53 protein-coding genes and 2 tRNA genes (1 of these 55 running past the window's edge) are annotated in these 56702 nt (G+C 57.5%); 29 read left to right on the forward strand and 26 right to left on the reverse strand.

What is annotated here, in order from left to right:
• Positions 1-69: 69 nt before the first annotated feature.
• Positions 70-156, reverse strand: a tRNA-Leu gene (locus HMPREF2796_RS09160).
• A 91-nt stretch (positions 157-247) separates the two neighbouring features.
• Here HMPREF2796_RS09160 and rnr point away from each other — a divergent pair.
• Complete coding sequence (gene rnr, locus HMPREF2796_RS09165; protein ID WP_070633060.1) at positions 248-2626, forward strand: ribonuclease R; 2379 nt, start codon at positions 248-250, stop codon at positions 2624-2626.
• 383 nt (positions 2627-3009) lie between these two features.
• Here the strand turns inward: rnr and efeB are convergent, their stop codons facing one another.
• The 4 genes from efeB to HMPREF2796_RS09185 form a co-directional block, all read right to left on the reverse strand.
• A complete protein-coding gene (gene efeB, locus HMPREF2796_RS09170; RefSeq protein ID WP_070633062.1) occupies positions 3010-4305 on the reverse strand; it encodes an iron uptake transporter deferrochelatase/peroxidase subunit in 1296 nt (431 codons plus the stop codon).
• Positions 4306-4543: 238 nt separating this feature from the next.
• Positions 4544-5728 (reverse strand): iron uptake system protein EfeO, encoded by a 1185-nt coding sequence (efeO, locus tag HMPREF2796_RS09175; RefSeq protein WP_070633064.1) that lies wholly within the window; start codon positions 5726-5728, stop codon positions 4544-4546.
• A 24-nt stretch (positions 5729-5752) separates the two neighbouring features.
• Entirely contained in the window at positions 5753-6607 is an 855-nt protein-coding gene (gene efeU, locus HMPREF2796_RS09180) for an iron uptake transporter permease EfeU (RefSeq protein WP_070633066.1), read from the reverse strand.
• A gap of 185 nt (positions 6608-6792) precedes the next feature.
• On the reverse strand, positions 6793-7179 hold the full coding sequence (locus tag HMPREF2796_RS09185; protein WP_070633507.1) for a hypothetical protein: 387 nt from the start codon (positions 7177-7179) through the stop codon (positions 6793-6795).
• Between the two features lie 149 nt (positions 7180-7328).
• On the opposite strand from HMPREF2796_RS09185, the gene prmB reads away from it, so the two are divergent.
• The 6 genes from prmB to HMPREF2796_RS09215 all read left to right on the forward strand — a co-directional run bounded on the left by prmB (position 7329) and on the right by HMPREF2796_RS09215 (position 12925).
• Positions 7329-8228: a 50S ribosomal protein L3 N(5)-glutamine methyltransferase gene (gene prmB, locus HMPREF2796_RS09190; RefSeq protein WP_070633068.1), complete on the forward strand. Its 900-nt coding sequence runs from the start codon at positions 7329-7331 to the stop codon at positions 8226-8228.
• Positions 8229-8365: 137 nt separating this feature from the next.
• Complete coding sequence (gene thiE, locus HMPREF2796_RS09195; protein WP_070633070.1) at positions 8366-8986, forward strand: thiamine phosphate synthase; 621 nt, start codon at positions 8366-8368, stop codon at positions 8984-8986.
• A gap of 514 nt (positions 8987-9500) precedes the next feature.
• On the forward strand, positions 9501-10247 hold the full coding sequence (gene rlmB / locus HMPREF2796_RS09200) for a 23S rRNA (guanosine(2251)-2'-O)-methyltransferase RlmB (protein WP_064105531.1): 747 nt from the start codon (positions 9501-9503) through the stop codon (positions 10245-10247).
• A 187-nt stretch (positions 10248-10434) separates the two neighbouring features.
• Positions 10435-11010, forward strand: coding sequence for a UbiX family flavin prenyltransferase (locus HMPREF2796_RS09205; protein ID WP_070633072.1), 576 nt, complete (start codon positions 10435-10437; stop codon positions 11008-11010).
• 167 nt (positions 11011-11177) lie between these two features.
• The gene (locus tag HMPREF2796_RS09210; protein WP_070633074.1) at positions 11178-11882 is read left to right on the forward strand and encodes a hypothetical protein; all 705 of its coding nucleotides are present in this window, start codon (positions 11178-11180) and stop codon (positions 11880-11882) included.
• 83 nt (positions 11883-11965) lie between these two features.
• Positions 11966-12925, forward strand: coding sequence for a cation diffusion facilitator family transporter (locus HMPREF2796_RS09215; RefSeq protein ID WP_070633075.1), 960 nt, complete (start codon positions 11966-11968; stop codon positions 12923-12925).
• A 187-nt stretch (positions 12926-13112) separates the two neighbouring features.
• On the opposite strand, the gene HMPREF2796_RS09220 is transcribed toward HMPREF2796_RS09215, so the two are convergent.
• Entirely contained in the window at positions 13113-14243 is a 1131-nt protein-coding gene (locus HMPREF2796_RS09220; RefSeq protein ID WP_070633077.1) for an anhydro-N-acetylmuramic acid kinase, read from the reverse strand.
• A gap of 172 nt (positions 14244-14415) precedes the next feature.
• Here HMPREF2796_RS09220 and HMPREF2796_RS09225 point away from each other — a divergent pair, with 172 nt between their 5' ends.
• The 7 genes from HMPREF2796_RS09225 (at position 14416) to HMPREF2796_RS09255 (ending at position 20980) form a co-directional block, all read left to right on the forward strand.
• The gene (locus tag HMPREF2796_RS09225; protein WP_070633079.1) at positions 14416-15201 is read left to right on the forward strand and encodes a hypothetical protein; all 786 of its coding nucleotides are present in this window, start codon (positions 14416-14418) and stop codon (positions 15199-15201) included.
• A gap of 31 nt (positions 15202-15232) precedes the next feature.
• A complete protein-coding gene (gene argH, locus HMPREF2796_RS09230) occupies positions 15233-16621 on the forward strand; it encodes an argininosuccinate lyase (RefSeq protein ID WP_070633081.1) in 1389 nt (462 codons plus the stop codon).
• Positions 16622-16718: 97 nt separating this feature from the next.
• Positions 16719-16919: a DUF2788 domain-containing protein gene (locus HMPREF2796_RS09235; protein WP_003823051.1), complete on the forward strand. Its 201-nt coding sequence runs from the start codon at positions 16719-16721 to the stop codon at positions 16917-16919.
• A 243-nt stretch (positions 16920-17162) separates the two neighbouring features.
• Positions 17163-17489 carry a thioredoxin TrxA gene (gene trxA, locus HMPREF2796_RS09240; protein WP_003823052.1) on the forward strand — a complete coding sequence of 109 codons (327 nt, stop codon included), beginning with the start codon at positions 17163-17165 and terminating at the stop codon, positions 17487-17489.
• Positions 17490-17737: 248 nt separating this feature from the next.
• A complete protein-coding gene (gene rho / locus HMPREF2796_RS09245; protein WP_003823056.1) occupies positions 17738-18997 on the forward strand; it encodes a transcription termination factor Rho in 1260 nt (419 codons plus the stop codon).
• Positions 18998-19165: 168 nt separating this feature from the next.
• Positions 19166-19960, forward strand: a complete 795-nt coding sequence (gene cysE, locus HMPREF2796_RS09250; protein ID WP_070633083.1) for a serine O-acetyltransferase — start codon at positions 19166-19168, stop codon at positions 19958-19960.
• A gap of 132 nt (positions 19961-20092) precedes the next feature.
• A complete protein-coding gene (locus tag HMPREF2796_RS09255) occupies positions 20093-20980 on the forward strand; it encodes a lipid A biosynthesis lauroyl acyltransferase (protein WP_070633085.1) in 888 nt (295 codons plus the stop codon).
• A gap of 273 nt (positions 20981-21253) precedes the next feature.
• Here the strand turns inward: HMPREF2796_RS09255 and HMPREF2796_RS09260 are convergent, their stop codons facing one another.
• From HMPREF2796_RS09260 to arsC, 3 genes are all read right to left on the reverse strand, one after another.
• Positions 21254-21673, reverse strand: coding sequence for a CopD family protein (locus HMPREF2796_RS09260; RefSeq protein ID WP_070633087.1), 420 nt, complete (start codon positions 21671-21673; stop codon positions 21254-21256).
• A 103-nt stretch (positions 21674-21776) separates the two neighbouring features.
• Positions 21777-22442, reverse strand: a complete 666-nt coding sequence (locus HMPREF2796_RS09265) for a YdcF family protein (RefSeq protein ID WP_023886739.1) — start codon at positions 22440-22442, stop codon at positions 21777-21779.
• Between the two features lie 32 nt (positions 22443-22474).
• A complete protein-coding gene (arsC, locus tag HMPREF2796_RS09270; RefSeq protein ID WP_070633089.1) occupies positions 22475-22837 on the reverse strand; it encodes an arsenate reductase (glutaredoxin) in 363 nt (120 codons plus the stop codon).
• A gap of 240 nt (positions 22838-23077) precedes the next feature.
• On the opposite strand from arsC, the gene HMPREF2796_RS09275 reads away from it, so the two are divergent.
• Positions 23078-23572, forward strand: coding sequence for a TlpA family protein disulfide reductase (locus HMPREF2796_RS09275; RefSeq protein WP_210385359.1), 495 nt, complete (start codon positions 23078-23080; stop codon positions 23570-23572).
• Positions 23573-23754: 182 nt separating this feature from the next.
• On the opposite strand, the gene thrC is transcribed toward HMPREF2796_RS09275, so the two are convergent.
• Both thrC and HMPREF2796_RS09285 read right to left on the reverse strand, forming a co-directional pair.
• Positions 23755-25167: a threonine synthase gene (gene thrC / locus HMPREF2796_RS09280; protein ID WP_070633092.1), complete on the reverse strand. Its 1413-nt coding sequence runs from the start codon at positions 25165-25167 to the stop codon at positions 23755-23757.
• Between the two features lie 44 nt (positions 25168-25211).
• The gene (locus HMPREF2796_RS09285; protein WP_070633095.1) at positions 25212-25961 is read right to left on the reverse strand and encodes a rhomboid family intramembrane serine protease; all 750 of its coding nucleotides are present in this window, start codon (positions 25959-25961) and stop codon (positions 25212-25214) included.
• Positions 25962-26189: 228 nt separating this feature from the next.
• On the opposite strand from HMPREF2796_RS09285, the gene HMPREF2796_RS09290 reads away from it, so the two are divergent.
• The 3 genes from HMPREF2796_RS09290 to HMPREF2796_RS09300 all read left to right on the forward strand — a co-directional run bounded on the left by HMPREF2796_RS09290 (position 26190) and on the right by HMPREF2796_RS09300 (position 29014).
• The gene (locus tag HMPREF2796_RS09290) at positions 26190-27542 is read left to right on the forward strand and encodes a replication-associated recombination protein A (protein WP_070633098.1); all 1353 of its coding nucleotides are present in this window, start codon (positions 26190-26192) and stop codon (positions 27540-27542) included.
• A gap of 45 nt (positions 27543-27587) precedes the next feature.
• Positions 27588-28304: a hypothetical protein gene (locus tag HMPREF2796_RS09295; RefSeq protein WP_070633100.1), complete on the forward strand. Its 717-nt coding sequence runs from the start codon at positions 27588-27590 to the stop codon at positions 28302-28304.
• A 254-nt stretch (positions 28305-28558) separates the two neighbouring features.
• Complete coding sequence (locus HMPREF2796_RS09300; protein ID WP_070633102.1) at positions 28559-29014, forward strand: hypothetical protein; 456 nt, start codon at positions 28559-28561, stop codon at positions 29012-29014.
• Positions 29015-29363: 349 nt separating this feature from the next.
• Here the strand turns inward: HMPREF2796_RS09300 and HMPREF2796_RS09305 are convergent, their stop codons facing one another.
• From HMPREF2796_RS09305 to smpB, 4 genes are all read right to left on the reverse strand, one after another.
• The gene (locus HMPREF2796_RS09305) at positions 29364-30050 is read right to left on the reverse strand and encodes a hypothetical protein (protein WP_023886746.1); all 687 of its coding nucleotides are present in this window, start codon (positions 30048-30050) and stop codon (positions 29364-29366) included.
• Positions 30051-30202: 152 nt separating this feature from the next.
• Entirely contained in the window at positions 30203-30979 is a 777-nt protein-coding gene (gene map, locus HMPREF2796_RS09310; RefSeq protein WP_070633104.1) for a type I methionyl aminopeptidase, read from the reverse strand.
• Between the two features lie 94 nt (positions 30980-31073).
• Positions 31074-31445 (reverse strand): hypothetical protein, encoded by a 372-nt coding sequence (locus HMPREF2796_RS09315; RefSeq protein ID WP_023886748.1) that lies wholly within the window; start codon positions 31443-31445, stop codon positions 31074-31076.
• 84 nt (positions 31446-31529) lie between these two features.
• The gene (gene smpB / locus HMPREF2796_RS09320; RefSeq protein WP_256374338.1) at positions 31530-31976 is read right to left on the reverse strand and encodes an SsrA-binding protein SmpB; all 447 of its coding nucleotides are present in this window, start codon (positions 31974-31976) and stop codon (positions 31530-31532) included.
• 274 nt (positions 31977-32250) lie between these two features.
• Between smpB and grxB the strand changes: the two genes are divergently transcribed.
• The 6 genes from grxB (at position 32251) to HMPREF2796_RS09350 (ending at position 37644) form a co-directional block, all read left to right on the forward strand.
• Positions 32251-32907: a glutaredoxin 2 gene (grxB, locus tag HMPREF2796_RS09325; RefSeq protein ID WP_070633108.1), complete on the forward strand. Its 657-nt coding sequence runs from the start codon at positions 32251-32253 to the stop codon at positions 32905-32907.
• A 2-nt stretch (positions 32908-32909) separates the two neighbouring features.
• On the forward strand, positions 32910-34235 hold the full coding sequence (locus HMPREF2796_RS09330) for a DUF445 domain-containing protein (RefSeq protein WP_070633110.1): 1326 nt from the start codon (positions 32910-32912) through the stop codon (positions 34233-34235).
• Positions 34236-34344: 109 nt separating this feature from the next.
• Positions 34345-35004 (forward strand): NAD(P)H-dependent oxidoreductase, encoded by a 660-nt coding sequence (locus tag HMPREF2796_RS09335; RefSeq protein WP_070633112.1) that lies wholly within the window; start codon positions 34345-34347, stop codon positions 35002-35004.
• A gap of 110 nt (positions 35005-35114) precedes the next feature.
• The gene (locus HMPREF2796_RS09340; protein ID WP_070633113.1) at positions 35115-35813 is read left to right on the forward strand and encodes a class I SAM-dependent methyltransferase; all 699 of its coding nucleotides are present in this window, start codon (positions 35115-35117) and stop codon (positions 35811-35813) included.
• A 98-nt stretch (positions 35814-35911) separates the two neighbouring features.
• Positions 35912-36826 carry a DMT family transporter gene (locus tag HMPREF2796_RS09345; protein ID WP_070633115.1) on the forward strand — a complete coding sequence of 305 codons (915 nt, stop codon included), beginning with the start codon at positions 35912-35914 and terminating at the stop codon, positions 36824-36826.
• A gap of 50 nt (positions 36827-36876) precedes the next feature.
• Positions 36877-37644: a DUF4336 domain-containing protein gene (locus HMPREF2796_RS09350; RefSeq protein WP_070633117.1), complete on the forward strand. Its 768-nt coding sequence runs from the start codon at positions 36877-36879 to the stop codon at positions 37642-37644.
• A 126-nt stretch (positions 37645-37770) separates the two neighbouring features.
• Here HMPREF2796_RS09350 and lepB read toward each other — a convergent pair whose 3' ends face one another.
• The gene (lepB, locus tag HMPREF2796_RS09355) at positions 37771-38811 is read right to left on the reverse strand and encodes a signal peptidase I (protein ID WP_070633119.1); all 1041 of its coding nucleotides are present in this window, start codon (positions 38809-38811) and stop codon (positions 37771-37773) included.
• 42 nt (positions 38812-38853) lie between these two features.
• Positions 38854-40647, reverse strand: coding sequence for a translation elongation factor 4 (lepA, locus tag HMPREF2796_RS09360; RefSeq protein WP_064085028.1), 1794 nt, complete (start codon positions 40645-40647; stop codon positions 38854-38856).
• A gap of 346 nt (positions 40648-40993) precedes the next feature.
• On the opposite strand from lepA, the gene menA reads away from it, so the two are divergent.
• Positions 40994-41899, forward strand: coding sequence for a 1,4-dihydroxy-2-naphthoate octaprenyltransferase (menA, locus tag HMPREF2796_RS09365; RefSeq protein ID WP_070633121.1), 906 nt, complete (start codon positions 40994-40996; stop codon positions 41897-41899).
• Between the two features lie 214 nt (positions 41900-42113).
• On the opposite strand, the gene HMPREF2796_RS09370 is transcribed toward menA, so the two are convergent.
• From HMPREF2796_RS09370 to purL, 6 genes are all read right to left on the reverse strand, one after another.
• Entirely contained in the window at positions 42114-42743 is a 630-nt protein-coding gene (locus HMPREF2796_RS09370; protein ID WP_070633123.1) for a YfgM family protein, read from the reverse strand.
• Complete coding sequence (gene hisS, locus HMPREF2796_RS09375; RefSeq protein ID WP_023886760.1) at positions 42744-44036, reverse strand: histidine--tRNA ligase; 1293 nt, start codon at positions 44034-44036, stop codon at positions 42744-42746. It lies immediately after the preceding gene.
• Between the two features lie 108 nt (positions 44037-44144).
• Complete coding sequence (gene bioD, locus HMPREF2796_RS09380; protein WP_070633126.1) at positions 44145-44786, reverse strand: dethiobiotin synthase; 642 nt, start codon at positions 44784-44786, stop codon at positions 44145-44147.
• Between the two features lie 63 nt (positions 44787-44849).
• Positions 44850-46157, reverse strand: a complete 1308-nt coding sequence (gene bioA, locus HMPREF2796_RS09385) for an adenosylmethionine--8-amino-7-oxononanoate transaminase (protein WP_070633129.1) — start codon at positions 46155-46157, stop codon at positions 44850-44852.
• 39 nt (positions 46158-46196) lie between these two features.
• The gene (locus HMPREF2796_RS09390) at positions 46197-46721 is read right to left on the reverse strand and encodes a hypothetical protein (RefSeq protein ID WP_070633130.1); all 525 of its coding nucleotides are present in this window, start codon (positions 46719-46721) and stop codon (positions 46197-46199) included.
• 109 nt (positions 46722-46830) lie between these two features.
• Positions 46831-50784 carry a phosphoribosylformylglycinamidine synthase gene (gene purL / locus HMPREF2796_RS09395; protein WP_070633132.1) on the reverse strand — a complete coding sequence of 1318 codons (3954 nt, stop codon included), beginning with the start codon at positions 50782-50784 and terminating at the stop codon, positions 46831-46833.
• Positions 50785-50932: 148 nt separating this feature from the next.
• On the opposite strand from purL, the gene HMPREF2796_RS09400 reads away from it, so the two are divergent.
• Both HMPREF2796_RS09400 and ppc read left to right on the forward strand, forming a co-directional pair.
• The gene (locus HMPREF2796_RS09400; protein WP_070633134.1) at positions 50933-51271 is read left to right on the forward strand and encodes a P-II family nitrogen regulator; all 339 of its coding nucleotides are present in this window, start codon (positions 50933-50935) and stop codon (positions 51269-51271) included.
• Positions 51272-51515: 244 nt separating this feature from the next.
• Positions 51516-54224, forward strand: coding sequence for a phosphoenolpyruvate carboxylase (gene ppc, locus HMPREF2796_RS09405; protein WP_083308693.1), 2709 nt, complete (start codon positions 51516-51518; stop codon positions 54222-54224).
• A gap of 67 nt (positions 54225-54291) precedes the next feature.
• Here the strand turns inward: ppc and HMPREF2796_RS09410 are convergent.
• The 3 genes from HMPREF2796_RS09410 to HMPREF2796_RS09420 all read right to left on the reverse strand — a co-directional run bounded on the left by HMPREF2796_RS09410 (position 54292) and on the right by HMPREF2796_RS09420 (position 55831).
• Positions 54292-54366: transfer RNA gene (locus HMPREF2796_RS09410), tRNA-Arg, on the reverse strand.
• Positions 54367-54385: 19 nt separating this feature from the next.
• Entirely contained in the window at positions 54386-54832 is a 447-nt protein-coding gene (locus tag HMPREF2796_RS09415) for a DUF441 domain-containing protein (protein ID WP_070633136.1), read from the reverse strand.
• 24 nt (positions 54833-54856) lie between these two features.
• Complete coding sequence (locus tag HMPREF2796_RS09420) at positions 54857-55831, reverse strand: polyprenyl synthetase family protein (RefSeq protein WP_070633138.1); 975 nt, start codon at positions 55829-55831, stop codon at positions 54857-54859.
• Positions 55832-55969: 138 nt separating this feature from the next.
• On the opposite strand from HMPREF2796_RS09420, the gene HMPREF2796_RS11405 reads away from it, so the two are divergent.
• Both HMPREF2796_RS11405 and ychF read left to right on the forward strand, forming a co-directional pair.
• The gene (locus tag HMPREF2796_RS11405; protein WP_168162823.1) at positions 55970-56119 is read left to right on the forward strand and encodes a hypothetical protein; all 150 of its coding nucleotides are present in this window, start codon (positions 55970-55972) and stop codon (positions 56117-56119) included.
• Between the two features lie 91 nt (positions 56120-56210).
• Positions 56211-56702, forward strand: the 5' end (the start) of a protein-coding gene (gene ychF / locus HMPREF2796_RS09425; RefSeq protein WP_070633140.1) for a redox-regulated ATPase YchF. The gene runs 600 nt beyond the window's last position; 492 of the gene's 1092 nt are visible here — the first part of the coding sequence; the start codon lies at positions 56211-56213; its stop codon lies off the right edge, out of view.

Genomic DNA, 56702 nt, shown 5'->3' on the forward strand with positions numbered 1-56702 from the left:
GCTGGCGCGTCTACCAATTCCGCCACCTGGGCGAGCAATTTCCATTTCAGTTTCAATTAAAGCAAGTTGTGGTGCCCAGGAGAAGACTCGAACTTCCACACCCGTGAGGATACCAGCACCTGAAGCTGGCGCGTCTACCAATTCCGCCACCTGGGCTTTGCTTTAATCGAACTTTGCGGTAAAGTGCATTGCTCTTTATGCAAGAAACGCGCATTATAGCGCCAATTTTCCACTTGTCAATTTATATATGAAGAAGAAAACCTCGCTCCGACTGCAAGACCCTTATCTGCAGCGGGAAACTCAACGCTACGAACACCCCCTGCCCAGTCGCGAATGGATTACCGAAATGCTGGAAGACAGAGGCGTGCCACTGAAAACCGAATCTTTAGCCATCCTGCTCGATATTGCCGAGCACGAAATGCCCTTTTTCGAACGCCGCCTGACTGCGATGGCGCGCGACGGGCAAATCCTCATCAACCGGCGCGGCATGGTGTGCGCTGCCGAAAAACTCGCGCTGGTGAAATGCCGCGTTGAAGCGCATAAAGACGGCTTCGGTTTTGCCGTACCGCTCACGCCCGACGGCCAGGGTGATTTCGTGCTGCCCGCCCGCCAAATGCGCGGCCTGATGCATGGCGACACGGTAACCGTGCGCCCGGCCGGCACGGATCGGCGCGGCCGCCGCGAAGGCCAGGTACTCGATGTGATTGAACGTGCGCAGAAAACCGTAGTTGGGCGGCTCATGATAGAGCGCGGCATCGCCATGCTCTCGCCCGAAGACAGCCGCCTGCCCGACAGCATCCTGCTCGAACCCGATTCGGTGGGCAAAGCCAAGCCCGGCCAAGTGGTGGTGGCTCAAATCGATGCCTACCCCGACGCGCACCGCCCCGCCGTGGCCAGCGTGGTGGAAGTGTTGGGCAACTATGCCGACAGCGGCATGGAAATCGAAATTGCCGTGCGCCAGCATCACCTGCCGCACCAATTCTCCACCGCCTGCGAAAAAGCCGCCGCGAAGATCCCTTCCACCGTACGCAAAACCGACCTCAAAGGCCGTGAAGACCTGCGCGATTTACCACTGGTAACGATAGACGGCGAAAACTCACGCGATTTCGACGATGCCGTATATGCCGAAAAACAAGGCCGCAATTTCCGCCTGGTGGTAGCCATTGCGGACGTGAGCCACTATGTGAAGCCGAAAGACGCGATTGATGCCGACGCGCTGGATCGCGCCACCAGCGTGTATTTCCCGCGCCGCGTGATTCCCATGCTGCCAGAAAGCCTCTCCAACGGCATTTGCTCGCTCAATCCCGATGTGGATCGGTTGTGTATGGTGTGCGACATGGTTTTTACCTACGCCGGCAATCTTAAATCCTACCGTTTCTACCCCGCCGTGATGCGCTCCCATGCCCGCCTCACCTACACCCAAGTGTGGGACTGGATTCAAAACGGCAGCGACAATCCGCTCAAGCCGCACATCGATACTCTCTACAAACTCTATCAAATCTTGCTCAAAAAACGCCACCAGCGCGGCGCGATGGAGTTTGAAACCACCGAAACCGAGATGATTTTCGACAAACAGGGCAAAATCAAACGCATCGTGCCCGTGGTGCGCAACGAAGCCCACCGCCTGATTGAAGAATGCATGCTCGCCGCCAACGTGTGCGCTGCCGAATTCCTGCTTAAGCATCAGCATCCCGCCCTATTCCGCAACCACTCTGGCCCCACCCCGGAAAAGCTCGCCACCCTGCGCGAGCAGCTCGGCCTGCTCGGCCTTACCCTCGGCGGCGGCGAACAGCCCACCCCGCTGGATTACGCCGCACTCTTCGCCCAAACCGCCGATCGCCCCGACCGCGAGCTGATTCAAGTGATGCTCCTGCGCTCCATGCAACAGGCCATGTACGAGCCAGAAAACAGCGGCCACTTCGGCCTTGCCTACCCCGCCTACACCCACTTCACCTCCCCCATCCGCCGCTACCCCGACCTCCTCGTGCACCGCGCCATCAAGGCCGTGCTTTCAGGTAGCCGCTACAACCCTGCCGAAAACTGGAGCGCGCTGGGCATCCACAGCTCGCAATGCGAGCGCCGTGCCGATGAAGCCAGCCGCGACGTGGAAAACTGGCTCAAAACCTACTATATGCAAGACAAAGTGGGCGAAGTATTCAGCGGCACAGTCAGCGGCATGGCCGGCTTCGGCCTGTTCGTTACCCTCGACGACATCCACATTGAAGGCCTCGTCCACATCAGCGAATTGGGCGAAGACTACTTCAACTATCGCGCCGAAACCATGAGCATCGAAGGCGAACGCAGCGGCTTGCGCTTCAGCATGGGCGACAAAGTTGTGGTTCAGGTAGCCCGTGCCGACTTGGATACCCGCAAAATCGACCTCATGCTCATCAGCGGCGGCAGCCTGCCCGGCAAAGTCAACAAACCCGCAGCCAAAGGGAAAACCGCCACAGCAAAAGGCAGAACCCGCAGCCAAGCTCCCGCCGGCAAACCTGCTGCCAAAAGCAAGGCCAAAGCCCCCGCTGCTCCGGCTAAGAAAACCCGCAGCCGTAAAAACAGCCAGCTAGCTCAGGCCGTCCAGCCCAAAGCCAAACGCAAGCCCCGCACCCGCAAAAAAAGCGGCTGAACTTTGAAAGAGGCTACCTGAAAACAAACAGGCTACCTGAAAGCGGATTTCCACTTTCAGGTAGCCTTTTCTGCCTAATATAGCAAGCCAAATTAACCTTTAATACAAGGCGGTGAGCCGCATGCAGTACAGAAGTACAGCAAGGCAAACCAACTCTGTAGCGAAGTGAAGTCGGTTGGATAGATGAAACATTACTTCGGCAAAGCTGAGGCTACCTGAAAAAGACAAAACCCGTTTGCACCAGCAGACGGGTTTCGTTTTTCAGGTAGCCTCAAATATTTAGTGGCTATATCGAAGTACGGGCGGCTCACCCGCTTTCTTGCATCGCTGCAAACTAGGCTCAGCTAATAACCGTGTTGCGGCTAAGCCATCCGTACATTCAATCACGCCAGCACATTGGCCAACAGGCTCTGTCCGAGGTAACCGCCCTGCTCCGCGCCGGGCAGGGTAAAGAAGTAGCCGCCGCCGAAGGGGCTGATGTATTCCTCCAAAGGCTCGAAGTCGAGCAGTTTCTGCACGAAGATAAAGCCGTCGTCAAGGTTGGCCTGGTAGCAGATGAAGATCAGACCCACATCGAGCTGGCCGGCTTTGGAGAGGCCGCGCGAATAGTCGAAGGGGCGGCGGTAGAGCAGATGCCGTTTCATGAATTCGGGGTCGCGGGTATTGGCGAGCCGCATGTGGCTGTCGGTGGGCAGAGTTTTGCCTTCGGGGTCGGAGGCGTAGTTGGGAATATCGCCTTCGTTTTTCATGCCCAGCGGGGCGCCGCTGTATTTTTCGCGGCCGAAGATGGTTTGCTGCTCTTGCAGCGGGGTTCTGTCCCAAAACTCTACGAAATGGCGGATAAGGCGCACAGCCTGATAGCTGCCGTTTTTGGCCCAGGCCGGTTCGTCTTTGCTGTTTTCAGCCACGCCGCTCCACAATACCGCATCGGCAGTTTCCGGTTTGGACACATCAGGATTGCCGGAGCCGTCGCGGAAGCCGAACAGGTTGCGTCCAGCCAGCGCGCCGGGCTCGGTTTTAGGCAAGAAGCCGTCGATACTCCAGCGGATAACGGCAAATTGGGCAGTGTTTTTAATCAGATCGCGCAGGGCGTTTTGGCAGGTTTCCGGGCTGAAGGCGCAGATTTGGATACTGATGTCGCCGTCGCACCATTCGCGCTGCAGTTTGTCGTTGGGGAAGTCTTTCATTTCCTGCAGGTGCTTGGGCTTGTGCGGACCCAGGCCGAAACGTTCGTCAAACAGGCTGTTGCCCACGCTGAGGGTGATGGTGAGGCCGTCTGGTTTGATGACTTTGCCAAGAATGCCGCTGCCCTGCGGTGGAAGTTTGGGGTCGCCATCTTGCAATTCGCCGCCTTTGGTAAGGAAATCGGCGCGGGCGGTGATGGCTCGGAATAGGTGTTCGAGCTCTTTGGGGGTTTTGGCCAGCACGTCGAAGGCGGCCATGATGGCGAATTGTTGGTGGGGCGTGGTGATGCCGGATTGATGGGTGCCGTAGAAAGGAAAGCTTTGATCGGAATGATGTTCCGCGCTGCCACCGCTGTTTTGCGCCGCGCTACCTTCGGCACTTTGACCATTACTGTTCAGGCCGCAAGCAGCCAGCCCGGCGGCAGCGGCGCCAACGGCGAGGCCTTTGAAGAGATTGCGTTTGGACGGGGATTGGGGGTGTTCGTTGTGACTCATGTTTTTCTCCTGCCGGGAGTAGAAATGGGTTGTTTGGCAATATACGCTGTTTTGATGAGTGATTATAGTGGATTAAAATAAAAATGATACAAGGCGGCGGTACAGGTAGTACATCTAGGCGAGCCAACGCCGTAGCATTGCGATTTTCATCCACTATAAATTTTCAGGTAGCCTCTATGCTGAATACAGGCTACCTGAAAATCTTTCATCCAACTAAATCAAACACGATGGCTTGCATTTAGTTCAAACCGAGAATACCGCGCAATTTAGCCAAATCTTCGGCCAAAGCGTTAATCGGTGCCTGCAGATTTTTACGGTCGGTTTCGCTGAGTTTGTCGTAGGGCTGGAAGCCTTTCTCGGTGCGGTATTTGGCGAGGATGTCGGTTACCTGTTTGAAGTTGGCATCGGTTTTATCCAACAGGGCTTGGTCTTTCTCGGCAATCATCGGGCGGAACAGCTCGATGATTTTCTGTGCGCCCTCTATGTTGGCTTGGAAGTCGCTCAGGTCGGTGCGGCTGTAGCGGTCTTCCTCGCCGCTGATTTTGCTGTTGGCAACTTCTTCAATTAGCACGGCGGCACCACCCACCACTTTGCTCGGCGGGAAGGTGAGGATGTCGATTTCCTGTTTCAGTTTCTGCACGTCGGCCAGAAGTTTGTCGGCTATCGGCTCCATGCCTTTGGTGGTGTTCAGCGTCCACAGAGAGTGTTCGATGCGGTGGAAGCCGCCGAAGCCCGGGTCTTGCTCTTTGTCTTTGAAGTCGTCGGCGCGCGCGTCGATGGCGGGATCAAGCTCGTTAAACAATTCGGCAATCGGCTCAATGCGCTCGTAGTGGGTGCGTACGTCGGCAAACATGGCTTTGGCATCTTCGGTGCGGCCGGCTTTCACGGCTTCTACGAAAGCAGTGGTTTTAGTCACCAGCTGGGCAGCTTCGTTTTGCACGTAAACTTTATAGTCGGCCAAAGGCTGAGCGAGTTTTTCCATATTGGCTTCACCGGCAGCTTCCTTGAAGCCGCTGTCGGTTACCACCAGCTTGCCGCGCGGGTTGTTCAACAGGCCGCAGGTCATTTCGTATTCGCCCGGCAGCAGGGTAACGGTCATTTTGTCGCTCAGGCTAGGGGCGATGTTTTCGCGCTCATCCACCACCATCACGCCCTTGAGGATTTCCCACTCCAACTTGCGGGTGCTGTTATTTTTGATGTTGAACACCACCTGGCCGCTGGGCACGGTAAGCTCCATCGGATCACAGGCATGGTCGTTTACTGCAATATTGAAGCTGCCGTCGGCATTAGCGGTGGCGGCTGCGCCGGAAGCAGCAGACGCACCGGAAGCTGGCGCAGCAGGCTGTTCAGCGGCTGGCGGCTGGCAGGCAGCCAAGCCCAAAGCGGCCAACACGGCCAAGGCGGTAAGATTCAGTTGCTTCATAATTTAACCTTTCAAATACAAAAACTAGCTAGTTTGGGAAGATACGGCAGCCGGCTTGCTGCCACGCAAAAACAAAAACAACACGGGAATCAGATAAGCGAAATAAAGAATAAAATCAGACAATACCGGATGATCGGTATAGCCGAAGAAACCACCAAGCAGCACACCCAGCGGGCTATCTTCATGCAAAACATGCGACCAATCGAGCGGTGTGTGCGAAGACCAATCAAACGGATTCACCTGCCACACATTCCACACCCCCGCCTCATGCAGTGCACGGAACGCGCCGGAAGTAAGGCCGGCGGCCACAAAAATCAGGAAGACGCCCGTCCAGCGGAAAAAACGCGCCAGGTTGATACGCACCCCGCCCTGATAAATCAGCCAGCCTACCACGGCCGAGGCGGCCAGCCCGAGCACTGCGCCCAGCGGCATAGCCGCCGTGGGGCTTTGGTTAAATACCGCCAGCAGGAAAAACACGCTCTCCAAACCTTCACGCGCCACCGCCAAAAAGGCCATACCCACCAACGCCCAGCCATGCCCGTTACCGCGGTTGAGCGCATCGCTCACCGACTGCTGCAAATGCTGCTTTATCGACTTGGCCGCCTTCTGCATCCACAGCACCATATAAGTGAGCATCGCCACGGCCACCAAACCGATCACGCCCACCACAAACTCTTGCTGCTTCTGCGGAATTTCGCCGGTTTTTTTATAAATAAACCAACCGGCAGACAGGCACATTGCCGCCGCCAGCACCACGCCGAGCCACACTTTCGGCATCATATGCCGATAGCCGCCCTGCTTCAAAAAGCCGGCCACAATGCCCACAATCAAAGCCGCCTCGATGCCCTCGCGCAGCATAATCAAAAAAGCAATCAGCATCGCCGGCCGCTCCTTACAAAATTCATATCCGGCGGATTATATCCTTGCAACAAAACAAAATGCAAACAATTTCTAATTAGATTAAATGAATATTTACTTATAAATTAATTATATGATTACCAATAAAAAATCGGCTCCCAAAAATCTATTGGAAACCGAATATAACTAAGCTGATAAAATCCATCCTACCACCAATACGGATAATACGGCCGATACATCATCCACTCCAACTCACGCCGCCGCTCGCGCCGCTCCAACATCTCCAGCTGCTGCCGATACACCAAATTCTCCCAAGCCATCCGATAACAAGCCTGAAAAGACGGCTCCGCAATCCGCCGCCGGTATTCACGCTGCAACTTAGGTTTCTCGGCATCTGCCACCCCCAAGTAATCCTCCTGCTGTAAAGCCAACAGCTCAGCCGTGCGCCGGTCGCACTGCGCCGCCAGCGCCACCGCCGTCTGTTTCATCTCCCGCTCTCTTGCCGCCTCATAGGCCGCACGCTGCTGCGGCGTCATCGCACAACCCGCCAGCAACCAGCCCGCAAAGGCTACCTGAAAAAGTTTTGCCAACATCACTCTCTCCTTAAACCAATGTTTAAGCAACAAATTAATCATACACCATTCCATAGCCGCCACAAACCGCCCCACCAAATTTTCAGGTAGCCTCACCCGCCAATCCGTTATAATCCCACCCCTTACCATTTCATAAACACGCCAACACCATGTTTGCCCAAGCCCGCCAACACCTCCGCACTCCGCGCGACCTCCTGCGCTTTTGCACCAGCCGCTTCAACCAAGCCCGCCTCAGCTTCGGCCACGGCAGCGACAACGCCCACGACGAAGCAGCCTACCTCATCCTCCACACCCTGCACCTTCCGCTCGACACCCTCGAGCCCTATCTCGATGCCGCACTCCTGCCCGAAGAAATCGACGCCGTGCTCAGCCTGGCCGAACGCCGCGTCAACGAACGCCTTCCCATGGCCTACCTCACCCGCCAAGCCTGGCAGGGCGACTTCGAATTTTATGTGGACGAACGCGTGCTCATCCCCCGCTCATTCATCTACGAACAACTCGGCGAGCCCATCGCCCCGTGGACAGGCGACAGCAACCAGATCCGCCGCGTGCTCGACCTCTGCACCGGCAGCGGCTGCCTCGCCATCCAAGCCGCCTGCCACTACCCCGAAGCCCAAGTCGACGCCGCCGACCTCAGCCCTGAAGCCTTGGAAGTGGCCGCTATCAACGTGGCCAACTACGGCCTAGAAGAGCGCGTCCGCCTGATTCAAAGCGACCTCTTCACCAACCTTTCCGGCACTTACGACCTCATCATCTCCAACCCCCCTTATGTAAATGCCGAAAGCGTTGCCGCCCTGCCCGCCGAATATCTGCACGAACCCGAAATGGCACTCGGCAGCGGCGAAGACGGCCTCGACGCCACCCGCCAAATCCTCCAACACGCCCCCCGCTTCCTCAATCCGCGCGGCGTATTGCTGGTGGAAATCGGCCACAATCGCGAAGCCCTCGAAGCCGCCTTCCCCCAGCTCCCCTTCTTCTGGCCCGAACAAAGCGACGGCGGCAGCAGCGTCTTCCTGCTCACCCGCGAACAATTATTGGGCGAAGAGTAGGCAAAGCCTAGCGTCTCCCATCCATCATAAAAGGCTACCTGAAAATTCCAATCCATTTTCAGGTAGCCTTTTCCCATCCAGGCCATCAGCGGCTGCGTTATAATAGCCACCCCGCAACCTACCGCAGGCAGCCCGCTATGCAACCCTTTTCCCCCATCTTCCGCCCCCTAAAATTCTACGCCGTAGTGCCCGATGCCGATTGGGTGGCACGCATGGTCGAGGCCGGCGCAGACACCGTGCAACTGCGCAGCAAAACCCTCACCGGCGAAGCCCTGCGCCGGGAAATCCGCCGCGCCATCGCCGCCACCCGCGGCTCGCATAGCCAACTTTTCATCAACGACCACTGGCAGCTTGCCCTTGAAGAAGGTGCCTACGGCGTACACCTCGGCCAAGAAGACATGGACAGCGCCGACTTCGCCGCCCTCGCCCGCGCCGGCATCCGCTTGGGGCTGAGCACCCACGACGAAGCCGAAATGGCCCGCGCCTTGGCCGTTCAGCCCAGCTACGTGGCCTGCGGCGCCGTGTTTGCCACCCACACCAAAGCCATGCCCACCGAACCGCAGGGGCTGGACAAACTGCGCCGCTACGTGCAGCAGGCCGGCAATACCCCCACTGTGGCCATCGGCGGCATTACGCTGGAAAACGCGCCCGCCGTGCTCGCCACCGGCGTGTCCTCGCTGGCCGTGGTCAGCGCCGTCACCCACGCCCCCGACCCCGCCGCCGCCGTGCGCGCCTTCCAACAATTGTGGCCGGAATAAGGCCGCCGCCGCATGAGGCTGCCTGAAACCTCTGCCGCAGCCCGGATAGATAGAAATATTACCTGCTTGATGCAAACCTCTCCCTCGAATACGGAGGATTAGGCTTCAGGCAAACCCAATTTTCAGGTAGCCCTTAACGATATACAAATTCCAAAACAAACCCTTCCCCACAAACGTGCAATGCTGCGCTACCCCTGCTGGTGCAGCCGAACGGAGCGCGGTTTTTCGGGAAATAAGGGCTTGCATGTTTGAAGCGGCAAAGCCGCAAGTTGCGAGCCCGCCCGAAAAATCGCGTGAAGTGAGGGAAGTTTGCGCAGCAAACCTGTGCCCGCAGTCGTCTTTCTTTTGCCTACTTTTCTTTGACGAAGCAAAGAAAAGTAGGTGCCCCGCGCCGGCATAAGGCGCAAGGGTGGATAGAACTAGAATAACGAAAGGCTACCTGAAAGTTGAAATTCACCTGAAACCCATCTCGTGAACCCCATTACCAACAACACTACCCCGAAAACCCAACACCATGTCCAACCGCCGCCTGATCTACGGCTTCCACGCCGTCAACGCCCGCCTGTGGCAAAACCCCAAAAGCCTCACCGAACTCTACGCCCTGTCCGGCCGCCACGATACCCGTATGCAGCAGGCCTTGGAAAAAGCCGCGCAGGAAAATATTCCCGTTCACTTCGTGGAAGCCGCCCGCCTCGATAATCTGTGCCGCCACGCGCGCCACCAAGGTATCGCCGGCTTTATCGACGCCTCGCACAACCACGTCCACCTCGACGACGTGCTCGACAACCTTACTGAGCCGCCGCTGCTGCTCATCCTCGACGGCATCACCGACCCGCACAACCTCGGCGCCTGCCTGCGCGTGGCCGATGCCATGGGCGTGCACGCCGTAATTGCGCCGAAAAACCGCAGTGTCGGCTTGAATGCCACCGTGAGCAAAGTGGCCTGCGGCGCCGCCGAAACCGTGCCCTACATCGCCGTAACCAACCTCGCCCGCACCCTGCGCGAACTCAAAGAGCGCGACATCTGGATAGTGGGCACCGACATGGGCGGCGAAGCCGACCTGTTCCACTACGATATCCCCGCCGCCGTGGCCTGGGTGATGGGCAACGAAGGCGAAGGCATGCGCCGCCTCACCCGCGAACACTGCGACGCACTGGTGTCCATCCCCATGCTCGGTACGGTGGAAAGCCTCAACGTATCCGTGAGTACCGGCATGGTGCTGGCCGAAACCCGCCGCCAGCGCGTGCTGAAGGCCGGTTGAAGCTAGCGGCTGTGAGTTTCAGGTAGCCTGAACCATCCGGGCTGCCTGAAAGCCCAAACTTCAGCGAAACTAAAGCACTTCCCAACGACACCCTATGCAGGCAGTTTATTCCGCCTATCCCTGAAGTTTTCAGGTAGCCCATCTCCAAGGCTACCTGAAACCCAAAACCCAAACACTAACAAACCCCATGCCCACCCAATGCCTCATCCTCGGCATCAGCGGCGCCGACGGCTTCCAATACGGCCACAAAGCCCTGCAACTGCTGCAAAACGCAGCCGACATCGAAACCCACCTCGTGATTTCCGAAGGCGCGGAGCACACCTGCCGACACGAAACCGCACACCGCATCGAAGATATTGCCACGCTAGCCGACGTGGTGCACCCCGTCCGCAACCTTGGCGCCGCCATTGCCAGCGGCTCGTTTGAAACCGTCGGGATGCTGGTGGCCCCCTGCTCCATGCGCAGCCTCGCCGCCATCGCCCACGGCCTGGGCGACAACCTGCTCACCCGCGCCGCCGACGTGACCCTCAAAGAGCGCCGCCGCCTCGTGCTGATGGCGCGCGAAACCCCGCTCAACCTCGCCCACCTCGACAATATGCGCCGCATCACCGAAATGGGCGGCATCATCTTCCCGCCCGTGCCCGCCCTCTACCTGCGCCCGCAAAACATAGACGAACTGCTCACCCACAGCGTAGGCCGAGCCCTCGGTCTGTTCGGCATCCGCATTCCCGATTTGCCCCACTGGAGCGGCGGCACGCCTTGAAACGCAGGAGTTAGTTGAAATTGAAGCTTCGGCAGACAGCTAGGTTTCTGTAAAGCCACAATAAAAATTTCAATATTCCAGGTAGCCTATATACACTCCATGTTCATAAAGGGATTCCCATGTCCCTCCATGCCCATAAACATAATCATGCCTACAGGAAATAACTTATGAACACAGTTAAAGAGCATAAATTCTATATGGAAAGGAATTTAGATTTAGAACAGGGTATTGAGATATCAAATAAAGAATTAATTAACTGTATATTTGATAACTGTCATATTGGTACACGCGATGATATTACGAAATTATCTATATTTAGAAATATAGATATGATTGACTGCTCATTATTAAACTGCTTAATCGGCCCGGTTATATTAGAGGACATCACTATAAAAAATCTTAAAACTGGAGATATAGCTATTTTTAACCTACCGTTATTAAAGCATATTAAAATTGAAGGAAAAATTGGGAAAATAAAAATAAATAATATTGGATTCAATTTAATGCCTACTCTGGAAGAAAAGAAAAAGATGATAGATATGAAAAATAGCTTTTATCAGAAAGTTGATTGGGCTATCGATATATCTAATGCGGAATTTCTAGATTTCTTCTGCTTAGGTATCCCGACAAATCTGTTTAAAATTAATCCGGAACATCAATTTATTGCCAATCGGGATAAAATAATTGAAAGTGGTATCCTTTCGTCTAAATTCATAAATAAAAATATCGTCTTAAATACAATATTGCAATTATTTATCGAATCTGAAGAAAACGATATAGTGTTGGTTGCTCCTTTGGCCAAGGCAAAAAAATATAGGGAACCCATATTGTTGGATTTGCAGAAACTTCGACAAGAGAAGATTATTTCTTAGCCTAAAAGCCGACTAAACTATACAAATACCAATATCCGCCGCCCCATTTTTCAGGTAGCCCCAATCCAGCCCAAGGAGTGCCCATGTCCTTCCACACCCACGAACACAATCATGCCCACGCCCACAGCACCAACACCCGCATCCTGCGCGTATCGCTGGCCGTGATTGGCGGCTTTATGCTGGTGGAAGCGGCGGCAGGCTGGCTCAGCGGCAGCCTCGCCCTTTTATCGGATGCGGGGCATATGTTTTCCGATGCCGCCTCGCTCGCCCTTGCGCTTTTCGCCTTCAAATGGGCGGAAAAGGCCGCCAACTCGCAGAAAAGCTACGGCTACCAGCGTGTGGAAATCCTGGCCGCCGCACTCAACGGCCTCACGCTGGTGGTGATGGCGGCTTGGATTTTGGTCGAAGCCGTTATCCGCGCCTTCCAACCCGTGCCCGTGGCGGGCGGTGCGATGCTGGCAGTGGCCGTACTCGGGCTCTTGGTAAACCTGTTTGTCGCTTGGTATATGCTGCGCGGCGAGAAGGACAACCTGAACATGCGCGGTGCGTTTTTGCATGTGGTGGGCGATTTGCTCGGCTCTGTTGCCGCAGTAGCAGCCGGCCTGTTGATACAGTTTTATGGCTGGAACTGGGCGGACTTGGTGGCCAGCGCGGCGGTGGCCCTGCTGATTGGCAAAAGCGGCTGGGGCGTGCTCTCAGGCAGCCTGCACATCCTGATGGAAGGCACGCCCAAAGGCACGGACTTGGTGAAAATTGCCGAAGACATTCAGAAAATCAATGGCATACTGGGCGTTCACGATTTGCACGCCTGGACGATTACCAGCAAGAAACACGCTATGTCCTGCCACATCATCGTGCGCGGCGACCTAACCGTGGCACAAGCCGCCACCTTGGCGCAACAGGTGCAGGCAACGGTGCAAACACACGGCATCGGCCACATCACCGTGCAAACCGAGCCCGCGGACAGCGGCACCGCATGCTGCCAGGCATGCGAACAGCCTACGCATGAAGGCGAACACCCCCATAATGGGAATCCAGAATAGATTAGGCTTAACGGCAAGCTATATTTCGTTCCATGTGCCATATAAGCTGATGCTTACCACTCACTCTACCCTTCTTTTCAGGTAGCCTGTTTCCATCAGGCTACCTGAAAACATATACATGCACGAAATGAATGAATACCAAGCCTTTCGATGTACCTGCCACCAAAACTTCCTTCTCATCACAAACTCACGCGCAATGCCAAGCGCCGAGGATATAAGGCTGTTTCGCGCCGGTAGCGGCGTGGGGGTTGCCCGGCTCGCGGCACACGCGGCAGGCAGCGAGCCAGGCGAAGGCGGCGGCTTCCACCCATTGCGGCGGCAGGTTTAGCTCGTCGGTGGTGGCGGTACGGATGCCGAGCGGGGCGAGTCTATCGGAGAGCTCGGCCATCAGCACGGGGTTGAACACGCCGCCGCCGCAGGCAAACACTTCGCGCACGCCGGGGGCGTGGGCGGCAATGGCGTCGGCGATGCTCTGCGCTGTGAGGGAGTTGAGGGTGCGCACGATATTGGCGGAGGCGTAGCTGTTTGCTGGCGGCTGTGCTTCGGTTCTGCTGTTTTTCAGGTAGCATTGCAGCCAATCGAGGGAAAACAAATCGCGCCCGGTGCTTTTGGGCGGGGTGCGGTGGAAATAAGGGTGTGCCAGCAGGGCTTGCAGCAGCTCGGGGAGCACGCGGCCGCTGCGGGCAAGGGCGCCGTCTCGGTCGCAGGTTTGGCCGAAATGGTGCTGCATATAGGCGTCGGCCAACATATTGCCGGGGCCGGTGTCGAAGCCGCTGGCATCGGCGTGCGGCTGCAATACGCTGATGTTGGCGATGCCGCCGATATTGAGCACCACGCGGCCATGTTCCGGGCTGCCGAACACGGCCTGATGGAAGGCGGGCACGAGCGGCGCGCCTTGGCCGCCGCCGGCCATATCGCGGCGGCGGAAGTCGCCCACGGTGTCGATGCCGGTGAGCTCGGCTAAGAGCGGCAGGTTGATGAGCTGCACGGTGTAGCCGTGTTCGGGGGCATGGCGCACGGTTTGGCCGTGCGCGCCGATGGCGGTAATATCGAGCGGGGCAAGCTTTTGCTGCGCCAGCAGGCCGTTCACAGCTTGGGCATTAAGCTCGGCCAACTCTTGTGCGAGCACTTCGCTGCGGTGGATTTCGTTGCCGCCGGGGTTTTGCAAATCCAGCAGGCGGCGACGCAAATCATCGCTGTAGGGCACGGCAAAATGGCCGAGCGCGCCCTGCCATTGGGTGCCGGCAAAAGCCGCCAGCACGGCATCTACGCCGTCCATGCTGGTGCCGGACATCAGGCCGATATAGTATTGGTTCATGGTGCGAACTATGTGGGAAAGACGGCGGCATTATATAGCGAACGGCAGCTGTTTTCAGGTAGCCCCATTGGCGGATTGGACTATAATGCCCGTGCTGCTTTCAGGTAGCCTCCGCCGCGATAAGGCTACCTGAAACGCTATTTTTACCATTTGCCGTATATAAGGACACCCCATGAGCCACTATTCCGCTATCGGCTTCCCTGCTATCGACAGCAACGACGAGCTGAACGACCTCATCCGCCAGGCCCTGCGCACGCTTGCCGAAGAAGATGATGACGATGCTGAAGAGCACTCTTCCGAAGCCGAGCCTTCCGACAACTATATGGTGTATTCCGATCCCAGTGGCGCGGAATTATGGCTGGGTTTTTCAGACGACGACAGCCTGCTCTGCGCCGAACCCTATTTTTCAGGTAGCCTGCACACCGTAGGCATAGATGCCGTATTCCCCAGCGGCTATGACGACGGCACAGGTTCGGTGCAGGCCTGGATGAACGGCAGCGAATGGAAAGACGGCGAATGGCTGGGCGGCAGTTATCCTTTCGTGTTTGACACCCCCGATTTGGCCAGCTTCCCCGAGCAATCAGAAAGCACCAGCTGCCAAATCCGCCTGTGTGCCTTTGCCGAAGAGGCTGATATTTTTGCCGATGAAGCCGCATTTGAAGCGCAACAAGACCCCGAACTGCCATTAAGCAGCACATTCTTTACCCCGTTGGGTATGTTTCAATCTTCCGATAATGTGGAAAATCCAGCCAAAGCGAGTGCATGGTTTATCGGCACTGTCCGCACTGCCGAAACGCACCGCAACGAATTATCCGGCAATGATTTCTACTGCTGCCTGATCGAAACCCACGGCGGCACGCTGCAAGCGGTATTCCCAAGCGATATGTTGGAGCATGCGCCGCAAACCGGCAATGTCATTAGCGGCAAATACTGGCTAACCGGGCACCTGGCAGCCTAAAAATTTACTTTACCCAATAGAAGGAATCTCCATGAGCAAGCAAAAAACCTGGTCCGGCCGCTTCAACGAGCCCGTGTCCGAACTCGTCAAACAATACACCGGCTCCATCCATTTCGACCAACGCCTTGCCCGCTGGGACATCCAAGGCTCGCTCGCGCACGCGCAGATGCTGCACGAAGCCGGCGTGCTCTCCGCGCAGGATTTGGCCGATATTCAGCGCGGCATGGCCGAAATCCAAGCCGAAATCGACGCAGGCAGCCTGCAATGGTCGCTCGATTTGGAAGACGTGCATATGAACATTGAACGCCGCCTCACCGACAAAATCGGCGACGCCGGCAAACGCCTGCACACCGGCCGCAGCCGCAACGACCAAGTCGCCACCGACATCCGCCTGTGGCTGCGCGACGAAATTTCCACCATCCGCCGCCTGATTAAAGACTTGCAGGCTGCCCTGCTTGATTTAGCCGAACAAAACGCCGCCACCGTCATGCCCGGCTTCACGCATCTTCAGGTCGCCCAGCCCGTCAGCTTCGGCCACCACCTGCTCGCCTATGTGGAAATGTTCGGCCGCGACGACGAACGCATGGCCGACTGCCGCCGCCGCACCAACCGCATGCCGCTGGGCGCCGCCGCGCTGGCCGGCACCACCTTCCCCGTCCGCCGCGAAACCACCGCCGCGCTCCTAGGCTTCGAACAAATCTGCCAAAACTCGCTCGATGCCGTGTCCGACCGCGACTTCGCCATCGAATTCACCGCCGCCGCCTCGCTGGTGATGGTGCATTTGAGCCGCCTGTCCGAAGAACTGATTTTGTGGATGTCGCCCCGCTTCGGCTTCATTGACATTGCCGACCGCTTCTGCACCGGTTCCAGCATCATGCCGCAGAAGAAAAACCCCGACGTGCCCGAACTCGTGCGCGGCAAATCCGGCCGCGTCATCGGCCACCTCACCGGCCTGATTATGCTGATGAAATCCCAGCCGCTGGCGTATAACAAAGACAATCAGGAAGACAAAGAGCCGCTGTTCGACACGGTGGACACGCTCATCGACACACTACGGATTTACGCCGACATGATGCGCGGCATCACCGTGAAGCCCGAAGCCATGCGCGCCGCCGTGCTGCAAGGCTTCGCCACCGCCACCGATTTGGCCGATTATCTGGTGAAAAAAGGCCTGCCCTTCCGCGACAGCCACGAAGCCGTCGCCCAAGCCGTGCGACACGCCGAACAGGCAGGCTGCGGGCTGGAAGACCTGCCGCTCACCGTGCTGCAAGGCTTCAGCACATTGATTGAAAACGACGTTTACCAAGTGCTCACCCCCGAAGGCAGCCTGAACGCCCGCAACCACTTGGGCGGCACCGCGCCGGAGCAGGTGAAGTTTCAGGTAGCCCGTTGGCGGGAGCTGTTGGCGGCAGATGCGTAACAGCGGTTTCAGGTAGCCTGTTGCCGCCCCGCTGCCTTGCACAAACTTTAGCGATATAATGCGCCATTCACACCATCTTAATTAAAAAGGAAACATCATGACCGAAGCCCAACTTTCCGCCTGGGGTATGAAAATCGGCCTCAGCGTGCTGGTTATCTTCATCGGCTTCATTATTTGGGACTTAGGCAAAAAATCCGGCGCCAGCAAATTCGGCATGGCCGTGCTGTTTTTTGTGCTCGGCTTGGGCGTGATGGGCTTTTTGATGAAAGAAGTGTTGGTGAATGTGATTTTGAAGTAACCCGTTGGCAACGGCTACCTGAAACACAGATTTCAAAAGCAAGCCAGGTTTTTACGGAGCGGAAACGAAACTTCAACGAAGTTAAAACCACAGCCGCACATTTTCAGGTAGCCTCAATACACATTGCTTCGGCCATTGCCGGAAACTATAACCGCCATTGCCGATGCACGGCCGGCCTTGTTATTTTGCGGCGAAACCCGTATCTTGCCTGCCATCTGAAATCCCTATCTGAAAGGAAAAAACATGAGCAACCAAATCATCCACACCTCCGATGCTGCCTTTGAAAAAGACGTATTGAAAGCCGAGCTGCCCGTATTGCTCGACTTCTGGGCTCCCTGGTGCGGCCCCTGCAAAATGATCGCCCCGATTCTGGACGACATCGCTGAAGAGTTCCAAGGCAAGCTGCAAGTAGTGAAGATGAATATCGACGAAAACGAGCAAACCCCCGCCCAATTCGGCGTGCGCGGCATCCCTACCCTGATGGTGTTCAACGGTGGCCAACGCGTAGCCACTAAAGTGGGCGCCCTGAGCAAAGGCCAGCTCACCGATTTCTTGAACGCTTCACTGTAATACCGCCTCATTCCGCCACCGCCGCATCTTTCGGCGGTGGCTTTCCTTGACAAGCCGCACTCAAGCTCCTAGAATGCCGCCGTTTTGCGCCCACCTCACTTTTGGCGCGCAGCTCCATTCTCCGGCTTACAACAGCCAAAACTCTTAAATCTTCCAAACTCATCCCCACACATATCCCCATTTCCCATTATCTGAACCGCGCGTTCATTTAATCAACTTATCCATTATTCGATACAAAACATAATCTTATGCACGTTTCCGAACTACAAACCCAGCACATTTCCAAACTTTTGGAAATGGCCGAACAACACGGCATTGAAAACGCCAACCGCCTGCGCAAACAAGATTTGGTGTTTTCCATCGTCCGCCACATGATGAAACAGGGCGAGAGCTTCAGCTGCTCCGGCACGCTCGAAATCCTGCCCGACGGCTTCGGCTTCTTGCGCAGCACCGACACTTCCTATTTGGCCAGCCCCGACGATATCTACGTTTCCCCCAACCAAATCCGCCGCTTCAACCTGCACACCGGTGATACCATCGAAGGCAGCGTGCGCGTGCCCAAAGATAACGAACGCTACTTCGCCCTCGTGCGCCTCGACAAAATCAACGGCGACGACCCGGAAGTGTGCAAACACAAAATCCTGTTTGAAAACCTTACCCCCCTCTTCCCTACCCGTCCGATCAAGCTCGAACGCGATATTAAAGCCGAAGAGAACATCACCGCCCGCGCCATCGATTTGGTTTCCCCCATCGGCATGGGCCAGCGCGCCCTTTTGGTGGCGCCGCCCAAAACCGGCAAAACCGTGATGCTGCAAAATATTGCCCACGCCATCACTGCCAACTATCCCGAAGTGGTGCTGATTGTGCTGCTGATCGACGAGCGCCCAGAAGAAGTAACCGAAATGACCCGCTCCGTGCGTGGTGAAGTAGTGGCCTCCACCTTCGATGAGCCCGCTGCCCGCCACGTTCAGGTAGCCGAAATGGTGATTGAAAAAGCCAAGCGCATGGTGGAACACAAAAAAGACGTGGTGATCCTGCTCGATTCCATCACCCGCCTGGCGCGCGCCTACAACACCGTCGCCCCCACCTCCGGCAAAATCCTCACCGGCGGTATGGACGCCAACGCCCTGCACCGCCCCAAACGCTTCTTCGGCGCCGCCCGCAACATCGAAGAAGGCGGCTCGCTCACCATCATCGCCACTGCGCTGGTGGAAACCGGCAGCCGCATGGACGACGTAATTTTTGAAGAATTCAAAGGCACCGGCAACATGGAGCTGCACCTCGACCGCCGCATGGCCGAAAAACGCGTGTTCCCTGCCATCAACATCAACAAATCCGGCACCCGCCGCGAAGAAATGCTCGTTTCCAACGACCGCCTGCAACGCATGTGGCTGCTGCGCAAATTCCTCCACCCGATGGACGACCTCGAAGCCACCGAATTCCTGGTGGGCAAACTCAAAGACAGCAAAAACAACGACGAGTTTTTCGAGCTGATGCGCGGCAAGTAAGTCCGCTGTATTTCAGGTAGCCTATGAGGCTACCTGAAACCCATTCCGCATTCGCCTAAAAGCCAGTTATCGCCGCTTCAACCCATAAAGAATACGAGGCCGCGAACCATAGGCAGGTACAGCAAGGCGAGCCAACGCAGTAGTATTCTTGTTTGAAGTGACGATAAAATGACCACCCTCGACTACGCCGACAGCCGCACCCTGTGGCAAACCATCCTGGCCGAAACCGCACAAGCCGCCCAAAGCGAGCCCATGCTTGCCAGCTTCCTGCACCAAACCGTGCTGCGCCACAGCAGCATCGACCGCGTGCTCGCTTTCCACCTTTCCAGCAAGCTCGCCAGCCCCGTGATGGACAGCCGCGCGCTCAACGAAATCTTCTTCCAGGCACTCGACAGCGACACCCGCATTTCCAAAGCCATGCAGGCCGACATCGTCGCCTACTACGAACGCGATCCCGCCTGCGATGCCTACTACCTGCCGCTACTCTACTACAAAGGCTTCCACGCCGTGCAGGCCCACCGCATCAACCACTGGCTGTGGCAGCACGGCCGCAAAACCCTCGCCTACTTCCTGCAAAACCGCGCCTCCGAAGTATTCGGTATCGACATCCATCCCGCCGCCCGTTTCGGCCACGGCATTATGGTCGACCACGGCACCGGCCTTGTGGTGGGTGAAACCGCCGTTTTGGGCAACGACATCTCCATCCTGCACGGCGTAACCCTCGGCGGCTCCGGCAAGGAAGGCGGCGACCGCCACCCCAAAATCAGCGACGGCGTAATGATCGGCGCCAACGCCTCCATCCTCGGCAACATCCGCGTGAACCAATGTGCCAAAGTCGGCGCCGGCAGCGTGGTGGTGAGCGACGTGCCCGCCCACAGCACCGTGGTCGGCGTGCCCGCCCGCGTGATCGGCCAAGGCAACGTTCGCCCCTCCGCCGATATGGATCAAAGCCTGGATTCATGAAGGCATAGAGGCTACCTGAAAACAAACAGCCCAGCTTTCTGCCCCGCCAACATGCCGGCAAATCATTTCAGGTAGCCCTTCCGCCGGCCCACCGCTGTATCATCCCGACACCCGCCCGATTGCAACCCACCCATGAAAGTCGCCTTTTTCTTTCTTTACCTCATCCAACTTTTGCCCTTCGCCGTCATCCAAAAGCTGGCCGACACCATCGGCAGCCTTGCCTATTACGCCGTCGTCCCCCGCCGCCGCATCGGCGAAATCAACCTGCGCCTGTGCTTCCCCGAATTGAGCGAAAAACAGCGCAAAACCCTGCTCAAACGCCACTTCCGCCACATGGCCAAACTCATCCTCGAATATGGCCTCTATTGGTATGGCAGCGCCGATCGGCTCAAATCCCTCGTCCACTACCAAGACAAACATCATCTCGACAACGAGCTCGCTGCCGGGAATAAAGTTATCCTGCTTTATCCCCACTTCACCGCCTTCGAGCTCGCCGTGTACGCGCTCAACCAAGACGTGCCACTCACCAGCATGTATTCCCACCAGAAAAACCCCGTGCTCGACCAGCAAATCCTGCGCGGCCGCCACCGCTACAACAACGTCTTCCTCATCGGCCGCACCGAAGGCCTGCGCGCCATCATCAAACACCTACGCGCCGACCCCGCCCCCTTCCTCTACCTGCCCGACCAAGACTTCGGCCGCAAAGATTCCATCTTCGCCGACTTCTTCGGCATCCCCACCGCCACCATCGCCGGCCTCTCCCGCATCGCCGCCCTGACACAAGCCAAAGTCGTGCCCGCCATCCCCACCCGCCAGCCCAACGGCCACGTTATCCTGCACTTCTACCCCGCCTGGGAAAACTTCCCCAGCGAAGACGTGCAAGCCGACGTACAGCGCATGAACGACTTCATCGAAGAGCGCGTGCGCGAACAGCCCGAACAATACTTCTGGCTGCACAAACGCTTCAAAACCCGCCCCGAAGGCAGCCCCGATTTCTACGCCAAATCCGGCCGCACCTAACCATACAGTCCATTGGAAAGCAATCTTCCAACGGCCTGTTCTCAACCCACTCCGGTAAAAAAGGCTACCTGAAAACAGTTTCAGGTAGCCTTTTTTGCTTTAATACCTGCCATACCATCCGTATAGCAGCCCATAATCTCCATACCCTCAATCAGCATGCCCTGCCGATACACATGAGCACCCAACTACTGAATAGCAAAACATTTCTATTTCTCTAAATATTTTCAGGTAGCCTCCTGCTCTTCAGAGGCTACCTGAAAATTCGTATCCACACTAAAACGGCTTATACACTACCAAATACAGCGCCGCTGCCATCACCAGCACCGGAATCTCGTTGAACACACGAAACCAACGGTGCGAATAGCGGTTGCGCCGCTCTTGGAAATCGATAAGCAGGCGGTAGCAGTAGAAATGGTAGCCCGCGAGGATAACGGCCAGCGTGATTTTGGTATGTACCCAGCCCTGGCCCCACCAGCCGGTGAAAAACGGAATCAGCAGCCCGAACAGCAACGCGCCGATGCCCAGCGGCGTCATGAATTTAAACAGGCGCTGCGCCATGCCCAGAAGCTGGCGGTATTCCGTGCTGCCTGTCGGCACCATGGCCAGGTTCACATAGATGCGCGGCAGGTAAAACAAGCCGGCAAACCACGAAATAATAAAGAAAATATGCAGCAGTTTGAACAGCAAATACATAGGGCTACCTGAAAATAATGTGAACTGAATAGGGAAATACTGTTACCACTTTACGCCGCTCGCCGGCAGGCAAATGATGGCGGCAAGGCAATGGCGTGTTGTACTACTGCCCCGCTTGCCGTGAAAGCAGATAATCACGCCCATAGGCGGCGACGGTTTCGCTCAGCCGCCACCACTGAAAGGCCATCAGCGACAGCACTTCGCTGGCCATGAATTTGGCGCGGTTCTGGCCGCTGTAGCGGCTGGTGGGCGTGGGCTCGGTTTGGTAATCCAGCCCCACATAATCGGCCACGGCGGCGGCACGGGCAAGGTGGTAGGGGTCGCTGATGATAACCACGCTTTCCAAACCGTTGTTATACATTAAGGCTTTGGTATTTTCCAAATTTTGCTGTGTATCGCGCGACGTGGTTTCCAGCAGGATGTCTTTATTCGGCACGCCGTGGCCGCGGGCGTAGCGGCGGGCCACTTCGGCTTCGGTCATATAGCCCGCCTTGGGTGTGCCGCCGGTGAAAATCAGTTTGCCCACCCGATTATTGCGGTAGAGCGTGATGCCGTGGTTGATGCGCTCGCGGAATACGGGCGAAGGATTTTTGCCCCAGGCTGCCGCGCCCAGCACCACCGCTGCATCTGCCCGCCGGGAAGCGGTGCGCGTGCTATAGCTGTACACCAGCCAAGTGCACCATGCGGCCTGCACCAGCAACACCAGCAGGCAGAGCTTGATGCCCCGCCAAACTTGGCGCAACAAGGAACCGCGGAATATGGCCAGCATGGTGGTCTCACATATCTTTACAACTCAATCAGTTAATCGAACAAGGCGATAATGTTTTCCAGCGGCCGGCCGATGGCGGCGCGTTGGCGGTATACCGCAATCGGGCGTTGCAGCAATGCCGGATGTTGGTGCAGCGCGGCAATCAGCTCGTCTTGGCTCAACTCCGGCTTATCCAAACCCAGCTCGGCGTAGGCTGCATCGCCGGTACGCATGATGCTGCGCACATCTGAGCTGCCGAGCTGTTGCAGCAGCCTGCGTAAATCGGCTTCGGAAGGCGGTTTGGCGCGGTAATCCAGCGTTTGCACGGCCACGCCCGGCTGCTGTTGCAGCCACTCTAAAGCGGCACGGGATTTGGAACAATTCGGGTTGTGATACAGCAAAACGGTTTCGCTCATGGGGATGCTCGCGGGGAAATGATGATTTAAACAGCGGCTTGTCGGCAAAAATAGCCGACGCCATTATAGTGGATGAACAAAAATCAGAACCAGACGACACAACCACAGACAGTACAGAAAGTACGACAAGGCTAGCCCGCCCAGCCGGAAGAACTAGCCGCATCGGCCATCGGCCATTTCTATTCCAAGCCGCTATATCGTACAATAAACGCCCTTGTTTTCACAATTTGGAAGCCTGTTTTGAAAAAATATGTTGGATTGGCCGCCCTGCTGGCCGCTGCCCCGCTGTATGCTGCGGATTTGGTGAACCATGCGGACAACCGCCCTGCTTCGCTCGATACCGGCGCGCAGAAGCGGGTGCAGGTGGTGAACGTGTGGGCGACCTGGTGCGTGCCGTGTCGGCGCGAGATGCCGGTGCTTTCGCAATGGTATGCCGCGGAAAAACGGCAACGGCGCGGCGTGCGCGTGGAGATGGCGGGTGTGGCGCTGGATAAGCCTGCCGATGTGAGCCGCTTTTTGCAAAGCGTGCCGGTGCGCTACCCGATTCTGCGCTACACCGGCAATGACAGCACCGCCTGGATGCATGGCCTGGGCAACCCAACCGGCGCCCTGCCCTTCACCGTCATCCGCGCCCCGGCCTGCGGCAACTACCGCAAAACCCTGCTGGGCGAAGTATCGCCGCAACAGCTCACGCAAGCGGTGGCCGAAGCGTCGGCGAAATGCCGCGCGGGCTGAAGCGTTTGATAAAAATGAATGGTATAGTGGATTAACAAAAATCAGGACAAGGCGACGAAGCCGTAGACAGTACAGATAGTACGGCAAGGCGAGGCAACGCCGTACTGGTTTAAAGTTAATCCACTATATGAAGGCTACCTGAAATTTTTCAGGTAGCCTTCAGCCTGTTTATGGCCAACCAATTAAGCCAAGGCCTGTTCAATCAGGTTTTTTACCGCTGCCGCGCTGTTGGGCAACACGGTAACGTGTTGCGGCAGGTTTTCCAGCCCGGCCAGCGCGGCGGGGCGCGGTGGGTGTACTTCATGCCCGGCGGCTTCGCTGATGGTGTCGGCAAACTTGGCCGCCAGCGCGGTTTCCAGGCACACGACGGTTTCGCCCGCCTCGCGCAATTCGCGTGCCACTTTCACGCCGTCGGCGGTGTGCGGGTCGAGCCATTCGCCGTCGCTGGCGTGCACGGCGCGGATGGTGGCGAGGCGGTCGGCATGGCGGCTGGAGCCGGACACAAAACCGAAGGTATCGCGGATGCGCGACAACTCGGCGGATAAATCGAAACCTTCGCCCGAGGCCACCTGCTGCCACAAAGAGGCTACCTGAACGCTGTCCCGCCCCAATAAATCAAACACAAAACGCTCGAAATTGGAGGCTTTGGAAATATCCATCGACGGGCTGGAGGTAACATAGGTTTTAGCGGCGCTGCGCGGGCGGTAGCGGCCGGTGCGGAAAAACTCGTCCAGCACGTCGTTTTCGTTGGTGGCCACCATCAGGCGGCGGATGGGCAGACCCATCTGTTTGGCAATATGCCCGGCGCAGATATTGCCGAAATTGCCGCTGGGCACGCAAAAGCTCACTTCTTCGCTGTTGCTTGCGGTGGCATGGAAATAGCCGGCAAAGTAATACACCACCTGCGCCACGATGCGCCCCCAGTTGATGGAGTTCACCGTGCCGATGCTGTACTGCTGCTTGAAGGCGGCATCGTTTTGCAGTGCTTTCACAATGTCTTGGCAGTCGTCAAACATGCCTTCGATAGCAATATTGTGGATATTGGCATCGGCCAGGCTATACATTTGCGCCCGCTGGAAGGCGCTCATTTTGCCGTGCGGCGACAGCATAAACACATGAATGCCGGCCTTGCCGCGCAGGGCATATTCGGCGGCAGAGCCGGTGTCGCCGCTGGTAGCGCCGATGATGTTCAGGCATTTGCCTTCGCGCGCCAGCACATATTCGAAGGCGTGGCCGAGGAACTGCATGGCCATGTCTTTGAAGGCCAGCGTGGGGCCGTTGGACAGGGCTTGGATTTTGATGCCGTCTGAGAGGGTACGCACCGGGGTGATTTCGCGCGTGCCGAACACGGCTTCGGTGTAGGTGTTGCCCACCAGGCGGCGCAAATCGGCTGCCGGAATATCGTCGACAAACAGGCTCATGATTTCAAACGCCAATTCGGCGTAGCTCAAATTTCGCCAGCGTTGCAACGTGGCCGCATCCACCTGCGGATAACGCTCCGGCAGCATCAGGCCGCCGTCGGGCGCGAGGCCCATAAGCAAAACTTCGCTGAAAGATTTGGGCGCGGTTTGCCCGCGCGTGCTGATGTATTTCATAAAAACACCGTTGGAATAATGATTTGTATAAATGTATAAAAATGCTACCTGAAATCCGAAGCACCGGAATCGGTAAACGACACCGGCTCGCGGCGGCTGAGCCAATACCAGGCTAATAGTGCGCCGCACACCGCGCCGCCCACGTGCGCCAGATGCGCGATGTTGTCGCCAAACAGCGATACCCCGCCGAACTGGGCAAACAGCTCATACCCCACCGCCACCGGCACCAAATATTTCGCCTTAATCCGCATCGGCAAAAACATCACCGTGAGCGGCGCATCCGGGAAGCACAGCGCAAACGCCGCAAGCACGCCGAACACCGCGCCCGATGCGCCCAGCAGATGGGTATAAAACGCCATCGCCAAGCCGTCGGGCACATTGGGCAGGCCGCCGGAGAGCAACGCCAAGCGTACTGTAGCTTCGTCCAGCCCGATTTGCTCGGCCACATTGCGCACGCCGTTGGCAATCAGGTATTCGTTCCAGCCCGTATAAAGCAACGCCCCGGCCAAGCCGCACAGCAAATACAGCAGCAAAAAGCGCCGCTGGCCGAAACGCAGCAGCAACATCGGAGCAAACGAGCACAACACCACCATATTAAACAACAAATGCGTGAAATTCGCGTGCAAAAACATATGGCTCAGCCACTGCCAAGAGTGGTAGCGCGGATGCTCAAGCGGCCACAACGGGCCGGCCAGCTGCAAAAATTCAAAACCCGACAGCTGCATCAGCACAAACACCAGCACATTCAGCGCCAGCAAGGCATACAGCACCGCAAAATCTAAACGGAATCGCATACGGAAAAATCAGTCAAACGTTAAAAACAGCCCGTGCCGGGCTATTTTCAGAAAATTGGAAACACAGCTTTCAGGTAGCCTTTCAGTATCCGCAGCCGATGCGCTTGAGGCTACCTGAAACCCATCGCGCCGCATCATACCACAACCCGCCCCCTCTCCCTGAAGCCGCCGCGCAGAATTTGCTATAAAATCCGCCCCAACGCCTTACCACTTTTCAGGTAGCCCGCCATGCCCAACGACCTCTTCGCCCAAACCCCCGCCGCCCCCCTGGCCGAACGCCTGCGCCCGCACACGCTCGACGACGTAGTCGGTCAGCAGCATCTGATCGGCGCGGGCAAGCCCCTGCGCGTGGCCGTGGAAGGCGGGCAGCCGCACTCCATGCTGCTGTGGGGGCCGCCCGGCGTGGGCAAAACCACCCTCGCCCGTATTCTCGCGCAGAGCTTCAACGCCCAATTCCTGCCCGTATCCGCCGTATTTTCCGGCGTGAAAGACATCCGCGAAGCCGTCAACAAAGCCGAAATCGCCCTCCAGCAAGGCCGCGCCACCATTTTGTTTGTTGATGAAGTCCACCGCTTCAACAAAGCCCAGCAAGACGCCTTCCTGCCCTATGTGGAAAGCGGCCTGCTCACCTTCATCGGCGCCACCACCGAAAACCCCTCCTTCGAAGTCAATCCCGCCCTGCTCAGCCGCGCCCAAGTTTACGTATTGCAAGCCCTGTCCGCAGACGAACTCGCCCGGCTCACCGCCAAAGTGCTCGCCCTGCCCGAATACCGCAACTTCAGCCTCGAAGCAGACGCACAAAAACTGCTCATCCAAACCGCCGACGGCGACGCCCGCCGCCTGCTCAACCTGCTCGAACAACTCCTGCGCGCCGCCGCCACCCGCCACATCAGCCGGCTCAACGCCGATTTTCTGGCCGACAGCCTCGGCAGCCAAATCCGCCGTTTCGACAAAGGCGGCGAAAGCTTCTACAACCAAATCTCCGCCCTGCACAAATCCGTGCGCGGCTCCCACCCCAACGCCGCCCTCTACTGGCTCTGCCGCATGCTCGACGGCGGTGCCGACCCCCGCTATCTCGCCCGCCGCATCGTCCGCATGGCCTGGGAAGACATCGGCCTGGCCGACCCCCGCGCCCTCACCATCGCCAACGAAGCCGCCCACACCTACGAACGCCTCGGCTCCCCCGAAGGTGAGCTCGCCCTCGCCCAAGCCGTGCTCTACCTGGCCGCCGCCGCCAAATCCAACGCCGGCTACACCGCCTACAACCAAATGCGCCAATTCGTGAAGCAACACGGCAGCGCCGAAGTGCCGCCCCACCTGCGCAACGCCCCCACCAAGCTCATGAAAGAGCTCGGCTACGGCCGCGCCTACCGCTATGCCCACGACGAACCGCACGCCTACGCCGCCGGCGAAACCTATATGCCCGAAGGCCTGGCCGAACCCGATTTCTACCAACCCGTGCCACGCGGCCTCGAAGCCAAAATCGCCGAAAAATTATCCTGGCTCAAAGATTTGGATGAAGCCGCCCCAAGCAGCACCACGCAGCCAGAAGACAAACCGGAAGGCAAAAAGGCTACCTGAAATTTTCAGGTAGCCTCCACACCCTGCCTCAACTAAGGAAAAACCATGCGCGATCCAGATTTCTTCCTCTGCCGTTATGCACCCACCACTAATATCATGGCCTTTTTGGAAATTCCCTATGACAAGCTGGTTGATGGTCTCGCACAATGGGAACGTAAACGGGATAAATATCGTGAAGTGCCTGTACAAAAGATTGAGATTGGCGGTACATGGGAGCAAAGATTGAACAGCCTGCTGCCGCTGACTCTACATTCCCCCAAAGTAATGATTTCCGAAACCCAGTCCCCATGGTGTGTTTATGTGGATAACGGTATGCAGGGGACTGATATTTATTCAGACCCAAGTTATTTATGCCAAATATTAGGTGTCCATGAGATCGCAATCACCATGGTGCGGGATATTCCAAAAATTAAACCAGGTTCAACCCAATTCAGTTATAGCGATGGTTCGAGAGCCAAAAAAATTGTTTCCGAAACAGGCTATTATTATGAAGTTCCTGGGCGTTATATTGCAGCACATCGAGAAAGCCGCTGGGAATTTGTCGAACAAGGCGAGCCCTTCCCATTTGAAGAGTTAGAACAATACCAAGCCCGGCGCATTAAAGACCGGCTCACCCCAGAAATGGTGGAACGCTATTGCAGCCATTTCGGTATCGACTTGTTCAACCCCGATTTCTATAGCGGCCGAGCCTGTATTTTTGAAAGGCAAGTGCACCCAGACACCCCGAAGCTACTGCACTTTCCCAATCAGCAGCAGCCGTAGGCCGGATTCTCGAATCCGACCTGCCAACACAGTAAGCAGGTTGAGTTGGCAGCAGGCGTAGCCCAACAAACAAAGTGGGGTATTGGGTTTACCAACCCAACCTACGATCTGCCTGATCAACAGGCTACCTGAAAAATGAATTTCAGGTAGCCTGCTCATTTGTGGAGTGTAGTGTGTGAGCGGAACGCACGCACGCGGCTTTAGAATAACTGGCAATTAGACTAGATGAATTAAAATATCATAAGGATTAACATATGAAATTAAATTGGAAATATGAAAAATGGCGTGAACAGGGCTTCATAGATTATTATATAGAATCATATATTAGTTTAAATATATATGCAGAAGATATTGAGATATTTTCAAACATTCTTTGTCCAAAAACGATAGAATATAAGGATAGGGTAATTTTATCTTGGTGGGCAGAAACAGATGAAGATATTGAAGAAATTAAAAAAATATTTGATGAAGGAATAAGAAATTTTCTTTCTATTTCAAAAGCTGAAAAAGCTATTAATTATATTAGATTATATGATATCTTTTTTAATACTTCTCAAACTGCCAGTGATGAAACTTATAAAAATGTTGCCGATCTAATTAAAAAAAACTGGGAATACCATTTAATAACAAACTACCCCAATAAAAAATTTATTGTTGAAATTATTGGAGAATATGAACAGTTTGGTGTTACCTTTTATCAAGCTCCATAAGTAAGCAGGTTTGGTTAGCCTCAGGAATAACCCAACAAATTAAAGTGAAATGTTGGGTTTACCAACCCAACCTACGCCCTGTTAGTTTGTCCTCCAGCCTATTTCCCGGTGTGCTGCAAGCCGTGCCACAGGGTGTAGTGTGTGTGCGGAACGCACGCACGTGGCTTGGGAATAACCGGCAACTTGGCATAACGGGCAACGGCGTGCGTGCCTGAGGCACGCACCCTACACCGCACAAACTTTCCTGCAAGAAAGGCTACCTGAAACATTTTTCAGGTAGCCCTTTCGCGGTTTGGCTGGCATAAACCCCGCCATATGCGTTTTCAGGTAGCCTTTCGATGGGCTATGCCTAGTGCCGTGGCTGGCGGTAGTTGTCGAGATCAACGATGCGTTCGAGCAGCATGTCGCACAAGTCGTCCATGCTGTCTTCGTCGAATGCGCCGTTTTCGGCCACGAGGTCTTCGAGCCAATCGAGGCTGCGGCAGAGGCGCTGGTAGTTGATTTCGGTGTAGGCGGCGGGGCTGGCAGGGAGTTCGCTTTGCAGGAGGGCGAGGCCGTCGTCGCAGAGGTTGTCCCATGCGCCGAGGCGGCAGGATTCGCAGATGTCTTCGGCGGTGCGCACCATTTCGCCAGTGTCGCCGCTGCTTTCAAACAGGAGCTGGGCTTCTTTGCCGTAGGTGGTGTCTTCAAAATATTCGTGCCAGGGCTCGAAGCTGAGGCCTTCGAAGTTTTGCGGCACGAATTCTGCGGGTAAATTCTCCAGCAGATCGAGCAGCTCTTCGGCGCTGTAGAAGCGGCCGTGTGCGCCCGCTTTTACGGGGTCGGGGATTTCGCCCCAGTAAAAGCCGCTGAATTCTTCGAGCAGGATTTGGAAGGTGTTGTCGTGCCGGTCGATGATGCCGAGGAAGTCGTGGTGCTGCTTCAGGCGGCGGAAGTATTGGGGCAGCTCGGCAGCGGATACGGTAATAGGGCTGCCGCCGTCGATGTGGGCATCGTCGGTGTAGAAGGAATAGAAAATTTGGTAGGTGCGGTTCATGGCGGGACTTGGCGAAGGGGAAAAGGCTACCTGAAAGTGCGGTGGAATCAGGTAGCGCGGGTGTTTATGGCAATGAAATCAGTGCCGTTAGCTTGCCTGGCGCGGCTGGAAACTGAATCTGCTCCGGCCGGGCCAGACCGGATGGGGCGGGATTAGGGCCGGCCGGTGCGGGGGCTGATGGTGAGGATTTCGTAGCCGGTGTCGGTAACGAGCACTTCGTGTTCCCATTGGGCGGAGAGTTTGCGGTCTTTGGTAACCACGGTCCAGCCATCTTCGAGGATACGCAGGTGGCGTTTGCCCTGGTTAATCATGGGCTCGATGGTGAAAATCATGCCGGGCTGCAACACGGGGCCGGTGCCTCTTTTGCCGTAGTGGACGACTTGCGGGTCTTCGTGGAAGCTGCGGCCGATGCCGTGGCCGCAAAATTCCTGCACCACGGAATAGCCGGCGTTTTCGGCGATTTGCTGGCAGGCGTAGCCGATGTCGCCAAGGGTGGCGCCGGGCTTCACGACTTCGATACCGGCCATCATGCTTTGGTGGGTGATGTCGATCAGGCGCTGCGCCTGCGGGCTGATGGTGCCCACGGTATACATACGGCTGGAATCGCCGTGGAAGCCGTCTTTTTTGATGGTGATATCGATATTGAGGATATCGCCGTTTTTCAGGGGCTTATCGTCGGGGATGCCGTGGCAGATAACGTGGTTTACGGAGGTGCAGCAGGATTTTGGGAAGGGGGGATTGCCGTAGTGCAGGGGCGCGGGATAGCCGCCTTGCACGTTTACATGATAATCGTGCACCAGCTGGTTGAGTTCGTTGGTGGTAACGCCGGGTTTGACGAAATCGCCGATGTAGTCGAGGGCTTCGGCGGCCAGGCGGCCGAGTTCGCGCATTTTTTCGATTTCTTCGGGGTTTTTGATGATGATGGCCATATTGTTTTTCCTAATGATTTCGGTAAGGGCTACCTGAAAACAAGACCTTGGCCGGGCTTTTGCCAGGCCAAAACTTTTTCAGGTAGCCTTGATGTTATTCCTGTTCGCCGTTGCGGCGTTTGCGGCGCAGCGGGATGCCGTGGGCGCCGTATTTTTGCGGCACGATGCCGCTGCGGGCGAGCAGCATGAGTGCGCCGAGCAACATCATACCGAGCGCGGCCAGCGGGGCAGTGTTGATAAACATTTGGTTGCGCAGGTAAACCGCGGCGCCGATATACATCAGCATGGGACCGTGTACGATGCTTTGGGTGTTGATGCCATCGAGCAGCAGCAGGGCAAGGCCGCCCAACACCAGCGCGAGCGCCAGCAGCGTGGCGGTGGTGGGCAGGATGTCGGTGCTGCTGAGAAACCAAACGGCGCCGAAAATAATCAGCACGATGGGGAGGAAAAGGGAGGATTGTTTCATAAGGGGCTCCTGCTGAAGGTGGGGCTACCTGAAACTTGGCGGCATGGCGCTTTCAGGTAGCCTTTAATCGGACACGCAAACAACTCAGCGGTTTTTCAGCAGCCGCTGTTTTTCGCGCTTCCAGTCGGCTTCTTTCATGCTTTGGCGTTTGTCGTGCTGCTTTTTGCCTTTGGCCAGGCCGATGTCCATTTTGATGTAGCCGCGCCGGTAGTGCAGGTTGAGCGGCACGAGGGTGTAGCCGCTGCGCTCTACCTTGCCGATCAGCTTGTTGATTTCTCTCTGCTTGAGCAACAGCTTGCGCTGGCGCACCGGATCGGGCTTAACGTGGGTGGAGGCGGTGGGCAGCGCGGTGATGTGGCAGCCCACCAGGTAAAACGCGTCTTTTTTCCAGTGGATATAGCTTTCTTTCAGCTGCACGCGGCCGGCGCGCACGGCTTTCACCTCCCAGCCGTCGAGCACCAATCCGGCCTCGAGCTGGTCTTCGATAAAATAATCGTGAAAGGCTTTTTTATTGTTGGCGATACTCATGATGCTTTGCCGTTTCGTGACAGAAAGCGGATTCTAACAGCAAACCGTGCTGCTGAACATTCGCCCGGCGCTGCTAGGCCAACGGCTTTGGCAGGCAGATAGAGTGAATCCACATTAAGAATGCTGCCCATCAACCAGCCTTGCCGTGCTGCTTGTACCGTCTGCGGCTTGCTGCCTGGTGCTATTCTTCATTTTAATCCACGATACTTTCAGGTAGCCTTCTGCCGCCGTGCTACAATCTGCCTGTTTGAAATCAAACCCCGCCAAGGAAACCGCCATGAAGCTCTATCTCTACGACCACTGCCCCTTCTGTGTGCGCGCCCGCATGATTTTCGGCCTGCGCAACGTGCCGGTGGAAGAAATCATTTTGCTGAACGACGACGAAGCCACGCCCATCGGACTAATCGGCGCCAAACAAGTGCCCATCCTGCAAAAGCCCGACGGCAGCCACATGGGCGAGAGCCTCGATATCGTGCGCTATGTAGACGAGCTCGCCGGCCAAACCCGGTTGGATGAAACCATCCGCCCCGCTGTGCAGGCTTGGTTTGACCAAGTAAGCAAATTCTACAACCATCTGGTGATGCCGCGCGAAGTGCGACTCGAGCCGTCGCTGCCCGAATTCGCCACCGCCGAAGCCATTGCCTACTTCGTGCAGAAAAAAGAGCAAAACATCGGCAGCTTCGAGCAAAACCTGGCCGAAACCAACACCTATCTCGAGCGCATCCATATCGCCCTGCCCGAACTGGCCGCGCTGTTGGGCGAACAACCTTATCTCAACGGCAGCGCCCCCGGCATGGAAGACATCATCATTTTCCCCGTGTTGCGCAACCTCACCTTGGTGAAAGGCATCGTCTTCCCCGCCAAGCTGCAGGCCTATATCGAACGCCTGTCGGCTGAGAGCAAAGTGCCGCTCTATTCCGAGCGCGCCCTATAGCCATGAACACCATGTCCGGCCACGCCCGAGAAGCCGCCACCCGCGCCAGGCTGCAACGCAGCCGCCGCCAGGCCGGCGGCCTGCTGCTGGCTGCCGTATTGCTGTTTATCGTTTCCGCGCTGTTCGTGCAGCGCCACCCCGCGCTGGGCTACCTGAAAGCCTTCGCCGAAGCCGCCACCGTCGGCGCGCTGGCCGACTGGTTTGCCGTAACCGCCCTCTTCCGCCATCCGCTCGGTCTCAAAATCCCCCACACCGCCATCCTGCCGCGCAACCAAAACCGTATTGCCGACGAGCTCGGCCGCTTCATCGAAACCAACTTCCTGCCCGAGCGCCCTATCGCCATCCGCATCTACCGCCTGCGCATCGCCGAAAAACTGCGCCGCTGGCTGGCTCGTAGCAGCACCCGCCAAGAATGGCTGCCCGCCCTCGCCCGCCAAATCCCCGCCGCCCTGCAAACCATCCCGCCGCCAGAAGCCGCCCGCCTCGGCGCCGCCTTTTTAGCCACACACGGCAGCGGCAAACAACTCGGCACCGCCCTCTCCCAAGCCCTGCTCCTGCTCGAACAGCAAGGGCTACCTGAAAACCTGCAAACCGCCCTGCTCGGCCAAATCCGCCATTGGATCAAACAACCCGACACCCGCGTTTTGCTCGAAGAAAACCTCCGCGCCTGGGCTGAAAAAATCGAAACCAGCCAGCCCGACACCTGGGACAAACTCAAAGCCCAGCTGCGCGGCCGTCTCGTTGGCCAAATCGACAGCTGGGTGGCGCAAAAAGCCCTCGACTGGGCCGACAACTACCTCGAAGCCGCCCTCACTAGCCCGCAGCACGAGCTGCGCACCGCCTTTCGCCGCCAATACCGCGCCCTCGCCCGCGAGCTCGCCCAATCCGAAGCCTGGCAGCGTAAACTCGCCCTGGCCAAACGCCGCCTGGCCGACTCCCCCGAGCTACAACAACAAATCGCCCAACTGTGGCAAAGCCTCACCACCCGCCTCGCCGCCGATGCCCAACGCCCCGATTCCGCCGCAGCCCGCCGGCTGAACAGCCTGCTCACCTACCTGCTGGAGCAACACGCCGCCACCCCGCAACAGCTGCGCCGCCTCAACGTGCGCCTCGCCCTGCTCGCCCGCAGCCTGGTGCGCCGCCACCGCCACGCCGCCGCCGAATTTATCGCCGACAAAGTGAAAAGCTGGGACAGCCGCCAAATGAGCGATAAACTCGAACTTTCCATCGGCCGCGATTTGCAGTTTATCCGCATCAACGGCACCTTGGTCGGCGGCCTGGTCGGCCTGCTGATTTACACCCTCAGCCAATGGCTGCCCGCACTGTAGGAGGAGTTCAGCTGCAAAAGGCTACCTGAAAACACACGAAGCCAGTTTCTGCCCCGCCCAAACCAGTTATCCCTTCGATAAACATGCAACGCCATAGAAAGGAATCATCGTGATCCTCACCCGCCAGCAAGCCCTCGATATTTTCCGCCGCCGCGTTTCCACCCGCCACTACGACCCCGCGCGCAAAATCAGCACCGAAGATTTCGCCGCCATCCTCGATTTCGGCCGCCTCTCGCCCAGCTCCGTCGGCTCCGAACCGTGGAAGTTTCTGGTGATACAAAACCAAGAGCTGCGCGAAAAAATCAAGCCCGTGGCCTGGGGCATGCAGGCCACCATTGCCGAAGCCAGCCACCTAGTGATCCTGCTGGCAAAAAAACACGCCCGCTACGACAGCCCCTTTTTCAGCGAGCTGATGAACCGGCGCGGCTTCACCCCCGAGCAGCGCGCCGCCGCCCTCGAGCGCTACCGCAGCTTCCAAATCCACGATATCGCCATTGCCGGCAACGAACGCGCACTATTTGACTGGGCAAGCAAGCAAAGCTACATCGCCCTGGCCAATATGCTCACCGGCGCTGCCATGCTCGGCATAGATTCCTGCGCCGTGGAGGGCATGGACTACGCCGCCATGGAACACATCCTCGCCCAAGCCGGACTGCTCGACCCCGCCGAATACGGCGTATCCGTGGCCGCCACCTTCGGCTACCGCGCCCGCGATATTCAGCCCAAACCACGCCGCGATGCCGCCGAAACCGTGGTTTGGGTGGAATAGAACAGGCAGATGAGCCGATAGTTTCAGCTTCACAGAAGCTCACACCGCCCGCTTTCAGGTAGCCCCTATATGCCAACAGGCTACCTGAAACCGCCTGCCCGAGAAAAACCATGCCCCAAACCCTCCAAAGCCAATTCAACGCCGTATCCGAACAATACGACGGCCAGCGCCGCGCTCTCATCCCTTGTTTCGACCTCTTCTACCAAACCGCTGCCGAGCTCGCCGCAGCCGTGCCCAACGTGCGCCATGTGCTCGACCTCGGCGCGGGCACCGGCCTGATGAGCGCCTTCGTGCACACACGCTGCCCCCAGGCCGAATTCATCCTGGCCGACATCTCCATGCAGATGCTCGCCAAAGCGCAAGAACGCTTCTGCGGCCTGCCAAATTTCCACTTTATCGAACAAGACCTCACCCGGCTCGCACCCGGTGGCGGGCTACCTGAAAACGGCTTCGACCTCATCGTCTCCGCCCTCGCCATCCACCACCTCGACAACCCGCAAAAGCAAACCCTGTTCCGCCAAATCGCCCGCCTGCTCTCCCCGCGCGGCCGCTTCATCAACGCCGACCAAGTGCTGGGCGAAACCGAAGCCGCCGAAGCTGCCTACACCAAACACTGGCGGCAGCACGTAACCGCCCATCCCGATTTATCCGCCGAAGCCAAAGCCGCCGCATTCGAACGCATCAAACTCGACCGCATGGCCACCCTATCCGACCAATTCCAATGGCTCACCGCCGCCGGCCTGCCGCCCACGCTCTATTTCCAGCACTACAATTTCGTAGTGTTCGCCGCCGACAAACCCCAAGATTAAAAATGCCACCTCCGCCGTGCGGCAACCCGCTTTCAGGTAGCCTGTTTTTCAGGTAGCCTCTAATAAAGTAGCTAAAAAACCAAACACACAGGATATTTATGCACACACACTCTTTACGCCCGCACCTGCAGCTCCTCGGCATGGCCTTGCTGTGGGGTGCAAACTGGTCGTGGGGCAGAGCCGTGGTTCAATCCATGCCCCCGCTCACGGCTGCCACGCTGCGTTTTATACTGGCCGCCATCCTGTTGGTGGGCTGGCTGTTACTGAAAGAAGGCACGCGCCCGCTGCTCCGGCTCACCCTGCGCCAATGGGCGGGTTTGGCCGCGGCTGCGGCGTTCGGCGTATGCAGCTATGCCGTGTTTTTCATGCAGGCGCTGCAATACGTTCCCGCCGGCAAGGCCGCCACCGTGGTGGCACTCAACCCCATTCCGACGCTGCTGCTGGCCGCCGTGCTGTTTAAAGAACGGCTCAATGGCGGCATAATAATCGGTATGGCCTTGGCCGTGTTCGGCGCACTTACCGCCATCGCGCGCGGCAACCCCCTATCCATATTGGCCGGCGGCCTCGGCACGGGCGAATACCTGCTGCTCACCACCATGCTGTGCTGGACAGGCTACGCCCTCATCGGCCGCGTTTTGCTGCAAGGCATCAGCCCCCTCCTCACCACTGCCGCCACTGTAGCCATCGGCGCACTGATGCTGCTGTTTCTAACCGCGCTTTACGAAGGCGGCGCGTTCATCCACAGCCTGCAGCACACGCCCGCCCAGGTATGGCTGCTGCTTGCCGCCATGTCTTTCGGCGCCACCATGCTGGCCTATCTTTGGTATTTCGACGGCATCCGACAGCTTGGTGTCGGCACAGCCTCGGCCTACATGGCACTCGTGCCCGTATTCGGCATCGCCATCGCCACCTTTTGGCTGCACGAGCCGCCGCACGTCTCATTATTGATTGGCGGCGCAGCCGTGGTGGCCGGGATGAGCCTGATGAACTTCGCCAAACGCACGAAGCGGTAATAAAACATTTCAGGTAGTCCCATCCAAGGCTACCTGAAAAAAGGAAACACATGTCCGCCCCCATCCACCTCTACCGCCCGCTCCACACCCTCAAACCCTTCGGCAGCAATATCTGGATTGCCGATGGCGGCATCGTGCGCATGGCCTTTCCGCTCGGCCTGAGCATCCCCTTCAGCACCCGCATGACGGTTATCCGCCTCGCCGATGGCGGCCTCTGGTGCCACTCCCCCATCGAGCCAAACCCGGAGCTGTTATCCCAAATCAACGCACTGGGCGAAGTGCGCCACCTCGTCTCGCCCAACCGCATCCACTACGCCCACATCCCCGCCTGGCAAAAACACTATCCCCAAGCCACCGCCTGGGCCAGCCTCGGCGTGCGCGAACGTGCCGCCGCCCAACGCATCGCCGTATCCTTCGATGCCGATTTAGGCCCCAGCGCCCCGCCCCAATGGGCAGACGACATCGCCCAACTCCCTTTCCTCGGCAGTTCGGCTATGACCGAAACTGTTTTCTTCCACCACGCCAGCCGTACCCTGATCCTCACCGACCTTATCGAAAACTTCGAGCCCGCCAAATTTCCCAGCCGTTTTTGGGCGAAGATAATGAAATGGGTAGGCATTGCCGAGCCGGACGGCAAAGCCCCGCCCGACTGGCGCGCCACCTTCCGCAACCGCGCCGCCGCCCGCGAGAGCCTGGCGCAAATGCTTGCCTGGCAGCCCGAAAAAATCATCCTCGCCCACGGCCGCTGCTACGAAACCAACGGCACCGCCGAACTGCGCCGCGCCTTCCGCTGGCTCCAGCCGGATCAATCCAAATAGTCGCCACAAGGATTGAGGCAAGGCCCCATATCTCTCTGATTTGCAACAACGATTAAAGGCTACCTGAAACTTTCAGGTAGCCTTTTGCATAAGCAGCACAAACCGGCCGGCCGGTTTGCCTTTCCATCAACGGATCGTGTTGCCGATACGCGATCTGTCGCCCACGTTCATCCACACGAAAAACGCCTTGCCCACAATCAGCTTATCGTCCACAAAGCCCCAGTAGCGCGAATCGGCGCTGCTGTCGCGGTTGTCGCCCATGGCGAAATACTTGCCCGCCGGCACGGTGCATTTAAAACCGCTGCCGTCTGCTTCATATTCGCAATTTTCACGCAAACCGCTTTGGTAGCCGTTTGCAGCAAAATTATTGGCGGATTCGGCCAAGAAGGGGATGGAAACCGTGGGCGCATTTTCATTTTTCAACACATCAAAATGGCGGCCTTCCCAATCGGCGGAAAAGCGGGTGGCTTCCAGAATCCGCTCCGGTTTGTAATCATCGGGATATTGGTAGCCGCCCACCAAATTATCCTGCTCGGTTTTACCGTTTACCGTCAGCACCTTATCATGGTATTCCACCACATCGCCCGGCAGGCCGACAATGCGCTTGATGTAGTTGGTGTCCGGCTCCACCGGATAATTGAACACCACCACATCGCCGCGCTGCACTTGCCCCACCGGAATCAGCACATTATTCAACACCGGCACGCGGATGCCGTAGCTGAACTTATTCACCAATACAAAGTCGCCCTTCACCAGCCCCGGCCGCATCGAGCTGGAGGGAATCTGAAACGGCTCGGCTACAAAAGTGCGCAGCACGAACACCACCAAAATCAGCGGAAAGAAGCTGCCCATATAATCGCGGAAATGATTGTCGTCTTGCGCGGCTTCTTCGGCATTGTCGGTCTGCAGCATACGCTGTTTGCGTGCCGCGCGCGCCCACAGCCACACCGCGCCGGTAAACAGCACCAGCAGCAGCAAAACCGCCGTAAGGCTCATCAGCTTGGCCAAGAGGCCGAACGAGCCCACCATCATCAGGAGGTAGCCCCATTGCAGGCCGCCGCTCCATTCGCCGTTCTCCTGCCGCGTTTTACCGCTCACGGCAAACAGCACGATGCCGGCCACCACAGCGGCGATGGCGGCATAAAGGATTGTATTGGATTGTTCCACTTTTATATTTTCCCGTTTGAAATAAGTTCGATAAGCTTTAAGCTACTTATCGCCCACCTGCAAAATCGCCAAGAACGCGCTCTGCGGGATTTCCACATTGCCCACCTGCTTCATGCGTTTCTTACCGGCCTTTTGTTTTTCCAGCAGCTTCTTCTTACGCGTGATGTCACCGCCGTAGCATTTCGCCAATACGTTTTTGCGCAACGCCTTCACGTTTTCGCGGGCGATAATCTGGCTGCCGATGGCGGCCTGCACGGCGATGTCGAACATTTGGCGCGGAATCAGTTCGCGCATTTTCGCTGCCAGCTCGCGGCCACGGTGTACGGCGTTTTGGCGGTGCACAATCAGGCTGAGCGCATCCACTTTGTCGCCGTTCACCATAATATCTAGTTTCACCAAATTGGCGGCACGGAACTCTTTGAAATGGTAGTCCAGCGAAGCATAGCCGCGCGAGGTAGATTTGAGTTTGTCGAAAAAGTCCATCACCACTTCGTTCATTGGCAAATCATAGGTGAGCATCACCTGGCGGCCGAGATACTGCATATTGATTTGCACGCCGCGCTTCTGGTTGCACAGCGTCATCACATTGCCCACGTATTCCTGCGGCACCAGGATAGTAGCGGTGATAATCGGCTCCAAAATAGATTCCACCGTGGCTAAATCCGGCAGTTTAGAAGGATTTTCCACTTCGATATGCTCGCCAGTCTTCAAAATCACTTCATACACCACGGTAGGCGCGGTGGTAATCAAGTCCATATCGAACTCGCGCTCCAAGCGTTCCTGCACAATTTCCAAGTGCAGCAAGCCCAAGAAGCCGCAGCGGAAGCCGAAGCCGAGCGCTTGAGACACTTCCGGCTCAAATTTTAATGAAGCATCATTGAGTTGCAGTTTTTCCAGCGCATCGCGCAGGGCTTCGTAGTCGTGGCTTTCCACCGGATAGAGGCCGGCAAACACCTGGCTTTGCACTTCTTTGAAGCCGGGCAGCGGCTCAGCAGCGGGGTTTTGCACCAGCGTTACCGTGTCGCCCACTTTAGCTTGGCCGAGCTCTTTCACGCCGGTAATCAAAAAGCCCACTTCGCCCGCTTTAAGCTCTTGTCTGTTCACTGATTTGGGTGTAAACACACCGAGCTGCTCCACTTGGCTTTCGGCCTTGGTGGACATAAAGCGCACTTTGTCTTTCAGTTTCAGCCGGCCGTTTTTCACGCGGATGAGCATCACCACGCCGACATAGTTGTCGAACCACGAGTCGATAATTACGGCTTGCAGCGGCGCGTTTTCATCGCCTTCCGGCGCGGGGATTTTGGCGACGATTTCTTCCAGCACGTCTTCCACGCCCAGCCCGGATTTGGCCGAGCAGGTTACCGCGCCCACCGCATCAATGCCGACGATGTCTTCAATTTCCTGCGCCACGCGGTCGGGATCGGCGGCGGGCAAATCGATTTTGTTCAGCACCGGCACTACTTCCACGCCCAAATCAATCGCGGTGTAGCAGTTGGCCACGGTTTGCGCTTCCACGCCCTGCGATGCGTCCACCACCAACAGCGCGCCTTCGCAGGCGGAAAGCGAGCGGGAAACTTCGTAGGAAAAGTCGACGTGCCCGGGCGTATCAATCAGATTTAAAAGATAAGTTTCGCCATTACGGGCTTTATAGTTCAGCGCGGCGGTTTGCGCCTTAATCGTGATGCCGCGCTCTTTTTCGATGTCCATGCTGTCCAAAACCTGCGAACTCATTTCGCGGTTTTCCAAGCCGCCGCAGTGTTGGATGAAGCGGTCGGCGAGCGTGGATTTACCGTGGTCAATATGGGCGATGATGGAGAAATTGCGGATATTGTTCATATTTTGGCAAAAAAGTAAGCGGTCGTGATGGCAGGCAAAAGCATCAGCTTGGCCGATACGGGCTACCTGAAAAAGCGGAGCTTCAGCAAGTTAAAATAGAGGCGGCAACACAGCAAGCCGTGCCGAAACCAAACTGCGTATTCTAGCCGAAAACGCCTGAAGCTGCCCGACAATTTAGCGCCCTCCTGCTTGACCCAGCACAAGTAAAAAGCGCAAGCCCCAGCCCGATAGCGCAGAATCGGGTATCATGCCTGTTTTTCGTATCGGGCTACCTGAAACCGCCGATTGGATTTTAGCTTCGTTTAAGTACCATTTTTTCAGGTAGCCTCCAAGCCGCTCCCCCACTATGCACGCCCTACTCCGCCTCATCCGCCCGCGCACCCTGCCGCTGGCTCTTGCCGCTGTTTGCTGCGGCAATGCCATCGCTTGGCACAGCAGCCCCGCAAGCTGGCGCGGCAGCGTGTTCCTGCTCAGCCTGCTCACCGCGCTGGCCCTGCAAATCGTTTCCAATATTGCCAACGATTACGGCGACGGCATACGCGGTACCGACCGCCACCGCGCCCCCGATGCGCCCGAACGCCTCACCGCCAGCGGCCAAATCCCTCTCCCACACATCCGCCGTCTCCTCGCCGCCAGCGTATTGGCCGCCCTGCTCCTCGGCAGCACGCTCATCGCCCTCAGCTTGCGCCACCCGCAGCAATGGCTCGCCTTCCTGCTCTTAGGCAGCCTCGCTCTCGCCGCTGCCCTCACCTACACCCTAGGCCGCCATGCCTACGGCTATCACGGGCTGGGCGAAATCAGCGTATTCCTATTTTTCGGCCTGCTCGGCGTGCAAGGCAGCGCCTACCTGCAACAAGGCAGCTGCCCGCCAGAAGGCTGGCTGCCCGCCGCTGGTTGCGGCCTGCTCGCCGCAGCCGTGCTGCACATCAACAATATGCGCGACATCGAAAGCGACCGCCAATCCGGCAAAACCACCCCTGCCACCCGGCTGGGCTTTGAACGCAGCAAAACCCTGCACCGATTCCTCCTCACCACCGCCCTCATCTGCTACGCTGCCCTCGCCCCGCAAATTCTTAGCGGCCTCTTCTGGTTAACCGCACTACCGTTAGCCACCACTCACCTGCACCGCCTGCAAACCGCCACCAACCCCGCCGCCGTCGGGCGCGAACTACCACACATCGTGCGCTTCGCCTTGGCCGTCAACCTACTTTTCGGCAGCGGCCTGCTGATCGATTCCCTAATCGCCATATAGCTAAATCACTCAACCCTTCAGGTAGCCTTTACAGGCAAATCAAGTATCGGCACATCAGTAAAACATTGGCGTATTAATCTATAGACAGCTCCTGTGCAAATAATACATCGCCTTACACGCTACCTGAAACCCAAAAGACTACCTGAAAAAACGGCTGTTGCCGTCGGTGGGTTTTCCATCCGCCGGCAACAGCCGTTATGGGCTTTGGTCTGCCTTAGTTCATCTGGTCGATTTTCAGCTGTATGAACTCGCGCCCTTGGTCGTCTTGGGGCAGTTTGTCCATGGCCTGTTTGTAGGCGGCGGCGGCTTCGCTGCGTTTGCCTTGGGCGGCGTAAACATCGCCTTTGGTTTCCAACAAGATACCAGCGTAGGCTTCATCGGTATTCATGCCGAGGGTGGCGATGGCGTCATCGTATTTCTGCTGTTGCAGCTGCACGGTGGCCAGGCGCTGGATGGCCATGGCGCGGATGAGCGGTTCTTGGTGGTATTTGAGCACCCAATTCAGGTGGCCGGCGGCTTCGTCGTATTTACCTTGGTCGAAGGCGGTACCGGCCTGCATCAGGGTGGCTTGGGCGGCGGAGATGCTGGTCGGGTATTGGCTTTGCAGTTGGGTGAGCAATTTGGCGGCTTCGGCGGGCTTATTGGCCTGCTGGTTTTCCGCCCATTGGTCGAACACGGCCACGGCTTCGTTGTTCACGCTGCGCTGGTGGCTGCTGTACATCACCCAGCCGAAGTAGCCGATGGCGGCCACCACGAGCAGGGCAAACAGCCAACGCCCCCAGCTGCGCCAGAAATATTTGAAGTTTTCAATTTCTTCTTGGTCTTTTAAATCGTAAACAGCCATTTAACCTATCCATTCGTTTAATTGTTTAAGCAAATCGGCAGCAGGCACGCTCACTTGGCCGCGCCCTTGCTGCATGTCTTTGAGGCTGGCTTTGCCTTCGGCCAGCTCGCCTTCGCCCACGATCAGCGCCACTTTAGCGCCGGAAGCGTCGGCTTTTTTCATTTGGGCGGCCAGTTTCTGGCTGCCGGAATGCTGCAGCACGCTGAAGCCGGCGGCGCGGGCGGCGGCGGCATATTGCATGCTGGGCAGCAGAGTATCGCCGCCTTGGTGTATCACATAAATATCGGGTGCGGCATCGGCTTGCAGATTGCCGTATTCGTGCACCAGCAGCAGCAGCCGCTCCACGCCCATGGCAAAGCCGATGGAGGGGGCGGGTTTGCCGCCGAGCTCTTCAATCAGGCCGTCGTAGCGGCCGCCGCCGCACACAGTGGCTTGGGCGCCGAGTTTGTCGGTGGTCCATTCGAACACGGTTTGGTTGTAGTAGTCCAGCCCGCGCACGAGGCGGTGGTTTTCCACATAGGCGATGCCCAAGCCGTCGAGCAGGGCTTTGAAACCGGCGTAGTGGGCGCGGGAGGCTTCGCCGAGATAATCGGCCAGGCGCGGGGCGGCATTGCAAATTTCCTGCAAATCGGGGTTTTTGCTGTCCAGCACGCGCAGCGGGTTGGTGTGCATACGGCGGCGGCTGTCTTCATCCAGCGCGGCTTCGTGCTGTTTCAGGTAGCCTACCAAGGCGGCGCGGTGGGCGGCGCGTTCTTCGCGGTTGCCCAGGCTGTTGATTTCCAAAGTCAGATATTGGCTGATGCCGAGCTCGCGCCACAAATCGGCGCACATGGCGATGATTTCGGCGTCGATATCGGGGCCTTCAAAGCCCAGCGCTTCCACGCCCACTTGATGAAATTGGCGGTAGCGCCCTTTCTGCGGGCGTTCGCGGCGGAACATGGGGCCCATATACCAGAGCTTCTGGCCGCCGTTGTACAGCAGATTGTGCTCCACCACGGCGCGCAGGCAGGAGGCGGTGCCTTCGGGTCGCAGGCTGAGGCTTAGGGTATCGTTGGAGTCGGCAAAGGTATACATTTCTTTGCCCACCACATCGGTGTCTTCGCCGATGGAGCGCACGAAAAGGCCGGTCTGCTCCACGATCGGGGTGCGGATTTGGCGGTAGCCGAAGCGGTGCGCCCATTGGCCGATGCGGTTTTCAAAGGCCTGCCAGAAGGCGGCGGTGAGCTTGAAGTCTTTCTGCTCCACCGGCAAGAGGTCGTTCATGCCTTTTACGGCTTGGATTTTTTGTCCCATGATTCGGTTTGGGGAGAGGGGTAAACGAAAATGCGGATTATAGCGGATATGTGGGGGTTCGGGCTAAAGCTGTGTGCAAGGCTACCTGAAAAAATGTGCGGGTGGTTTTCAGGTAGCCTCTGCCAACACCGCCCACTCCGCCTCGGGGAAATGCCGCTGCAGGTAATCGCGCAAATAGCGTTCGGTTTCCGCGCCGATTACAGGGTCGGGCGCGGGATAGCGGTTATACACCAGCCGGTGCACCGGCAGGCCGGCATGGCGGGCGGCGGCCAGGCTGAGCAGGGTGTGGTTGATGCTGCCCAGGCGGCCGGATGTAACCAACACCAGCGGGTAGCCGCGTTCGGCAGCAAAGTCGAGCAGGGTTTGCTCGCGGTTTAGCGGCACCATCAGCCCGCCCGCCCCTTCGAGCAGCACGGTATCGTAGCTTTGCAGCAGGGTTTGGGTGGCTTCATCGATGGTTTTCAAGTCAATGGGGCGCTGTTCCTGCTCGGCAGCCAAGTGCGGCGAGCATGGATAGGCAAACACATAAGGGCAGGTGCTGCCGTTGCGGTCGTGTTCGGTGAGCCCGATGCCTTGCAGGCGGCGGTGGGTTTGGATGTCTTCGGCGATGCCTTGGCAGCCGGTTTGCACGATTTTTTGGGTGATCACGCGGCGGCCGGCGGCGGCCAGCTCTTTGGCATACAGGCCGGTGGCGATGCTTTTGCCGATGCCGGTGTCGATGCCGCTGACAAAATAAACTTGTTTCTGCATACTGTTCTCCTCTCTGCAAACAGGCTACCTGAAAATTTCAGGTAGCCTTCAGCGTGTGTAACATTATTCGGACTGCGGCCATGCTTCGCCGTATTCCTCCGCCACTGCCGCCAAGGTCTGTTCGGCCAAGAAATCCAATTCCTGCTGGCTGATCACAAACGGCGGCATCAGATACACCAGCCGCCCGAACGGCCGCACCCACACGCCTTTTTCCACCAACCGCGGCTGCAAGGACGCCGTGTTGACCGGCTGCGCCATCTCCAACACACCAATCGCGCCAAGCGCCCGCACTTCGCGCACACAACGCCATTGCGCCGCCGCAGCCAGCTTACGTCGCAGCGTTTGTTCGATATTGGCCACCCGCTGCCGCCACGGGCTTTCCCGCAGCATCGCCACGCTCTCGGCCGCCACCGCGCAGGCCAGCGGATTGGCCATAAAGGTGGGGCCGTGCATAAACGTGCCCGCTTGGCCCCGGCTAATGGCCGCAGAAATTTCCTTGGTGCACACCGCTGCCGACAAGGTGAGATACCCGCCGGTAAGCCCCTTGCCCAGCAAGATAATGTCTGGCACCACGCCGGCATGCTCCAAAGCAAACATTTCGCCGCTGCGGCCAAAGCCGGTGGCGATTTCGTCAAAAATCAGCAGCACGCCGTATCGGCTGCACAATGCCCGCGCCTGCCGCAGGTATTCGGGGTGGTAGAAATACATCCCGCCCGCCCCTTGCACCACCGGCTCTAAAATCAGCGCCGCCAATTCATCGTGTTTTTCTGCCAACAAGCTTTCCAACGGGCGGATGCTTTCAGGCTGCCATTCGCCGTGGAACGGGCTGGCCGGTTGCGGCAGGAAATACTGCACCGGCAAGCTGCTCGAAAACAGGCCGTGCATGCCTTCTGCCGGGTCGCATACCGACATGGCATGCCAGGTGTCGCCATGATAACCGGCGCGGATGGTGGCGAAACGGCAGCGTTTACCCCGCCCCACGGCCTGCTGGTATTGCAGCGCCATCTTCATCGCCACCTCCACCGCCACCGAGCCGCTGTCGGCATAAAACACTTGGTTGAGGGCCGTCGGCAGCAATTCCAGCAGCAACTGCGTGAGCCGTACCGCCGGCTCGTGGGTGAGCCCGCCGAACATCACATGGCTCATCTTCGCCAGCTGTGCGGTAGCCGCAGCGTTAAGGCGCGGGTGGTTGTAGCCGTGCAGCGCCGCCCACCATGAAGAAGTGCCGTCCACCAGCCGTTTCCCGTCGGCCAGCTCGATGCTGCAGCCTTCCGCCCGCGCCACGGCATACACCGGCTGGGTGTTGGGCATGGCGGCGTAGGGGTGCCAAATGTGGCGGCGGTCGATTTGCGTGAGGGTTTCCCAATTCATGATGAGGCTACCTGAAAAATATCGGGCTGGCTTGCCCGCTTATAAAATCGAATCAAATCCTTCAAACACGGCCTGACGCGGCGCGGCTCGCAAGGCTGTGGTGGCAGCGGATTCGCGGGTGAGTTTAAACCAAACTTCGTCTAGCGAGCGGCCGATTAAGAAGGGTTCTTCCCTGAAATCGAAAGCATAAATATCGAATTCGTCGTGGCTCGGGCAGCTTTCAATATCCCAAAATAGATACGTGCCGGTTTCGCTTTTGGCAAAACATTCCATCCTGGCCATCAGGCAAACGTGCTGTGCGGAGAAAAAGCCTTCGTATTCGTCCAAATCGTGGATATAGCTGGATTTCACCACTGCCCTCGCCTGCTGCCAAGAATCGCAATAGTGTGGCTTGGTCGGGATGTAAACGAGATAGTTGCCCAGCGAGCGGCCCCAGCCGTATTGCGTGGCAAAGCGTTGATAGGAAGCGGGGAAGCTCCGGCCGTTGGCAAAGCGGAAGTTGGCCAGCTCGTTGGAGTCGCCGAATATTTTGGCCGGTTTTAACACCTGCAGCTTGGTTTCCATATCCTATCTCCGTTTTCGCCATGATTGAGGCTACCTGAAAGTATTCAGCTTTTACATCCTCACGGCATTGAAGCTGATATTTTCAGGTAGCCTTGTGTTACCCGACGGCCTAACCCAGCACCTTCCGTGCTGTAGCAAACATCCGATACCAGCCGGCCAGTTCGCTGTCGCGCCACTCTTCCGGCAGCCAGCTCATTTGCGCGCTGCGGTACACGCGCTCCGGATGCGGCATCATGATGGTTACGCGGCCGTCGGCAGTGGTGACGGCGGCGATGGCATCGGGCGAGCCATTGGGGTTGAGCGGGTAGGTTTGGGTGGGCTTGCCCTGCCCGTCGATATATTGCATGGCGGTTTTCAGGCTGCCTGCAACTTGGTTTTCAGGTAGCCCCAAGTGGGCGAAATCGGCGCGGCCTTCGCCGTGGCTAACCACCACCGGCAGGCTGCTACCTGCCATATCGGCCAAAATCAGCGAGGGCGATTGCGGCACGCGTACCATGCTCAGCCGCGCTTCAAACTGTTCGGATTCGTTGCGGCGGAACTTCGGCCAGCCCTCCGCGCCGGGGATGATTTCGGCCAGGTTGGCCATCATCTGGCAGCCGTTGCACACGCCTAAGCTCAGCGTATCGCCTCGGGCGAAGAATTCGGCAAATTGGTCGCGCAGTTTGCTGTGGAACAAAATAGATTTCGCCCAGCCTTCGCCCGCACCCAGCACGTCGCCATAACTGAACCCGCCGCAGGCGGCCAGCATTTGGAAGGTGTCGAGTTTCACGCGGCCTGCCATCAGGTCGGACATATGTACATCATAGGCATCGAAACCGGCGCGGGTGAAGGCGGCGGCCATTTCCACTTGGCCGTTTACACCCTGTTCGCGCAGGATGGCGATTTTGGGTTTCTCCCCGCTGTTGATAAATGGCGCGGTAATATCCTGTTTCACATCAAAGCTTAAATCGGCAAACAGCCGGCTGCGTTCTTTATCGGCCAGCAAGGCAAATTCGCTGTCGGCGCAGGCCGGGTTGTCGCGCAGGCGTTGGATTTGGTGGCTGGTGGACTGCCAGGCGCGTTGCAAATCAACGAGCGCTTCATCAAACAAGGTTTCCCCGTCATTCACAACCGTGAAATTGCTGCCGCAATGCGCCTGTCCGACACAATAAGCCGCGTTGCCCAAACCTTGTTTATCGAATGCCGCCATCACATCGGCAAAATCCTGCTTCCGCACCTGCAATACCGCGCCCAGCTCTTCGTTGAATAAGGCAGTGAGATGTGCGAGCGGCAACACTTCTTCCACAATCGCGTTCGGCAGTTTGCGTTCCCATTCTTTGAACAGAACCTGCGCGTATTCATCGATATTCGCTTCTAACCCGCTCCGCCCGGCAAACGCCATTTCCGCCAGCGTGGCAAACAGGCCGCCGTCGCTGCGGTCGTGGTAGGCAAGCAGTTTGTCTTCTTGCACCAGCTGCTGAATCACGTCGTAAAACTTTTTCAGGTAGCCTGCGTCGATGTCGGGCGCTTCGCCGCCGGTTTCGTTGTACACCTGCGCCAGCGCCGAGCCGCCCATGCGTGCTTTGCCAAAGCCCAAATCGACAAACAGCAATACGCTGTCGTCCACCGGTTTGATATCCGGTGTAACTGTTTTGCGCACGTCCTGCACAGGGGCGAAGGCGGTGGCAATCAGGCTCAACGGCGACACCACAGATTTTTTCTCCGCGCCGTCCTGCCACACGGTTTTCATGGAAAGGCTGTCTTTGCCCACCGGGATGCTCACGCCGATTTCCTGGCACATCTGCGACACGGCTTCCACCGTGCGATAAAGTTTCTCGTCTTCGCCCGCATTGCCGCAGGCGGCCATCCAGTTGGCGGAGAATTTGATGTTGCCGATATTGCCGATATTAACTGCCGCGATATTGGTAATGGCTTCACCGATACACATCCTGCCCGAAGCGGGTGCGTCAAACAGTGCAACGGCGGGCTTTTCGCCCATGGCCATCGCTTCGCCGCGATGCGTATCGAAGCCCATGATGGTCACCGCGCAGTCGGCCACGGGCGTTTGCCAGCGGCCGACCATCTGGTCGCGGTGGGTCAAGCCGCCCACGCTGCGGTCGCCGATGTTGATGAGGAAGTTTTTCGCAGCCACGGCCGGCAGTTGCAATACGCGGTAGGCGGCTTCCTTCAAATCGATACGGCTACCTGAAAACGGTTTTTCAGGCCGCTGTTGCGTTTTATCGGTGCGCGTGGTTTTGGGCGGCTTGCCGAGCAATACGTTCAGCGGCAAATCCACCGGCTTATTGGCAAACAAATCGTCGCGCACCTGCAAATGCCCGTCATCGGTAGCCGTGCCGACCACGGCAAACGGGCAGCGCTCGCGTTCGCAAATGGCGCGGAAAGTATCTAAATCTTTTTCCAGAATCGACAATACATAACGCTCCTGCGCCTCGTTGCACCAGATTTGCAGCGGCGTCAGGCCGTGCTCTTCCAGCGGCACATCGCGCAGCTTAAACACCGCGCCGCGCCCGGCATCGTTGACCAATTCGGGGAAAGCGTTGGACAGGCCGCCCGCGCCCACGTCGTGAATGGCGATAATCGGGTTGGCCGCGCCGAGCTGCCAGCAGCGGTCGATCACTTCTTGCGCGCGCCGTTCGATTTCGGGATTGCCGCGCTGCACGGAGTTGAAATCGAGCGAAGCATCGTTCGCGCCCGTATCCATCGATGAAGCCGCGCCGCCGCCCAAGCCGATGAGCATACCCGGCCCGCCGAGCTGCACCAACAGCGCGCCTGCGGGGATTTCGTGTTTATGCGTTTGTTCCGCCTGGATATTACCCAAACCGCCGGCAATCATAATCGGCTTGTGGTAGCCGCGCATTTGGCCGTCGAACTCGGCTTCAAAGGTGCGGAAATAACCCAGCAGGTTCGGGCGGCCGAATTCATTATTGAACGCCGCGCCGCCGATGGGGGCTTCAATCATGATGTCGAGCGGGGAGGCAATGTGGGCGGGCTTGCCGTAGCCACCTTCCCAAGGCTGTTTCAAATCGGGGATATTGAGGTTGGAAACCGTATAGCCGGTGAGGCCGGCTTTGGGGCGAGCGCCGCGTCCCGTTGCGCCTTCGTCGCGGATTTCGCCGCCCGCACCGGTGGCCGCACCGGCAAACGGCGCAATCGCCGTGGGGTGGTTGTGCGTTTCCACCTTCATCAGGATATGCGTGTCTTCTTCATGGAAACGGTAGCCCTGATTGGCCGCCGCATCGGGATAAAAACGGGCGATTTTCGCGCCTTCGATTACCGAGGCGTTGTCTTTATACGCCACCACTGTGCCGGCCGGCGCGGCTTCGTGCGTGTCGCGAATCATGCGGAACAGCGATTTGGGCTGCTGTTCGCCGTTTAAGATAAAGTCGGCATTGAAGATTTTGTGGCGGCAGTGTTCGCTGTTGGCCTGGGCGAACATCATCAATTCCACATCAGACGGATTGCGGTTTAAAGCCCGATAATTGTCCAGCAAATAATCGATTTCGTCGGGCGAAAGCGCCAAGCCTAAATCGGTATTGGCTTTTTCCAGCGCGGCACGGCCGCCGGAGAGCACATCTACCGTATCGAAGGTTTGCGCTTCGGGATGGGCGAACAATTTAGCGGCTACCTGAAAATCGGGCAGCACGGATTCAGTCATGCGGTCGTGCAGCAAAGCCGCCCATTGCTGTTTCTGCGCTTCGGAAAGGCTACCTGAAAGCCACACTGCCATGCCGCGTTCGATGCGCCGGATTTGGGCAAAACCGCAGTTTTTCGCAATTTCTGTGGCTTTGGAAGCCCAAGGCGAAATCGTGCCGATGCGCGGCGTGATGAGAAACAGATGCAGGCTACCTGAAGACTGCGGCAACTCCGATGCCACCTGCCCCACCAGCAAGGCTTCCAACTTCTCCGCATCTGCCGCATTCAAGTGCTCGGCGCAATCGGCAAAATACCAATATTCACTGCGGATTTCAGCTTCGGGCAGCCCCAAAGCAGCAGCTTTTTGCAGCAGTTTTTCAACACGGAAACCAGACAGGGCGCGCTCGCCGCGCAGGAAGAGGATAGGCATGGGCAGACTCGCATGAAGAGGATCGGGAGGCGTGATTATACGCCAAGTCTGCCCTAATCTGGTGGCGGAGTGAGCCGATTGAAAGCGCTGCCGCCTTGTGGTAGCTTAACTGCCTAAAGCCTTATATACCAACCTAGCAGAGGAACCCATGAAGAAAATCGAAGCCATCATCAAACCGTTCAAACTCGACGACGTGCGCGACGCGCTCACCGATATCGGCGTAAACGGCATGACCGTAACCGAAGTAAAAGGCTTCGGCCGCCAAAAAGGCCACACCGAAATCTATCGAGGCGCGGAATATGCGGTGGATTTCCTGCCCAAAATCCAGCTGGAAATCGTGCTGGAAGACAGCATGGTCGAGCAGGCGGTGGAAGCCATCGTGCAGGCGGCCAACTCCGGCAAAATCGGCGACGGCAAAATCTTCATCCTGCCGGTGGAAGGCGTGGTGCGCATCCGCACCGGCGAGCGGGACGAAGCCGCGCTGTAGGCTGCTTGCAGCAACAAATAGAGGCTACCTGAAAACAGAACCCCGGTTTTCAGGTAGCCTTTTCCTATTTGCCGCCCGCTCCGCAGAGGCTACCTGAAAATGGAAGTCGGCACGCAAAACAGAATACAGGCCATACGGTTCAGATAATTTTCACCCACCCCGCGTTTGCCGTTTCCCCCCGATTGGGTGTAGATTCCCACCCTAACGTTTTTTCGTTTCAAAAATCTGCAAAGGAATACCCCCCATGATGTCCGAACCTTCCGGCCAACATCCCTATAAAGACGCGCCGCTCTTCGACGACGTTGCCTTCCTCACCGGCGCGCTGCAAACCGTGCTGGCCGCGCAAACCGACTGCCCCGTGCAGGAAGCCGTAGCCGCACTGCTGGGCGGCGAAGCGCCGCAAGACGTGGTGGCGCGCAGCCTGCCTCAGCTCAACGACCAACAGCTGGAAGACCTCATTCGTGCCTGCAGCCTGTTTGCACAAATCCTCAATATTGCCGAAGACGCACACCACCAACGCCGCCGTCTGGCACACAGCCAAACCCGCGACAACGCCAAATCTACCTTCGGCCACACTCTCGATTTGCTGCAACAGCAAGGCGTAAGCGCCGAAGCCTTGCAGCAGCAGCTGAACCACACCGAAGTGGCCGCCGTGCTCACTGCCCATCCCACGGAAGTACAGCGCCAAACCACCCTTACCCTGCACCGCCAAATCCGCAACCTGCTCGACCAGCGCGCCAACCAGGCCGGGCAGAGCGAAGAGCGCTTGCAGCAGCAGGTGCAAACCATGCTGTGGACGCTGTGGCAAACCAATGAAAACCGCCATTTCAAAATTACGGTGGCCGATGAGATCAGCAACGGCATCATGTATTTCCCGCTCAGCTTCTTCAGCGCCGTGCCCGGCGTATACCGCAAGCTGGAGGCTGCTCTTCAGGTAGCCTTCCCGAATACCAGTCTGCCCAACGTGTTGCATATCGGCGGCTGGATCGGCGGCGACCGTGACGGCAATCCTTTCGTTTCTGCCGACACCCTGCGCACTGCCTTTGCCCAGCAGGCCAGCGCCGTGTTCCGCTTCTACCGCAGCCAGCTCTACAAACTGTATGAAGAGCTGCCGATGTCAATCCGGCGCGTGAACGTAAGCCCCGAAGTGTTGGCTTTGTCGGCCAAATCTCCCGACACCGAACGCGCCCACGAAGAAGAGCCCTATCGCCGCGCCCTGGCCTATATTCTCGCCCGTGCCGTGGCCACCGCCCACCGTTTCGGCAGCGGCTTGGGCAGCCAGTTTGGCTTGCTCGAACCGTATGATACGGTGGAAGAATTTTTAGCCGACCTGCACACCGTGCACGCTTCCTTGTGCGACAACGGCAGCCGCCTGCTGGCCGACGGCCGCTTGGCCGACTTGATCCGTGCCGCTTCCGTGTTCCGCTTTTATCTGATGCCGCTAGATTTGCGCCAACACGCCCAAAAGCATATCGATGTGGTGGCCGAGCTCTTTGCCGCCGCCGGTTTGGAAGACTTCGCTGCGCTGAACGAAACCGAACGCGAACGCGTGCTGTTGCGCGAGCTGTCGTCCCCGCGCCCGCTCTACAGCCCGTTTGCCCACTACAGCGAAGATACCGAGCACGAGCTGGCCATCTTCCGCGCCGCTGCCGAAATTAAAGCGCAATTCGGCGAAGAAGCCATCCGCCAAAGCATCATTTCCAATGCCGAAAACGTGAGCGAAATGCTTGCCTTGGCCTTGATTATGAAAGAAACCGGCCTGCTGCGCCTAAACGCCGAAGGGCTACCTGAAAGCCGGCTCAATATCGTGCCATTGTTTGAAACCATCGAGGCGCTGCAAGACTGCATCGGTGTGATGAATCATCTTTTCTCGCTGCCTTGGTATCGCCACCTACTCGCCGGCCGCAGCAATATTCAGGAAATCATGCTCGGCTATTCCGACAGCAACAAAGACGGCGGTTATGTAACCAGCCAATGGGTGCTGTATCAAGCCGAGCAGGCTTTGGTGAAACTGTTTGCCAAACACCAAGTGCGCCTGCGCCTGTTCCACGGGCGCGGCGGCAGCGTGGGGCGTGGCGGCGGCCCTTCCTACGAAGCCGTGCTGGCGCAGCCCGCCGGCAGCGTGGCCGGGCAGATCCGCATCACCGAGCAGGGCGAAGTCATCACCGCCAAATACGCCGATGCCGACAACGCCGAGCGCAACCTCGAAACCTTGGTGGCCGCCGCGCTGGAAGCCAGCCTGCTGCCGCACCGCACCGAAGAGCCCGATGCCGCGCTGATGCAGTCGCTCTCCGATGCCGCCTTCGCCTACTACCGCGAACTCATCACCCATCCCGATTTCGTGGGCTACTTCCTGCAAACCAGCCCGATCAACGAAATCGCCAGCCTCAACATCGGCAGCCGCCCCGCCAGCCGCAAAACCCTGGCGCGGATACAGGATTTGCGCGCCATTCCCTGGGTGTTCTCCTGGACGCAAAACCGCCTGATGCTGCCTGCTTGGTATGGCTTCGGCAGCGCGGTCGAGCAACTCTTGCGCGATAACCCCGCCAACCTAGAACGCCTGCGCCATATGGTGCGGCACAGCGCCTTCTTCCAAGCTATGCTCTCCAATATGGAACAAGTGATGGCCAAAGCGGATTTGGACATCGCCCGCGCCTATGTTGGCCTAGCCGCCCAGCCGCAAGCCGCCCAAGCCATGTTTGAGCGCATTGCAGGCGAGTTCGAACGCAGCCGTCGCGCCCTGTTACAATTAATCGAGCAAGACCACCTGCTCACCGACAACCGCAGCCTCGCCCGCTCCCTGGCCCTGCGCATTCCCTACCTGAACGCGCTCAACTGGCTTCAGGTAGCCCTGCTCGCCCGCTTGCGCCAGCACCCGGGCAACCCGCAGCTCATCCACCTGATCCACCTCACCATCAACGGCGTGGCACAAGGCTTGCGCAATACGGGCTAACCCCCCTTTCCTGCAAACGGCAGGCAAGAAAAAGGCTACCTGAAAATTTCAGGTAGCCTTTTCATCATGGCCCCGCCGACAGGAATCGAACCTGTATTTTACGCTTAGGAGGCATACGTTCTATCCATTGAACTACGGCGAGAAATACTCAAACTTTCCAATCAAACTTTTCCGGCAATAAGCGACAAAATTCCCGCAGCAATCAGCGGCCCCACCGGAATGCCGCCCAAAAACGCCACGCCGATAATCGTGCCCAGCAGCAGGCCGGTTACCAACACCGGCTGTTCGCTCATCAGCGGCACGCCGCGTCCGGCCAGCCAAGCCACCAATATGCCCACCAAAACCGCCGCCAGCATTTTCCAGCTCATCAAACCGGCCAAACCGGGAAACTGGATTCTGCCCGACACCAGCGGGCTGAGCACGCCGATGGTGAGCAGAATGATGCCGGCTTGAATGCCGTATTGTTCGGCCAGCGGGATATAGCGCGCCAGCACGGTTTGCTGCATCAGGAGCAACACAGTGGCCGAGATGGTGATGGATTGGTTGTTGCTGAGCACGCCCAGCAAAATCAGCAATACCAAAAACAGCGGGATAACATTCAGATGCAATTATATATTCCCGAAAAAAGGCCGCTATGATACACGTGCCAGTGATTCTTCGGCAAGCTGCCGCATCGCTTGCGACACTTCATTATCCGGCAGTGCGGCCAGGCAAGATAAAGCCTCATCCACTGCCTTACGCGCCTCGCTCACGCAATAGGCCAGCGCATCGGATTGCACCACATGGGCATGAATCTGCTCGAAATAGCTGCGGTCGGCGTGCTCCAAGGCGTGGCGCACGGCGTCGGCCACCGGCGGCTCGGCGTTTTGCATCAGGTAAATCAGCGGCAGGGTCGGCTTGCCTTCGGCCAAATCGTCGCCCACGTTTTTGCCGATTTCTTCGATGTTGCCGGAATAATCCAACACATCATCGATAATCTGGAAGGCGGTGCCGATGTGGCGGCCATAGTCTTTCAGCGCAGTTTCCTGCTCGGGTGTGGCGCCGGCCAAAATCGCGCCCACCTGTGCGGCGGCTTCAAACAATTTGGCGGTTTTGTATTGGATCACCTGCACATATTCGGCTTCGGTGATGTTGGTGTTGCCGATATTCATCAGCTGCAACACTTCACCCTCGGCGATGATGTTGGTGGCATCGGCCATCACGTCTAAAATCTTGAGGCTACCTGAAGACACCATCAGCTGGAAGGCACGGGTGTAGAGAAAATCGCCCACCAACACGGCAGCAGCGTTGCCGAATATATTGTTTGCCGTTTTCCGGCCGCGCCGCAGCTCGCTTTCGTCCACCACATCGTCGTGCAGCAGGGTGGAGGTGTGGATAAATTCCACCATCGCCGCCAGCGCGTAGAGCGGGTCTTCATCGTAGCCCAGCACCTTGCCGGAAAGAATGGTGAGCACCGGCCGGAGCCGCTTGCCGCCGGCGCTGATGATGTAGCGCCCGATTTGCGAAATCAGCGCCACTTCCGATTGCACCGCGCACTCAATCACCGCATTAACGCGGCTCAAATCGCGGGGCAGATGTTGCTGGAAATAAGGCAGGTGTTCAAGCATGGTAATGTGCGGCTTTGTATGGTTATCGGCATCAGGCCAAAGCGCTGACTCCTTCCCGGCTGCGTGAAGAAATAACCACTTTAGCTATACGGCCGGGCAAACGCACCGGCCAAACAGGGGCGGCATTATAGCAGCCTTATGGGCAAACTGCCTATTTCCGCCCTGCCCCTCAGGCTACCTGAAAACGCAGCTTCAACGAAGCGGCACAATATTTTGCCCGGCCGAAACCGCACTTTTGCCCGGCTGCCATCCCGTACTGCCGTTTACAGCCCGCTTCAAATCGCCTAAAGGCTACCTGAAAACCCAAACCACAGCTTTCAGGTAGCCTTCTATGTTAAAATCCGCCGATTTTAATCTAACGGCATTTTAAGGAACACACATGAGCATGAAATGCGGCATCGTCGGCCTGCCCAACGTCGGCAAATCCACCCTCTTTAACGCGCTGACCCAATCGGGCATCGAAGCGGCGAACTATCCCTTCTGCACCATCGAGCCCAACGTCGGCATCGTCGAAGTACCCGACCCGCGCATGGCGGAGCTGGCGAAAATCGTCAATCCGCAAAAAATGCAGCCCGCAATTGTGGAATTTGTGGACATCGCAGGCTTGGTCGCCGGCGCAAGCAAAGGCGAAGGCTTGGGCAACCAATTCCTCGCCAACATCCGCGAAACCGACGCCATTGTGAACGTGGTGCGCTGCTTCGACGACGACAATATCGTCCACGTTTCCGGCAAAGTCGATCCGATCGCCGATATCGAAACCATCGGCACCGAACTGGCGCTAGCCGACCTCGCCAGCGTCGAAAAAGCCATCGTCCGCGAAGAAAAACGCGCCCGCTCCGGCGATAAAGACGCGCAAAAATTGGTGGAACTG

This window comes from Eikenella sp. HMSC071B05, assembly GCF_001811325.1.
Classification (GTDB): Bacteria; Pseudomonadota; Gammaproteobacteria; order Burkholderiales; family Neisseriaceae; genus Eikenella; species Eikenella corrodens.

Excerpts from the sequence above, each read along its gene's own strand:
- HMPREF2796_RS09285 (WP_070633095.1), bottom strand. The coding sequence starts at position 25,961 with ATGCGATTCCGTTTAGATTTTGCGGTGCTGTATGCCTTGCTGGCGCTG.
- HMPREF2796_RS09370 (WP_070633123.1), bottom strand. The coding sequence starts at position 42,743 with ATGGCTGTTTACGATTTAAAAGACCAAGAAGAAATTGAAAACTTCAAA.
- cysE (WP_070633083.1), top strand. The coding sequence starts at position 19,166 with ATGACCACCCTCGACTACGCCGACAGCCGCACCCTGTGGCAAACCATC.
- HMPREF2796_RS09235 (WP_003823051.1), top strand. The coding sequence starts at position 16,719 with ATGACCGAAGCCCAACTTTCCGCCTGGGGTATGAAAATCGGCCTCAGC.
- HMPREF2796_RS09330 (WP_070633110.1), top strand. The coding sequence starts at position 32,910 with ATGAACACCATGTCCGGCCACGCCCGAGAAGCCGCCACCCGCGCCAGG.
- HMPREF2796_RS09225 (WP_070633079.1), top strand. The coding sequence starts at position 14,416 with ATGAGCCACTATTCCGCTATCGGCTTCCCTGCTATCGACAGCAACGAC.
- HMPREF2796_RS09420 (WP_070633138.1), bottom strand. The coding sequence starts at position 55,831 with ATGCTTGAACACCTGCCTTATTTCCAGCAACATCTGCCCCGCGATTTG.
- HMPREF2796_RS09350 (WP_070633117.1), top strand. The coding sequence starts at position 36,877 with ATGTCCGCCCCCATCCACCTCTACCGCCCGCTCCACACCCTCAAACCC.
- HMPREF2796_RS09400 (WP_070633134.1), top strand. The coding sequence starts at position 50,933 with ATGAAGAAAATCGAAGCCATCATCAAACCGTTCAAACTCGACGACGTG.
- HMPREF2796_RS11405 (WP_168162823.1), top strand. The coding sequence starts at position 55,970 with ATGGGCAAACTGCCTATTTCCGCCCTGCCCCTCAGGCTACCTGAAAAC.
- HMPREF2796_RS09220 (WP_070633077.1), bottom strand. The coding sequence starts at position 14,243 with ATGAACCAATACTATATCGGCCTGATGTCCGGCACCAGCATGGACGGC.
- rho (WP_003823056.1), top strand. The coding sequence starts at position 17,738 with ATGCACGTTTCCGAACTACAAACCCAGCACATTTCCAAACTTTTGGAA.
- HMPREF2796_RS09300 (WP_070633102.1), top strand. The coding sequence starts at position 28,559 with ATGAAATTAAATTGGAAATATGAAAAATGGCGTGAACAGGGCTTCATA.
- grxB (WP_070633108.1), top strand. The coding sequence starts at position 32,251 with ATGAAGCTCTATCTCTACGACCACTGCCCCTTCTGTGTGCGCGCCCGC.
- HMPREF2796_RS09185 (WP_070633507.1), bottom strand. The coding sequence starts at position 7,179 with ATGTTGGCAAAACTTTTTCAGGTAGCCTTTGCGGGCTGGTTGCTGGCG.
- thiE (WP_070633070.1), top strand. The coding sequence starts at position 8,366 with ATGCAACCCTTTTCCCCCATCTTCCGCCCCCTAAAATTCTACGCCGTA.
- efeO (WP_070633064.1), bottom strand. The coding sequence starts at position 5,728 with ATGAAGCAACTGAATCTTACCGCCTTGGCCGTGTTGGCCGCTTTGGGC.
- lepA (WP_064085028.1), bottom strand. The coding sequence starts at position 40,647 with ATGAACAATATCCGCAATTTCTCCATCATCGCCCATATTGACCACGGT.
- HMPREF2796_RS09305 (WP_023886746.1), bottom strand. The coding sequence starts at position 30,050 with ATGAACCGCACCTACCAAATTTTCTATTCCTTCTACACCGACGATGCC.
- efeB (WP_070633062.1), bottom strand. The coding sequence starts at position 4,305 with ATGAGTCACAACGAACACCCCCAATCCCCGTCCAAACGCAATCTCTTC.
- rlmB (WP_064105531.1), top strand. The coding sequence starts at position 9,501 with ATGTCCAACCGCCGCCTGATCTACGGCTTCCACGCCGTCAACGCCCGC.
- HMPREF2796_RS09340 (WP_070633113.1), top strand. The coding sequence starts at position 35,115 with ATGCCCCAAACCCTCCAAAGCCAATTCAACGCCGTATCCGAACAATAC.
- HMPREF2796_RS09255 (WP_070633085.1), top strand. The coding sequence starts at position 20,093 with ATGAAAGTCGCCTTTTTCTTTCTTTACCTCATCCAACTTTTGCCCTTC.
- argH (WP_070633081.1), top strand. The coding sequence starts at position 15,233 with ATGAGCAAGCAAAAAACCTGGTCCGGCCGCTTCAACGAGCCCGTGTCC.
- HMPREF2796_RS09205 (WP_070633072.1), top strand. The coding sequence starts at position 10,435 with ATGCCCACCCAATGCCTCATCCTCGGCATCAGCGGCGCCGACGGCTTC.
- hisS (WP_023886760.1), bottom strand. The coding sequence starts at position 44,036 with ATGGGACAAAAAATCCAAGCCGTAAAAGGCATGAACGACCTCTTGCCG.
- rnr (WP_070633060.1), top strand. The coding sequence starts at position 248 with ATGAAGAAGAAAACCTCGCTCCGACTGCAAGACCCTTATCTGCAGCGG.
- HMPREF2796_RS09390 (WP_070633130.1), bottom strand. The coding sequence starts at position 46,721 with ATGGAAACCAAGCTGCAGGTGTTAAAACCGGCCAAAATATTCGGCGAC.
- map (WP_070633104.1), bottom strand. The coding sequence starts at position 30,979 with ATGGCCATCATCATCAAAAACCCCGAAGAAATCGAAAAAATGCGCGAA.
- HMPREF2796_RS09215 (WP_070633075.1), top strand. The coding sequence starts at position 11,966 with ATGTCCTTCCACACCCACGAACACAATCATGCCCACGCCCACAGCACC.
- efeU (WP_070633066.1), bottom strand. The coding sequence starts at position 6,607 with ATGCTGATTGCTTTTTTGATTATGCTGCGCGAGGGCATCGAGGCGGCT.
- prmB (WP_070633068.1), top strand. The coding sequence starts at position 7,329 with ATGTTTGCCCAAGCCCGCCAACACCTCCGCACTCCGCGCGACCTCCTG.
- purL (WP_070633132.1), bottom strand. The coding sequence starts at position 50,784 with ATGCCTATCCTCTTCCTGCGCGGCGAGCGCGCCCTGTCTGGTTTCCGT.
- arsC (WP_070633089.1), bottom strand. The coding sequence starts at position 22,837 with ATGAGCGAAACCGTTTTGCTGTATCACAACCCGAATTGTTCCAAATCC.
- trxA (WP_003823052.1), top strand. The coding sequence starts at position 17,163 with ATGAGCAACCAAATCATCCACACCTCCGATGCTGCCTTTGAAAAAGAC.
- HMPREF2796_RS09290 (WP_070633098.1), top strand. The coding sequence starts at position 26,190 with ATGCCCAACGACCTCTTCGCCCAAACCCCCGCCGCCCCCCTGGCCGAA.
- HMPREF2796_RS09345 (WP_070633115.1), top strand. The coding sequence starts at position 35,912 with ATGCACACACACTCTTTACGCCCGCACCTGCAGCTCCTCGGCATGGCC.
- thrC (WP_070633092.1), bottom strand. The coding sequence starts at position 25,167 with ATGAAATACATCAGCACGCGCGGGCAAACCGCGCCCAAATCTTTCAGC.
- menA (WP_070633121.1), top strand. The coding sequence starts at position 40,994 with ATGCACGCCCTACTCCGCCTCATCCGCCCGCGCACCCTGCCGCTGGCT.
- ppc (WP_083308693.1), top strand. The coding sequence starts at position 51,516 with ATGATGTCCGAACCTTCCGGCCAACATCCCTATAAAGACGCGCCGCTC.
- HMPREF2796_RS09260 (WP_070633087.1), bottom strand. The coding sequence starts at position 21,673 with ATGTATTTGCTGTTCAAACTGCTGCATATTTTCTTTATTATTTCGTGG.
- HMPREF2796_RS09315 (WP_023886748.1), bottom strand. The coding sequence starts at position 31,445 with ATGAAACAATCCTCCCTTTTCCTCCCCATCGTGCTGATTATTTTCGGC.
- HMPREF2796_RS09295 (WP_070633100.1), top strand. The coding sequence starts at position 27,588 with ATGCGCGATCCAGATTTCTTCCTCTGCCGTTATGCACCCACCACTAAT.
- HMPREF2796_RS09210 (WP_070633074.1), top strand. The coding sequence starts at position 11,178 with ATGAACACAGTTAAAGAGCATAAATTCTATATGGAAAGGAATTTAGAT.
- HMPREF2796_RS09265 (WP_023886739.1), bottom strand. The coding sequence starts at position 22,442 with ATGCTGGCCATATTCCGCGGTTCCTTGTTGCGCCAAGTTTGGCGGGGC.
- bioA (WP_070633129.1), bottom strand. The coding sequence starts at position 46,157 with ATGAATTGGGAAACCCTCACGCAAATCGACCGCCGCCACATTTGGCAC.
- bioD (WP_070633126.1), bottom strand. The coding sequence starts at position 44,786 with ATGCAGAAACAAGTTTATTTTGTCAGCGGCATCGACACCGGCATCGGC.